We start from the raw sequence: 57671 nt of genomic DNA on the forward strand, positions 1-57671 counted from the left end.
AAGAAACCTGAATCGAAAGATTCAGGTTTTTTTTCGCCTGTATAAAAGTAAGATGATGCTGAATAGACACTGCGGAGTGGTAGTTCAGTTGGTCAGGCTCTTTATTGGGAAGCTTAGCGGCCAGTCATGTCGGGGGCGCGCTGATTTTCGGAATGGCAAGTCCCGTCCACTTCACATTATTGAAGAAACCTGAATCGAAAGATTCAGGTTTTTTTTCGCCTGTATAAAAGTAAGATGATGCTGAATAGACACTGCGGAGTGGTAGTTCAGTTGGTCAGGCTCTTTATTGGGAAGCTTAGCGGCCAGTCACGTCGGGGGCGCGCTGATTTTCGGAATGGCAAGTCCCGTCCACTTCACATTATTGAAGAAGCCTGAATCTAACGATTCAGGTTTTTTTTCATTTGTATAAAAGCAAGATGATGCTGAATAGACACTGCGGAGTGGTAGTTCAGTTGGTTAGGCTCTTTATTGGGAAGCTTAGCGGCCAGTCACGTTGGGGGTGCGCTGATTTTCGGAATGGCAAGTCCCGTCCACTTCACATTACTGAAGAAACCTGAATCGAAAGATTCAGGTTTCTTTTCGTCTGTAGAAAACTACTTCAATTCATAGAGGCCAGTGTGAAAGATTTCATGTTGCTGTTGGTCACTAATATCTCGGCGACGTGCACGATAACGTGAAACAAAATAAGTAATAACGACAGAGAAAAGGGTATAAGCGATAAGGAATGTTAGCGGTGAATGGATTATTTTGGCAGAAAAGACCCAAATAACACCTGTAACTGTAATAGCGAGTTTCGTCAATGCGGCAACAACTAAAAAACTCATCGCATATTGTGGTCGACGAATAGCTTGGTAAGCAATTAAATAGCTACAACTGACAGCAACAATCGCCAGTGTAAACCCAACTGAGAATGAATGAAAATGTTCGCTAAATAACATGGCGAGCGCGATCATAGTGACAGCAATGATGGCCTTTTTCATAACAACTCCTTACCTTACGCAGAAAGTTTTATTTGTTGAGATAAGCATGGACCTTAATTAGCTAATTGTATGTGACGTGATGCGTTTTTTGATTAATTGATAATATCAATAGTGTGGTTTGTGACCAATGATTGGTTATTGTTAATTGGAGGCTTTCAACGTTGTAACAAAGAAAAGGGTAGTCAAAAGACTACCCTGTGGCAAAGATCATAACAACTGATCTGCACAATGTAACAGCTATAAGGCGTGTTACTAGGACTTAGCAATGAAAATAACTAACTGTTATACCGAAAGAAATTGTTTAAATTGCAGTAAAACTGCTTCTGCTTGAGTTTGATCTTCCATTTCTACAAATAAACGCAGTAAAGGCTCTGTGCCAGAGAAACGCGCTATCGCCCAGCCACCATTTTTAAAGTAAACCTTGGCACCATCGGCGTAACTGACTTTTTCGATGTCATAATCAAATTCAGGCAGTGATTTTTCAATATAAATTTTATTATAAAGACGTTCACGCTCTGCGGCTTTAAAGGTACAGTCACCTTCGGCGGTATAGGCATAACCAAAACGGCCATAGATTTCATCTAATAGCTCAGATAATTTTTTACCGGTTGAGCTGATCATTTCAACTAATAGGCTCGATGCGAAAATGCCATCTTTACCCTTGATATGGCCACGAATAGTGAGGCCACCAGAGCTTTCACCGCCAAGTAATGAGTCATCAGCTTCCATTTGAGAACTGATATGCTTAAAGCCAACCGGTACTTCAAAGGATTTTTCGCCATAAGCTGCAGCGACTTTATCAAGAAGGTGAGTGGTTGCGATATTACGTACTACAGAGCCTTTCCAGCCTTTGTATTCAAGTAGGTAGTAATACAGCAGTAATAGCACTTCATTAGGATGAATAAAGTTACCTTTTTCATCAATGATACCTAAACGGTCGGCATCGCCATCAGTACCGATACCAATATCATAACCTTCTTGAGCCACTAAATGTTTAAGGCGGTAAAGCGTTGCCGCACTTGGTGATGGCATTAGGCCGCCAAAGCCTGGATTTTCACCATCGTTGATAACATCAACATCACAACGACCAGTGATCAATACGGTTTGTAAGGCATTTTTTGCCACACCAAACATAGGGTCAATAAGAACGCGTAGGTTAGCTTTTTTAATTGCGTCTAAATCAAGTAAAGAAATGACCGAGTCAACGAACTCGTTCATTGGATTGATGATTTCAATTAATTGATCACGTTGAGCTTGTTCGAAATCGACATGTTTAATATCGGCTACGGTTAATACTGAAATTTGTTGTTCAATTTTTTGAGTAATAATTTCATCAGCATCTCGACCGCCTTCGATAAAGACTTTAATGCCGTTATAGTCCGCAGGGTTATGCGAGGCAGTAATACAAGCAGAGTAAGTTGCACCTGTTTGTTTGGCTTTAAACATCACGATCGGTGTTGGTACAAAGCGGTTGATAAAGCTACATTTGATATTGTTTCCTGCTAATACTTCAGCAAACCATGTCGCAGCTTTATCTGATAAAAAGCGACGGTCATAGCCGATAATAAAACCATTTTCTGTTACTGATTCTGTGATCATGATGTTAGCAATAGCTTGTGCTACTAAACGTACATTAGCTTGAGTGAACTCTTCGCCAATAAAGGCACGCCAACCACCGGTTCCAAATTGAATCATGGAGGAACTCCTATTTCTCTCGCAAAATAAAATAGGGGAGTAAATCCACTCCCCGAAAAGTGATTAGCCCATTACGACTATAACAGTATTCACAGAACCTTCAGCTTGGGGCGCTATTGCACCTTCGACTGACTGACCGTTAAGCGTGATAGATTTAATCCCCTTGCTGACATGATCTGGGTTAGTAACATTAATCGTGTATGTTGCCCCTCGCCACTCACGCGTTACTTCAAATCCTGGCCATTCAGTTGGAATACATGGATTAATAGTTAAACCATCAAAGCCTGTTTGAATACCTAGAATAAAGTTAGTCACGGCAAAGTAAGCCCAACCAGACGTACCTGTTAACCATGGATGGTTGGCACGACCATGATCTTGGTGATCGCGGCCCATGATAAATTGCACGTAAGAATAAGGTTCAGCTAGGCGTGTTTCAATCATGTCGTTTTGGTTGTATGGGTTAAGTGCATCATAGAACTTCATTGCACGGTCGCCACGGCCTAGTTTTGCTTCTGCTACCCATGCCCAAGGGTTTGGATGTGAGAAGATAGCGCCATTTTCTTTAACGCCTTGGTATACACGGGTTACAAAACCAATGTCGTCGTTAGGGGTTGAGAATGAGGGTGCATTGAGGTGTAAGCCAAACTCTGAATAAAGATTTTCATCAACCGCATCCATTGCTTGTTCACCACGATCTTGTGATGCCATACCTGATAGAACAGCAAGAGTATTTGACTCAAGATGAATACGACCTTCAGTTTGTTGCGCGGTACCTATCTTGTCGCCATTTTTGGTTAAACCACGAATGTACCAGCCACCTTCGTCATCCCATAAATGGGTTTCACAGGCTTCACGAACATTGGCAGCCATTTCAGTGTATTTTTCAATATCGGCTGTTTTACCTTGGTATTTAGCCAGTTGAATAAATTCTTGTAGTGCCCAGAAGTGAAGGAACGAGACCATTGCTGATTCACCGCCACCTAAGTTTAGGCAGTCATTCCAATCGGCGCGTAGACCTTTACAGATACCGGTTTGGCCAACATATTCAGCAGAGAAATTAAGCGCCGCTTTCATGTGATCATAAACAGTTGCATTACCACCATCAGCGTATGGGATCACTTCATCAAGGAAGCTTTCTTCGCCAGTTTCTGTCACGTACTTACAGATAGTAGGGACTAACCATAGGTGGTCATCTGAACACGTATCATCAATACCGTGGATCTTATCGGCATCACTTGGGGTTGGAACAACTGTTGGCGATTTTGATGGCTTAACATCGGCCATTTCTGGATCGAACCAATCAGGATCAAACAGGTGTAAACCGTAACCCGCTTTAACTTGACCACGAAGCAGATCAACTAAGCGCTTACGTGTCATTGCTGGGTTTGAATGTGGTACTGAGATTGCATCTTGAGCTGTATCACGGTAACCAAGACCTGTACGCCCGCCCACTTCGATAAACGAAGCAAAACGTGACCATACAACACACGTTTCTGCTTGGTATAGCGTCCAAGTGTTGATCATGGTGTCTAAGCCTTCGTTTGGCGACGTGACTTTAAATTTATTACAACGGCTTTCCCAATGGTGTTTGATTTCTGCAAATGCAGCATCAACGGCAGCGCTATCTTGGTATTTTTGACGTAGACGTTGGCCTTCGTTTTTACCAATACCTAGAATGTAGTTAAAGCGCACTTCTTCACCCGGTTGAAGGGTGAATTGTTTGTGCAGAGAACCACAATGGTTGTAACAGGTTTGCACGTGATTAGAACAACGGCCTTTTTCAACCGCAATTGGGTTTGATTCATCACGGTATGCACCGATAAAAGTATCACGCTGACCATCATAGCTATCAGGGGCAAAGCTTGATGCTAGGTAGTAGTAACCTTCTTTTTCTTTGGTGTTGTAATATAAGTCGTACTCAATCACGCCATCTTCATAAGATGTACCTGCAGAGTAAAGACTCATCTGGTGGTTTTGGTTGTCAGATTGAATGTGGCTAAATGAAAATTCAACAAAAGAGAATGCGCTAATTGTACGCACTTCATCCGTGGTGTTTTTTAGTACTACATCCCAAATTTCAGCATCTTCACCAATCGGCACAAATAATGTCTTTTGTGCAGCAATACCGTTGTACTCACATGCAAATTTTGAGTATGACAAGCCGTGACGCACTTCATATTTCGCTTCATCAAGACTTTTTGCTACTGGCTGCCATGAAATAGACCAGTAATCACCCGTTGCATCATCACGTAGGTAAACATAGTGTCCTGGGCGATCAAATGTCGCGTTAGGACGGAACTTGGTCACACGATTGTATTCTGGTGACTTATAGAAAGAGTAACCACCCGCATTTTGTGAAATCACTGTGCAGAACTTTTCAGTACCAAGATAGTTGGTCCATGGTGCTGGGACATCAGGTCGAGTGATAACGTACTCTCTGTTGTCGTTGTCAAAATAACCGTATTTCATTATTTCTAATCCTTAAAATATTCACTTTACTGTGTGCGTGGTTATTCACAGTGGCGGTAATTAATGCCCGCCTTGTCTAGATAGTTAAGTTGACCTTTTAAGCGAGCTTTAAAGTCATCCCAGTTACGATGTTGTGGTGTGCTCCAGCAGATCTCCGATACCGCTAGTAAGCGCGGATAAATCATATATTCAAATCGGCTTTGGTTATTTATTAATTCTGACCAAAGTGCCGTTTGAATGCCTAAAATGTGCTGTCGCTCAGAATTTTCCGAAGCGATCATGCTAAGTGGGTGATAATTGTAAACTTTATCTAAGGTTAACTTGCCAGCCCAATCGACACCTGCTTCATCTGCAGAGTAACCTTGAGCAAGGTCGAGGTAGGTAGATTGCGCAGGTTGCATTACTACATCAAACCCATTTTTGACGCATTCAAGCCCCGCTTCTTCGCTAAGCCAAGAAAAAATCACGGTGTTTTTACTGACTTTATTGCCATGGGTGGCTTCTTCCCAACCCATCATTCGTTTGCCCTTATCACGTAATACTTGCTCAGCAAAACGTAATATATGGCCTTGAAGTTCCATTGGATCGTGGTAGTTGTTGTCTGCCATTAATTGTTGGCAAGCCACACTGTCAGACCACACACCTTTTGGTACTTCATCTGCGCCAATATGTACAAATGGAGCAGGGAATAGAGCACAAATTTCATCCAATACTGTTTGAATAAAGGTGTAAGTTCCGGCTAATGCTGGTGATAAAACATTGTCAGGGTAGTTTTGAATGCTGCGATATACCGAATGATCATCGGGATCTTTTAATAGTTCAGGCAAGGATAAAATGGCGGCGCGGCAGTGACCTGGCATATCAATTTCAGGAATAATAGTGATACCGCGATCGCTGGCGTAAGCAATAACATCACGAATGTCTTGCTTGGTATAGAAACCACCATAACGTTGATCAATATGACTAAATTGTGGCACGATAACTTCATTTGGACCACGCCAGGCACCTATTTCAGTTAATTGAGGGTAGGCATCAATTTCAATGCGCCAACCTTCATCATCGGTTAGATGCCAATGGAAAGTATTAAATTTATAGCGTGCTAGATGATCTAATAGATGTTTAATACGATCGACGGGGTGAAAATGACGTCCACAGTCAAGCATCATGCCGCGGTAGCCATAATGTGGTTGATCGGTAATTTCTACCATTGGTACGCAATAAGTCGCATTAGCCACATGACTTGGACTATTAGGTAATAATTGTAATAACGTTGAGGTCGCATGCACAAACCCTGTTGCAGAGCTGGCTTGAATCCAAATATTATCGCTTTCAATCAATAACTGATAACCGTGTTCGATAATGTCATTGCTAACGTGATAATGAATATTCCCCTGAGGGTGAATTGGCATTGTTTCATTAAAATGTTTTTTACATTCAGCACTTAACCAATTGATAGCCCCTTGCGCTAAAGCTGGTGGCGTTTCAATTGCAGTTGTTTGATTAAAAACAAATTCACCGTGAAGACGAGTTAACTGGTTCGGTTGTGGAATTAATGCAATATCACAACCGACGTTAGGTAATGGGGTACAGTAACGCTCGATCGACTCTTGATCTAAATTAATTGCGGTGGTGTAAACTTTTAATGGCGCAATCTGATGTTGGTCATTACCCAAAGCAATAAAGGCTTCACGAATACCATCATCATGAAGATTAAATGGCATGGTTCTCATGGTAAATTCAGTGTAAAAGTGCCCATTAGCCTCTAACGGCGGTAATTGTGATAGGCAACTGTAGCTACCCATTTGGCTAATCGTTCCCACCGAGACTGAAGCGGGATCAATGCAGCGGCTTATAAAAAAATACAGTGACCATCCGTGCAATGCCTGATCGGTTAAGTTATGTAAACTTAACGCATAGCGGCAATAGCCTTTCGCTTTTTCTATTACTGTAAAATCAAGACGATAAGTCATTTATGTTTCCTTAACGTACAAATAGGTTGTGATTGCCGCGCGCCATTGCAATAGCACCATCCATGGCATCACCCTGAGGTGTTGCTAGACGATGTTGCATTGGTGGTGTTAGCCATGTTTGAATACGTTCACCAATCCCCCCCATTAGGCAAATGTTGTGTGCACCACGTAATATCAATGCTTGCATCCACATTTCAATATCAGCGGCTGTCTGTTGCAGTAATGAGATAGCAAGTGGATCGTTGCGTTCGGCAAATGTAAAAATAGCCGGTGAGAATTGACCATAATCACAAGGCCGAGCGGTTTTTGACCAACTAACAATGGCATCAATATCATGATCGAAATGGGTTAATACATGATGAGCCAGTTCTGTTTTCGGCACGATACCATCGACACTGAGTAGCACTTGCTGAATTAAGTGCAGCCCCATCACTGCGCCACTGCCTTGGTCTGAAATAGGAAATTCACGTCCGCCGACAACATGTTGCTTACCGTTAAGTAGTAAAATGCCGCAAGAGCCTGTTCCTGAAATTAAAATCGCACCATCTTTACCGCCCCAAGCACCTAAACAAGCACCATAAGCATCAGTATTTAATGTGATTGCACCATAAGGGTGAGGTTGTTGCATAAAAGCATGCCATGCTTGTTGTTGTTCTGCGCCAGCAAGTGCTAATCCAACCGTCATTGCAGAATAGTCAGCTGAGGTTAATTGTGCTTGTTGGGCCGCAAGAGTAATGGCTTGTTGAATTGATGCCATGGCAATGTCACTACCAAGCAAAATATTAGCGCTACCCGTTTGGGCTTCACCTAAAATAGTGCCATCTAAATCACAAATACGAGCGCGACAAGACGTGCCACCACCATCAATACCCACGAGATAACGATAAGGGAAATTAGCCATGGTGACGTTCCTTAAATTGCAGCGCAGTGGCTAATAAATACCAACCACCATGAGGGATCCATTGCTCTCCCCAACGCCAGTTTTGCAACATGTCATCTTTTTGTGCTGCTGGATTAAAGGCAATATCTTGTTCATTTTCAAAGCCGGATGTGATGCCATTACACACTCCGCCTTTAGCATTGCTAAAACCAAGTTGTGGAAGGTAATCAGGGTTATTGTGACCATGGCCGTCTAACATGCACATATCAAAAGGATTTAAGCCTAAAATCCAATTCATTAACTGTTGGCCATAGTCCATTAGATGCTGTTTTAATTTAGGATCGGTGAGGTGATCTTGTGCCATATAAGCCATGCTCGCGAGTGAGGCAATGCGGGCATTTTCACCTTGCCACCAATAACCTGATTCATTGTTATGAGCGACAAAGAATGCTGTTTGCTTATCACCATTAACAGCTTTGGTATATTGGCGTGGATAACCAAATGGATTATTAACTTCAGTCGTTAACGTTAATTCAAAATTAAGCGTATTCACCAGAACTGGATGTAACTGTTGCTGCTGTTTTGTTTCTGGCTCTGCGGCTAAATATTGCATTAAGGCAATCGCGGGTAAGCCTGCTTCTGCTGCATGGAAATAAGGGCGGCTACCATCTGCGGTTGCTGACCAATAATCGTTAATATTGGCATCAGACATTTGACGATTGCTTAAACGCTGCGCCCACTCACGCATTTCAGTTAAGTAACGCTGCTGATGGGTAGCGCGATAAAGCTCTACTGCGGCTAATAAAGCGCAGTATTCATCAATGATATTTTCAGTACCATCGTTGAGGTAGTTAATATTGTGTTGTTTTAAGTGCCAATAGCCACGTTCTGCTGCTTGCAGATATGACTCACTCTGCACGTTGTCGCTATGAGGAATACGACTGCAAGATGGTAAGGTTGTTATACGAGCAGCGGCAGCTAAAGCGGCAATAGCAATACCACCACCTTGACGAAAACCTGCTTGATAGTCATCAGTTTTGATGCCATCTTGGGTTGCATAGGCGCAGATATCACGTTGTGCTGGCGACTTGCTCCATTTATCAAACACCGTCATGTAAAAGAAGCCGTCATCGCTTTGCATACGTATTAAAAAGTCTGCGCCAAATAACGCTTCTTCTAATAAACGTACCCGAGTGAAATCAGCAATATCAGCTTGATCTTCTGCAATTTCATAAGCTTTGAGCATGTTCCAAACAATCATCGGTGTCTGCTGAGGATTGAGATAATTAGCGTAAGAAAGGTGACTTAAATATTTACTGACATCACCTGACGCATCATACCAACCGCCACGAACATCAACGAGAGTCTCGCTATTGAGTAATTGCGCTTGGCTGTCGGCATGATCATAAATGCCGCTACAACGTTGTGATTTGAAATAGTGTAGAACATCACTGAAAGTACGTTGCATTAATAGGCCTTCAGCAATGCTGAAAACAGGTGTTTCAATATTGGCGTAACGAATACGGTAATCGCCTGCTTTTTGGCAAGCAGAAAAATCAATTTGGTAAATATTGCCCGTATGCCATTGTGCGGTGGTGCCACATGCAGTTAATGGCAGCTGCATAATAGTTTGGTTAGTATGATTGCACACTAATTCGGCTTGGCCTGACAGTGTTTGTGATGTTGTTTGTAGTAATGCTTGCTTTGTATTAAAGCACTCATAACCAAGGTGATTAATTAACAGCTGCATAGGGCCTCCAATGTCGCGAATAAGTGATGGCTCCTTATGGGAACCATCACTGAACGGCTGGTGCGACAAATAACATGGATATAAAAATAAAAGTGTTATTAGTGCTTAGTTTTTGTAACGTTGTTTAGTTTTCGTATAGATAACAACGAACAAAGTGGTTATCAGATAATTGAGTAACTTCTGGTAATTTCTCACGACATTTATCTGTCGCTTGCATACAACGACCCGCAAATGGACAACCAAAGCTTTCAGGTGTCCATAGTGGAATTTCACCTTTGTTACCTTTCAACTTGGTATGAATCGATTTACTTGGATCGGGTACTGCTGAAACTAATAATTGGGTATATGGGTGTTGTGGATTATGGATAATTTGTTCAGTATCGCCCCACTCAACCATGTGACCAACGTACATAACCGCAAGATCTTCAGCGATATAACGTGCTGTTGCGATATCGTGCGTGATGTAAAGTAGTGCCATTTCACGCTCAAATTTCATCTCTTCCATCAGGTTAAGAACACCGGCACGAATTGAAACATCAAGCATTGAAGTTGGTTCATCGGCTAGTACCACCTCAGCGCCAACGGCAATGTTGCGGGCTAAGTTGACACGTTGACGTTGGCCGCCTGAAAGCTGGTGCGGGAATTTTGCCGCGGTGGCTTTTGGTGGAATAAGACCCACTTGCTCAAGAAGGTTGTATACCGTTTCTTCAAGTTCTTTTTTATTACCCGATGGCACTTTGTTATGGATCAGTAATGGACGTGCTATATGGTGAAAAATAGTATGAGTAGGGTTTAATGATCCAAACGGATCTTGCCATACCATTTGTACCCCTTGACGGTATTTCATTACATCATCACGGCTGGTGATGGTTTGAATATCACGCCCGTAATATTCAATGTGGCCGCCACTTGGGGCATACATTTTAGCGATCATTTTAGCGGTAGTTGATTTACCTGAGCCTGATTCGCCAACCACGGCTAAGCCACGGCTTTTGTACATTTTGAAAGATACGTCGTTGATTGCACGCATCTTTGATTTTTTAAGTGAGTTACTGTTTACCGAAAAATCTTTAATTAGATTTTTACCTTCGACAATCGGTGTTCCAACAGGCTTGCTCATAGTGTCTCCTAAATACTGCCTATAAATGCGATGTGTTGCTGCTAGTTACCTGTATTGGTAAATAGGTGGCAGTTTGATAAACGTCCTGGTTCAATCTGGCTTAACTGAGTTGGCGTACTGAAACACGCTGGGTGGGTTTTTCCACAGCGAGCTTGAAAGCGACAACCTTGTGGTATTTCAAGTAAATTCAATGGATTACCTGGAATGCCTGTTAAACGTGTTTTAGGGCCTGTTAATGGCGGGAATGAACTTCCCAAGCCTTCGGTGTATGGGTGGTACGGTGTTTCAAGAATTTGTTTTGATGGTGCAACTTCAATTAATTCCCCTGAGTACATGATGCCGATACGATCAGAGAACTCGACCATCAGTGATAAATCATGAGTAATAAATAAAATTGAGAAGCCAAATTCTTCTTTTAATGCATAAATTTTTTGTAGAATTTCACGTTGAACCACTACATCAAGTGCGGTTGTTGGCTCATCCATGATGATCATCTTTGGATTTAGCGCCAGTGCAATTGCGATAACTAAACGTTGACGCATACCGCCTGAAAACTGGTGTGGATAATCACGTAAACGACTTGGGTGAATATCAACAATCTCTAATAATCCTTCAGCACGGCGAATCGCTTGCTTACGGTTCATGGTGGTGTGACGCATGATCACATCACAAAATTGCTCTTCCATGGTTAATACAGGGTTCAAGGCATTCATTGCACTTTGGAATACCATTGACATTTCGCTCCAACGGAAAGCTGACATTGCCATATCCGTTTTCTTCAAAATATCACCATGACCGTCAAAGATTACCTCACCACCGGTAATGAATGCTGGTGGCTTATGTAGACGCATCAGTGAAAATGCAACGGTTGATTTACCACAGCCTGATTCACCGGCTAGACCAAAAACTTCACCCTTACCAATATCAAAGCTAACATTATTAACTGCACGGACATCGCCAGCATCAGTAATATAATCAACACATAAATTACGAATTGAGATTTGTGGATCGGTCATTATTTAGTCCCGCCTTCTAGTGCTGGTTGAGGGATAGCTTCAACCGGTTGTGCTTGTTTTGCTGTTTCTTTTGCCAGGTTTTTCCAACGACGCATGCCTTTATGTGAACGTAACTGTGGGTTCGCAATTTCATCGACTGCGAAGTTCAACATAGCAAGGCCAATCGCGATAAATATCAGTGCGATACAAGGTGCTAATACTTCCCACCAAGCGCCGACTAACATTGAAGATGATGTTTGAACGTTGTATAACATTACGCCCCAACTAATGCCGTTTGGATCGCCTAGGCCTAAGAATGAGAGAGTTGCTTCTACGTTAATCGCATACATCACCGAACCGATAAAGCTCGCACCAACGATAGAGATAAGGTTAGGAAGAATCTCAACGAAAATGATACGAGGAGACGATTCACCTAATACTTCAGCGGCTTTTACAAATTCTTTTTCTCTAATTGATAGGGTTTGTGCGCGTACGACACGTGCGCCCCATGCCCAAGAGGTGACCGCAATTACAATGGCAATGGTTAATGGTCCTGCTTGGCCAACAAACGCGGCGATAACAAATAGAATCGGCAGTTGTGGCATTACCAACATGATATTCATACATGCGGTGAGGAATTCATCGACTCGCCCACCAAAGTAACCTGCTGAAATACCGATAATTGTTGCTAGGAAGCACACTAATAGACCAGCACCAAAGCCAACAGCTAATGATGTACGTGCGCCATAAACAAGTTGAGACCAGATGTCACGACCCATACGAGAAGTACCGAGTACGTGATCAGCATCTTTTGACATTAATAACGTACGTTTGTTGGTTGCCAAGTTTTTAGCGATCCAACCTTCTGGATTATCTTGTGCAGCTTTTACAACAAAAGCAGGGTATTCATGGGGGTTACCGGTTCTTTTGTCTGGTGAATATTGGGTAATAAAAGGTGCAAATAGCGCTGTTAGAATGAAAATGATAATAATGCCAAGACCAAACATTGCTTTCGGGTTGCTAGAGAGTAATTTAAATAAGCCTTTCATGATTACTTGCCTCCTTTACGTAGACGAGGGTCTAGCGCAACGATTAGGATGTCGGCCATAAAGTTAAAGAACAACATAAACATAGTCATAATCAATAACTGACCTTGCAGTACTTGGTAATCACGCGCATGAATAGCGTTTAGCATCACCGTACCCAAACCAGGATAGTTGAAAATCATTTCGATAATTAACTGACCACCGATAGCCATACCTAACGCCATTGATAGCGCAGTAACACTTGGTAGCATTGCATTTCGTGCTGCGTAGTTGAATACCACACGGTTTTCACTCAGGCCTTTTCCTTTTGCCATGGTGATGTAGTCTTCATTTAGCAAGTTAATCATGTTGTTACGCATGCCAATTAGAAAACCGCCAATTTGAATAATAGTGGCACAGAAAAGAGGTAGGGCGGCATGGTAGAGCACATCTTTATAGAATGCGAAGCTGCTCCAATCCGGGGTTAAACCTGCGGTATATGCGTTACCTGTAGGGAACCACTGCAAGCCGATTGCAAAGGTAAACATCACCAGCATCGCGATGACAACGGGTGGAACGGCTTGCACAACTAACATGCCAGGAGAGATGAAAGTATCGTAGCTACTGCCACGTTTCCATGCTGCAAAAATACCAAATACAGAACCAACACAGAATGAAATAATTACTGCAGAACCGGCTAGAAATAGTGACCAACCAATTGCACCACCGAGTAAGTCATTTACTGATAATGGGTAAAATTTAATTGAAGTGCCAAGGTTCCAAGTAAATACGTTCGCTAAATACGAAAAGTATTGTTCATAAAGAGGACCATCAACAAAGCCTAGTAGCTTCTTCATGGCTTCAATTCGCTCAGGGGTTACCTGTGCAGTTGCGTTTGCGAACATCATGGTAACTGGGTCACCTGGCATCGCACGCGGAAGAATAAAGTTTAGCGTTGCCGCGAAAATTAACGCGATAAAATAAAACGATAAACGACGTAAAAAGAATCCCATAACTCACACCTTACACATCCAGCTTGCCTTCCTGAGCTGAATTCAGGACGTAAAACCCCCTGACGAAAACGCCATACCTTTGATTGCAAAAAGGATTAGAGGGAAGAGGCGGTGCACAAGGCGTGCACCGCAAATTTAAGCAGATATTACGCTTTTGGTTTTAGGTCTAGAACTTGAAGTAGACGCTCTTGAACACCAGCCCATACCATTGGACGACCTTTAGGGTTCTTCTCATTCCACCAACCAGTAAAGCGAGCTTCATTGTATTGGAAGTTGTTAGCACCAGAGATTACTGGGATTGTTACTTGGTTCTCAGCAATGATTTTCTGAATGCTATGAGCAATCTTGATTTGCTCACCCTTATCAGCCGTTTTGTAGAAGCTGTCTAGTAGCGAATCTAACTGTGCATTCTTGAAGTAATGCATAGCGAAACGTGGCATACCGTCACCTTTCTGTAGACGTGAGTTGTACGCACTGTCCCAGTATAGGTGTGGATCTGCACCGTGGAAGTAGTTAGTAAATGCTACATCGTAAGTGCCTTTCAGCATTGATTCATTGTATACAGCAAAGTCAGGAGTACGTGCTTTTGCATTGATACCCGCTTCTTGAAGCTGCTCAACACCTAGTTGTACAGTGTTGTTGAAGTCAGTCCAGCCGTTTGGTGATTGAACTTCAAGCTCAATTTTCTCACCTTTTGGTGACTCAACAAATCCATCACCATCAAGGTCTTTAAAGCCAGCTTTAGCTAGAAGATCTTTAGCGCCTTTGATGTTGTATGTGTTGAAAGCTTTGTACTCATTATGTACAGCTTCGTCAGACCATGATTTAAAGCTATCACCTAGACCTGAAGCGTAATCGTTTGGTGTACCAGCACCATAGAACGCGATGTCGATGATAGTTTGACGGTCAATTGCCATAGAGAACGCACGACGGAAGTCAACATTGTTGATTGCTTCGTTGTTACCTGCTTTTGGCGATTTGTAGTTCAACATGAATGACATTGTGCCAGCAGCAGGGTACCAGTATTTGTGGTTTGGATTTGCTGCAGCATAAGTGCTGTCGATATCAGGAATGAATGATGACGTCCAATCTAGCTCAGAGTTGATGATCTTAGTTAGTAGTTGGTCGTTGTTTGCAATTTGAGGAACACGTAAACAATCAACTTCTAGGTTCGCGTTATCCCAGTAGTTAGGGTTACGACATTGAACATAAAGCTGAGGAGTAAATGTGTCGATCTCAGTAAATGGGCCAGTACCTACAGGGTTTTCGTTAGTGAACGTTGTAGGGTTCTTAACTTTGCTCCAGATGTGCTTAGGAACAACAGGTACTTTTGAAATTTCAAATGGAACGTTTGAGTTTGCAGCAGTTAGTTCAAAGATAACTTTGTTACCGTCTTGCTTAACTGATTTAACCCACTTGTTGATACCGATTTGATCTAGCTCTGGCTTGTTTTTTACTAAGTCAAAAGAGTAAACAACATCACCAGCAGTGAATGCTTTACCATCAGACCATTTTACGCCATCACGAATTTCAAATGTTACCTTCATTAGGTCGTCAGACATGTAGTAGTCTTTCGCCAAACGCATAACAGGCTCGTTACCTTGCATTTGGTTAAAGATTACCAATGGCTCATAAACGAACTCAGTTGTTGTGCGAAGGTTTGTTGCTAAAAACGGGTTAAAGTTACGCACCATTGTAGGGTAGAAATCAGGTACGATTGTTAGCTGGCTTTTTTCTGATGCAGTAGCAACGGGTGCTGTAAAAGCGGTTGCTGCAGCAACAACTGCAAGTGCTAACTTAGTTTTGTTTATATTGGCAAGCATAGCTGTTCCTTACTCTTAGCTCTGTTTCACTAATGGAAATAAAAATTAGCTCCGTCATTGGAGCGCTGTAAACCTACTTCATTGGAACCTGAGTAACGCTGAACCATTGAATGGCCTTGTAGGCTCTCAGTGGCTTCAATATTGGCTGTATTGGTTAAATCGTCAATGTGGTCGCCCGTCAAAAACGTCAAAAAAAACAATTGTTGCCGTCAAAAGTGTTAATTTCATTGTTTTACGTGATTGAGCAGTTAGTAAATAGCGTGCTTAGTATCACATATGAAAGTCGTTGTTACATTTGCAGTGTTAGTGCTCACTACTTTATTTGCCCTTTTAAAGTAAGGGTGATGATTTTTATTTTACGTGATGTGATGTAACGCATATGGTTTTTTTTGCTTATTTTTATACGGAAATTTTTGGCTGTTAGTTTGTTGTGATTCGGTTCTCATAAACTAAAAGAATTTATTTTTAGCGCCGAAGAATGGCGTTTTTTGATGAATATGATTTAATTTTGACCACTAATGATAGTGTGACCTTGATCATTTATAGGCATTCAAACGGGATTATTTCAAAGATTAAAAAAGTGATAGTGGCACACCAAAGACATGAATAGTGGTGGCAACAAAGGGAGGAGTTTGAATCATATCATCGTGCTATTGAGCCGTCTGAGAATGGTCGTTGATATAATATAGATAATAAAAAAGGCTCTGAGAGAGCCTTTTTGGACGCTATTATGACGGTAATTAGGGTTAGTTATGACTAATGATATGATGTAACTTATCCCGCATAATGACGAGTTCTTGGCGATAGGTATTAGATTGTGGACAACGTTCTAATACAAAATCAATGGTATTAATGACAGTTCGCCAACGGGGTGTTTTGGGTAACGTTTCAAGTTGAAGATATTTATCTAAGGTACGCGTTTGAAGTGTACTACGGTCTAAATAAACACGCCATAAACCACTTTCTTCAGCTAATTCAAATTTACTTTTACGTGATTCTTGTTCCCAAAACACCAAGGTTGCTTTCATGGCATCGACTAATAATTGACGAATTATTTCAGCTTTATTATGATCACCATCCCCTAATTTGTCGGCTAAACGGGTAAATTCTCCTCCTAACTCTCGCAGTTGTTGAAGGTTATTTTTATCGCCATTAAAGGCAAATTCAGACAACACATCAATAGCATTTTCAAGTAGGTTGATACGATGATCAGCCGATGGTCCTTGGCTATCAAAGACAAACATTTGTTTAAGCCCTGACTCAATCGGTAAATTGATAACATCGGTCATTAATTGTTGTTTGTGATCACCAATGTAATAGCTAAGTTGACCATTAAAATGATGATTATCCGCGACAGCTGCTGGCAATGGGGTCGCTAGAATATCGTCAATGGTATAGCGCTCTAATAGCTCTGGCGTGCGTTTAAATAGTTTGCCCGCAGCACTGTTGGCATAACGGATTCGACCTTCGTGCTGAACACAAATGATCGCCTCATTGGTTGAGTCTAGTAGCCCAAGTAAGCGACTTTGGGTTTCTATCAGTCCAATTTCGACTTGTTCACGACGATGAATTTCCTGTTCTAGTGCTTGGTTTTTCTGGCGCTCAATTTCGGTTTTTCCTGCTTGTAAATAAGCCCTAATTCTCGCTATAAGTTCTTCTTTATTAAATGGTTTGGTTAAATAATCATTGGCTCCACATTCAAAGCCTTTGAGGCGATCTTGTACTTGCCCCAGGGCTGACAACATAATGATGGGCAGCGCTAACATGGAATGTGTTTTACGTAATTTATTACACACTTCATAGCCACTCATTTCAGGCATCATAATATCAAGTAGCACTAAATCGGGCTGTTGTTCAGTGATCAATGCTAACGCTTGAGGGCCACTTTCCGCCGTTTGAACTCGATAACCAGCAAGACGTAAGAAATTGGTTAGTATTTGTAAATTAACCGGTTCATCATCGACAACTAGCAACAATTCGCCATCTGGATTTTCTGGTAAATCAGACGCATCATAATTTGCCATATTGAGTAATGGCGCTTTGAAATGATTTTTATTGGGATTCGCCGCCATTGCTGCAATTTGATTGGCATTGGCTAAATTGAGAGTGAAACTGAACGTTGTTCCTACCATTGGTTGGCTACTGACATACAAGCGCCCACCCATTAGTTCGATCAATTGGCGACTAATTGACAGCCCTAGCCCCGCACCTTGACGATAGTTAGCGGATCCAGTGTTGGCTTGAATGAGCGGTTCAAAAATATGCTCGAGTTGTTCGCTGGGAATACCTTGTCCAGTATCAACTACTTGAATCCGTAATTGATGTTCTAATATTGTGGCCGATAAAATAATTTTACCTTCAGAGGTGTATTTAATCGCATTGCCCACTAAGTTATATAGCACTTGTTCTAAACGTTGTTCGTCCGCATCAACCAGAGGTAGATCCGTTGGAATTTGATTAATAATTCGAATCGGTTTATTGCCTAATAAATGGCTCGATAATTCCAGTACTAATCGAATAGCTACAGACATATCAACCGCTTGGTGGTTAATATCAAGATCGCCATAACGCATCTTATGGTAATCAAGCAGATCATCAACCAGTGTGGTTAAACGTTGACCGCTGTTAATGATCATTTCTAATTGACGGCGTTGTGATTGATGTAATGCGCCATTGGCTCCCGCTAATAACGATTCAGCAATACCCACCATGCCATGCAGTGGTGTGCGTAATTCATGCGAGGTGGTTGCAAGGAATTCGTCTTTCATTTTATCCGCAGTTTGGAGTTCATTATTCTGTTGACGAATAATGGTTAGGTTATGTTCTAACTCTTTATTTTGCTGGCGAATAAGCCCAATTTTCTCGCGAATAGAGCGTTGCATACGGGCAAAGCTGATCGCTAATCGTCCAATTTCATCATGACGTTCAGTACCATCAATTTTTTGCTCTAAATCACCACCAGAGGCTTTTTCTGCCGCCCACGTTAAGCGTAATAATGGTGCGGTAATCGAGTTTGACAGCCAATGTGAGGAAATGATGACTAAAATAATGGCGGTAACCATGGCTGCGACAAAGATTTTTTCTAATTCAAAGATTCGCGCAAAGGCTTCTTTTTCAGGAAGCTCAACCACTAGTGCCCAATGGTGATCTAATATATTTAGCGGCGAAAATGCGCCTAATACAGGAATATTATCGTAATTAATAAAGCTACCAATACCTGATTTACCAGCAAGTGCTTGATCGATGCTTTGGCTTTGTAATTGTATTGGTAATTTCGGCTGAGTTTCAAAGCGTAATTTATGATCAGTGCCGACTAATAGGGTTTGAATATGCTTAGTATTGTCTTTAATCAGTTCAGTTATCTTTTGGTTACTTAGCTCCATAAAGACATAACTATGTAGGTAGCCTTGTTGGATAATTGGTGCTGCAAACCAAGCCGTTGTTTCATTACTGTGGCTATTAGCACTAAAGTCGGTAAAGACTACCGGGACTTGCTCTGGGTTATTAGGGCTTTGCTGGGTTTTTTCTTTAATGGCTTTAAAGGTTTGCTGTAAGGCGCTATGAGAGGTTTTTTTTGCTAATAGATTAACCCCAAAAAGGTTGTGGTTTTTAACTGAATAAACGACATCACCAGAGATATCAACCAGCATAATATCTTTAAAATCTGAACGTTTAAGATACTCATTATAAACGGCATTATAGCGTTTAAACATTAAACGATAGCGTTCATGTCCAAGGTAGCCACTATTGGCGGTTTGATCACTTTTAGTGGTAAGGGTTGAATTGAAATAATGAGCGCGACCTTGTGCATCAAGTTGTGAATCAATATTGCCAAGTTGATGGAATGCACCCACTAAACCGTAAAATCTTCCACCACTATTATTTGATAATTCAGAGCGAGCAAAGCTTTTTACTTCAGACTCTTTAGCGGCAAAGAAACTCTGTAATTGTTTTTGTTTATTATCACGCAACGAAGCCAGATGGCTGATGCTTTGCTCGGCTAAATCTTTAGTGTGAGAATTTAGAAAGTAAAGAGCTGACAATATCAAAGGGGTGATACTGAGCACTAAAAATGCCAGCATGAGTGTGTGCTGAAGACGTTTGAAACGTTTAGTATTCTGCATTCCGGTGCCTGAATAAGATGGTGGAATTTACGGTTTTAACGACAAAAATAGTCACGTTAAAATGAACATTAAGATTTTAACGATTATCCTTTATCGTTTTAACTCAACGTGATGAATTACCGTGTTTATACTATGTTTTTATTATGGATCAAGTAACTAGAAATAGAATCGTGTCAAAAAGCACAAAATTAACGAAATTAACGTCATAAAAAAGGGCAGTATTGACTGCCCTTTATAAAATTCAAAAATGAAGTGTAAAGTTGTGATATGTTATTTTTTTGCCGTATAGACATTGAATTTATTAGTGTGAGAACTGATCTCACACTGGCCAAGAGTGGCTTCAATCAAGGGTGGATATTGCAGAAAACAGTTCGCCACAATCACTAATTCACCACCATTATTTAAGTAACTCGGCGCTTGATTAATAAATGTTTCCGTTGCGGTATAAAATGTTTTTAAACCAGCATGGAAAGGGGGATTACTGATTAAATATTGGTAAGGACCAGTAATGTTTTTATAAACGTCAGTGGCGATAAAGTTGGCAGCAAGCTGGTTAACCTTGAAAGTTTCTTTCGCTGACTCAATGGCTAAGGCACTAATATCACACAGATCTAAGTCAATCTGAGGGTACTTGGCTTTCATTACTGCGCCAATAACGCCGGCACCACAACCAAAATCAAGTACTTTACCGTTAAGCGCGGGTAAGTTATTGAGTAGAAGTTCTGAACCTTTATCAAATTCACCATGGCTAAAGACGCCAGGTAAAGAGCGCACGGTAAGGCTAACACCAGCAATATTAATTGGGTAACTACGGAACCATTTATTGATGTCAAAAGCTGGGGCTGGGTTATCACAGCGTCCCCAGTAGAAGCTACAACGGCGGGCTGAATCATATTTAGTTAATGGGCCATATTGTGCAAACATTTTTTCTGCACTTCTGACACCACAACGGTTTTCACCGACGATACAAATTTCAATGCCTGCTGCAAACTTACTCAGTAGCATTGATAATAAATAATCCGCTTCTGCTTTTGCTTTGGGCCAATAAAGCAGAATCATATCAATATCGAGTTCAGCGTTAAGTTCTGCACCAAAATGACAATTAATCGCTTGATGGTGTTCAATGTCACCTAGGTAACCATAATTGGTGGTAAAGACTGTTACCGATTGAGCTGTTGTAAGCAATTCTGAGGCAAAAGTATCATTTAATTCACCAGCAATAAGGACTTTGCGGTTTTCAAAAAATTCAGATTGACGAGCAACCACTTGGCTCGCGGCGGAATAAGACATTTAACTGGCCTCAAAATAGACATCATGGTTCAGGAGCGCGGATTGTTCCATAAATAGTGGCAGATGGAAAGTCACTGCTAGAGAGAATAAGTATAATCATAGACTGCCGTTATTATTGTTAATAATACCGACAGCCTATGAGGGATTATTGATGGTTAATTATCATCTTGTTGTTGAAGGAATGACTGGAATTCAACTTCATACATTTTAAACAACACTAAAGTTACGCCAAAAATAATTGGACCGTAGATCATACCAATTAAGCCAAATAATTGAATACCGCCAATGATTGAAAAGAAAATCAATAAGGTGTTCATACTTGAGCTGCCTTGCATTAATAACGGACGCACGATGTTATCGATAGAGCCGACAACAATGACGCCCCAAGCTGCAAGGAACAATGACCATTCCCAATCACCGATTAACAGTAAATACAGTGATGCTGGAATCCAGATTAAAGCGGTACCAACCACGGGAATTAATGAGGCAAAGGCCATCATAGAACCCCAGAATAAGCCTTGGAAGCCACATAGCCACATTGCAAAACCACCGGCAACACCTTGTGCTAACGCGGTTAAAAATGATCCGAGTACGGCAGATTTGGCCACTTGTTCAACTTCTTCCATGATTGTGTCTTCTTGGCTGCGAGACAGTGGAATCACGTGACGGATTGCGGCAATCATCTTGTCGTTATCACGTAGAAGGAAGAAAAGTACAAACAGCATCATCATAAAATTCACTAAGATACTGGTCGCATCGCCGAGAATACGCGCACTGATATTCAGCGCTTGAGAACCGACTTGAGATGCAGTAGTCGCGATTTTCTGAATGATGACTTGGGGGTCAAAATCATGGAATGGTGAGTATTTATCAATTAAAGCCAGTGTTTTTTGGGCCATAGGATGAGCAAAGAGTTCTTTTGGCCCTCCGGTTGTTAGCCAAGTGTAGCTTTCTTTTGACACAGTGGTGCCTTGATGCACGATCGATGAAAACACCACTAATAGAGGAATAACGATAATGACCGTCATAATAAAACATGACAGCATTGCCGCTGTATTTTCACGCGTCGGCATTTTGGCAAGTAAGCGCTTATGCATAGGTGTGAATAATAAAGAGATGATAAACGCTAATACAATCGGACCAAGGTAGGGCTCGATTAATTTATAACTTGCGTAAGAAGCGACAAAGAGTGCCACTATTAGCATCCAGTGACGAGGTTCTACCTTTAATGGGTGAGGCACGATATGTATCCTTTTAAAATCGACCGATAAAAGCTATTTTCACTGTAATTGATAAAGATTATCATTATAATCATCACCATTATTTGATGATTATAGCTCTTATCAAGGAGATAGCTTATGGGATGTTGTAATTGTGGTTGTGATGACAAAAAAAAGCGTAAGCCACCATTAGTGCTAATTATTTTAGTACTTGTTGCTGGGCTTGCCGTTTATTTTTGGCAATAGATAGTTACTGATATTCATCATAAAAAAAGGCCACCATTCGTGACCTTTCTTTTCATAATAGCACTAATAAAATAATGTTTTTAATAACATTAGCTCATTTATTTTAAAACAATGCTATTTTGCTTCAGCAGCCAGAGTGGCAAACGCAAAATCTGCCGCTTCTAATGTTGCATCAATTTCTTTGGTATTGTGTGCGAGTGAGGTAAAACATGCTTCATAGGCTGAAGGTGCAAGGTACACGCCTTTATCAAGCATTAAATTAAAGAAGCGCTTGAAGCGTTCAATATCACACTTGGTCACATCGTCATAGCAAGTCACAGTATCTTGATCGATAAAGAAGAAACCAAACATTGCACCCACTTGGTTTACCGCCAGTGGAATACCGTGTTTATCAGCTAAAGCTTTAAAGCCTGTTGCTAAACGCTGAGTGGTTTTCGCTAAGCGTTTTTCATTACCATCTTCTGTTAGTACCGTTAAACAAGCATGACCTGCCGCCATGGCTACAGGGTTACCTGATAATGTTCCTGCTTGATATACAGGGCCAGTTGGCGCGACAAATTCCATTACATCACGACGCCCACCAAAGGCACCCACAGGCATACCACCACCGATAATTTTACCCAGTGTTGTGATATCAGGTTTGATGTTGTAATACCCTTGCGCACCACCTTGTGAAACACGGAAACCCGTCATGACTTCATCAAGGATCAGTAGCGCGCCAAATTCATCACAAATTTCACGAAGGCCTTCAAGGAAGCCTGGTACGGGCGGAATGCAATTCATGTTGCCAGCAACGGGCTCAACAATAATACAAGCGATCTGATCTGGTTGAGCCATGAATGCTTCACGAACTGAATTCAAATCGTTGTAAGTTGCAGTTAACGTATGTTTAGCAAAGTCAGCGGGAACACCTGGAGAGCTTGGTTGCCCAAGAGTTAATGCACCTGAGCCTGCTTTTACTAATAGGCAATCAGCATGACCGTGATAACAGCCTTCAAATTTCAGAATTTTGTCACGACCAGTAAAACCACGAGCAAGACGAATTGCACTCATGGTCGCCTCAGTGCCTGAACTTACCATACGTACCATTTCCATTGACGGTACGAGTTCTGACACTAACTCAGCCATGGTGATTTCCATTGCTGTTGGTGCGCCAAAGCTTAAGCCTTGTTGTGCTGCGTTAATTACAGCATCACGAATAGCGGCATGGTTATGTCCTAAAATCATTGGACCCCATGAACCAACATAATCGATATAAGCATTACCATCGGCATCAAAAATATACGCGCCATCGGCACGCTCAATAAATAGTGGTGTGCCACCAACACCAGCAAAAGCACGGACTGGTGAGTTGACACCCCCAGGGATTTTTTGTTGTGCTTTAGCAAATAAATCAGCTGACTTGTTCGTTTTGCTCATGTGAAATCCTATAAAAAAGTAAGGCGGTGATTCAATCCACAGAATTATCTGTCCTAATCAACCATAGGCAAGAGAAGTGTGGGGAGTGAAACTGCCTTATTGTACCTAAAGTGTTGCTGAATATAGAGTCATTTTACTGTTTTAAATGAAGCCAAATTTAAAATAAAACCCGTTGATTCTGAGAAACAAGTCACAGTTGCAAAGCTATTTTTCAACATTAGCAGTGTAAATCATAACCACATTCGATTAGGCTATAGTATTAATTCTATCTTCATCCTCTCGCTGTAATGGCGTTATCTTTATATAATACGGCTCTCTAATGACTGAAAAATCGCGCGGTCTTCATATGCCCTTCCACCTGCAACCGAGTGGTTTGGTTAGGCGTTTTTTGACCCAAGATAAAACACCTATTTCTGTTCTATTCCTTTCGGCTTTAGTCGGAACGCTTGCTGGCTTAGCCGGTACACTATTTGAAATTGGTGTGCGATGGGTGAGTGAACAACGAACAGTTTGGCTGCGTGATGAAATTACCAGTGTGCTGCCATTGTGGTTAGCGGCATTTCTTGTCAGCGGTATTTTAGCCTTTATTGGTTATTTCCTTGTATGTCGTTTTGCCCCTGAAGCTGGCGGTTCTGGTATTCCAGAAATTGAAGGCGCGATGGATGAAATGCGTCCTGTACGCTGGTGGCGAGTTATTCCGGTTAAGTTCTTTGGTGGTTTAGGTGCATTAGGCTCAGGTATGGTGCTAGGACGTGAAGGTCCGACTGTACAAATGGGCGGTAATATCGGTCGTATGATTTCAGATATTTTCCGTTTAAAAGATAAAGAAGGCCGTCACTCATTACTTGCTGCTGGTGCTGCTGGTGGTTTAGCTGCGGCATTTAATGCGCCTATGGCGGGCATTATGTTTGTTATTGAGGAGATGCGACCTCAATTTCGTTACAGTTTAATTTCAGTTAAATGTGTAATGATTTCAGCGATGATGTCGACGATCGTATTTCGCTTTATTTCAGGCCAAAGTGCGGTTATTACTATGCCGCAATATGATGCACCCGCGCTGACTTCATTATGGTTATTCTTAGTTCTAGGGCTACTCTTTGGTGGCTTTGGTGTCGTTTTTAACCGTTTAATTATTTTTACATTAGATTGGTTTGTCACTATTCACCATAATAATCGTACCCGTTATTTAATTACGGGAGGCTTATTAGGTGGTTGTTTCGGCTTATTGCTACTTTACTTCCCTGAGCTAACTGGCGGCGGTGTTTTCCTTATTCCTCCTGCGACTAATGGCGACTATAGTTTAAATATGCTATTGCTGTTGTTCTTTGCTCGTGTTGTAACAACACTGTTATGTTTTGGATCCGGTGCTCCCGGTGGTATTTTTGCACCGATGCTAGCATTAGGTACTTTATTTGGTACGTTTTTTGGCACCGTAGCTCTCGACCTTTATCCTCATTTAGGGATTGCACCGGGTTTATTTGCTATCGCAGGTATGGGGGCGTTATTTGCAGCAACTGTGCGCGCGCCTATTACTGGTATTTTATTGGTGATTGAAATGACCAATAACTACCACCTTATTTTACCCTTAGTTGTAACTACACTGGGTGCAACTATGATGGCTCAAATGTTAGGTGGTCAGCCGATTTACTCCCAATTGTTGCATCGTACGATTAAAAAAGAAAAATTAGGCCACGATTCACCACATGATGCTCCAGTTGAGACGGCTAATACTTGAACACAATAGTCAGGTATTAGATAATCACCTTTAATTAATGGAAGTGTTTGAGAGGTTTTGTAATGAGCGATGTTAATTTGCCGCTGACTTTTTCTGATGTGGCTGCTAATAAAGTAAAAACGCTTATCGCTGAAGAAGAAAATCCAGAATTAAAACTACGTGTATATATTACAGGTGGTGGTTGTAGTGGGTTTCAATATGGCTTTACATTTGATGAAAAAGTCAATGATGGTGATATGACTATTGAAAACAATGGTGTAACATTAGTTGTTGATCCAATGAGCTTACAGTATTTAGTGGGTGGTGTTGTTGATTACACTGAAGGCTTAGAAGGTTCGCGCTTCTTTGTGAATAACCCTAATGCCACCACAACATGTGGCTGTGGTGCGTCATTTAGCGTGTAATACTGTGATCTGTTTGTATTATAAAGAAAGCCGTCTATCTGACGGCTTTTTTTTTGAATATGGATAGCTATTACAGCCATTAATTAGCTTTGTGGTAATAAAATACCGTTGTTTGCTAATAAGTGACTGTAGCTTTTTACCTGTTCTAGTTTGTCACCTGCTTGCTGCTTAAACACGGTTTGTGTTGAGCCTGAAAGTGAATGCGCTTGGGGCAAATCAACAGTGCGTGGATTTTGATGCTGACCGTTAACTAAGAATTCATAATGCAAATGCGGGCCCGTCACTCGTCCTGTTCCGCCTAAGGTACCAATAGTTTGTCCTTGTTTAATGCGCTGGCCATTTTTCACCATGCGTTTCGTCATGTGCAAATATTTGGTGACATAGTTGCCATTATGACGAATAAAGACATAGTTACCATTAAATTGGTTATAACTTGATTCGATAACAACACCATCACCCGCTGCCCAAATAGGGGTGCCAATCGGAGCTACATAGTCGGTGCCACGGTGGGCTTTTACTTGTTTGGTTACCGGATGTAGCCGACGCGGATTAAAGTTAGAGCTGACGTAACGGAAGTTGATTGGTGAGCGAAGAAAAGCCTTTCGCATCGCCTGACCATCTTTATCATAATATTTACCGTTATCATGGCGGACTGCCGTAAATGTTTGTCCCATATTGGTAAACGTGGCAGCTAAAATATTACCGTGATCTATCGGGTTGCCATCAAGGTAATGTTGTTCAAATAACACTTCAAATTTATCCCCCGCACGAATATCAAGTGCAAAGTCGATATCCCAACCGAACAGCGCTGCTATTTCCATGATTTGATTGGCTGTTAATCCTGCTTTATCTGCGGCACTCCAGAAACTAGAGTCAATGGTTGCTTGCGCATAATTGGTTTGAGTTTCTATCTGTTGTTTCGTTATTGTGGCAGTAAAGTCATTGTTATCACGATTACGTTTGATGATTAAGGTTTCAAGGTTGGTTAATGGTTGGTGTAATTCCATTAATTTACCCGCATCATCAAAACCAAAATTCAATTTATCCCCAGGGCGCAGTGACGTCAGTTTTTTGGTTTTACTGTTGGTTGTAACAATTTGATGTAATAGAGCACTGTCTAAACCAACACTATCAAATGCGATAGCTAAACTTTCACCATTTTCGACGATATGGTTTTTCCATACTAACGCTGAGTGTGGTAGGTGTTTAGCCGTAGTCGCTGATGATGGTGATAAAGCGAGCGGATAGTGCTGACCTAATTGATATTTAAATTCAGTTTTAGCAGGTGGCTCTGCATAAATTTCAGGAGCCACAATAAGCGCAATAACCGCACTACTGATTATCCCTATCAGTATTTTATTTATTCTTGGCATACGAGGTAATGAGCTTCCATTCATGATGGTACTAGATAAAAAATAAATAATATTAAGTGTAACGGCTTTCAATATCAGGTGCTATTGAAGACCAAATATTCAATATTGTTTTTATAAAATTTGTCGAAGTAACCCAAAATGGTTACTTTTACAACAAGCTACAATGAACCTTTATCTTGCTGCAAAACATATTCTTATCTACTGAGAGTTGATTTTTCTAAATTAGTTCATTTTTGTAAGCTTAATTTTTAGCTTTGATCGTTAGAGTCTCTGTTAAATTCGGTCTATCATCACAAATTCAAATTCTTTTTTCTGACATAGACTGGCCATGGAATCGATTCAACATATTATTACTGAACTCACGCCATTGCTGCAGCAATATGGCTATTATATTTTAGCGCTGGCAATTGCGGTTGAAGGGATGGGGATTCCCGCACCAGGACAGTCATTATTGGTTGTGGCAAGTTTATTAGCGGCATCAGGAAAAATGTCATTACCCGCGGTATTGATGGTTGGCTGGAGCGCCAGCTTTATTGGTAATAGCATTGGTTATTTTATTGGGCGTCAATTTGGACACGTTGTCACTCGAAAACAATGGATTAAGCCTAAAACATTAACCAAATTACATGGTTTTATCGATCGCTATGGTATGTTAGGGCTGATCATTAGCCGTTTTGTGGAAGGTATTAAGCAATTTATGTGTATTGGCTGTGGTATTGCAGCAATGCCCGCTAAATTGTTCTTTACGGGTAACTTTCTTGCTGTGACCGTGTGGTTACTTGTGTTTGGTGTTGCGCCTGCTTATTTACGTGACGAAGTCGCACCTATTTTGGCGTTTTATCATAAATATCAAACTCAATGTTGGATTGTTGCTGCGGTTATCGTTATTGCTATTGTCTGGCTGGTTTACCGCCGTTTTCAACGTAGTCGAGTTGTTATTGAAGAATAGTTGTTATCTCAATATCATGACTATTAAGCAATAACGCTATGTTTAATAAATGATAAACAAAAGATATAAAAAAACCGCCATGTTACATAGTGGCGGTTTTTTATTATCAGTGGTGTCATTACGTTAGGTTAATTACGCAGAGCAAAAGTGGGTAAAGAAAGATTCCAACGAATAGCGGCTAAGCGAATCGAAAGGGTGGTAATAATACCCATAATGGCAGCCATCGACGGTAGGACTCCCAGTGATAAACTAAGGGTATGAATGGTACCGCCAATAATACAAGCAGTAGCATAAACTTCCGTTCTGAAAATCATCGGCACTTCACGACCTAAAACATCTCGAATAACGCCACCGCCACATCCAGTGATCACACCCATAATAACCGCGACTAGTGGTGATGCACCATAACGTAATGATTTTTCAACACCAATAGCAACGAATACCGCAAGGCCGATAGCATCGGCAACAGGTAGAAAATACCATGGCATTCGACGTGGGCGTTGAGATGCGATCATGGTGATGATACAGGTGATAAAAATTACCCATAAATAGTTGGTGTCATGAATCCAAAAAACAGGGGTTGCCCCTAATGCCATATCTCGAATAGTACCACCACCAATGGCTGTTACACTTGCAAGTACCACGACGCCAAAAGGATCCATACGTAGTCGTCCTGCCATAAGTACACCTGATGCAGCAAAAATGGCAGTGCCAAACATATCGAGAAAATAAATGAGCATCTCTGTACCTACAAGAATAATGAAGTTGAGTTAAGCGGCAGAGATTGTACGAATAAATTCGTCAGTAACAACCATAATGAAATGCTTTGTGAGATTATTCACAGGGTTTATCGCAATAGTGTGATTAGTGATCGCCTCGTACTTGATCGAATAAGGTACAGACTTGTTTTATGGCAAGTAACGTTCGTGGTGTGGGTCTATTTAGCCAGTTAGTGTTTAGTTGATAAATGTGTTGTTGCTTAAATGCAACCAGTTGATGTTGCCATTGTGCCCATAATTGTTGAGTGTCAGCGATTGGTTGAGCACTAAATATCACTTGAGGCTGACGAACAATCACTTGCTCTTGGTTAACTTGCGGGTAGGCCACACTGCTATTTGCAAAAATATTGTCGCCACCACAAAATTGAAAAATTTGACTTGGCCAGCCACTATCGGCAACGGTCATTAATGGCGTTGAACCTAATTGATAAAAATAGCGTACTTTAGGTTTATTGTGATTGGTTAGTTGCAGTTGTTGTAATTGATGTCTAAATTCAGCGGCAGCTTGCTGTGCAATCTGTGGTGAATCGGCATATTGCCCCAGTCGTTCTAATGTCTTGGGAATATCGACCAATGTTTTTGGGTTTGAATAGAGTATTTTAATCCCAAGTTGTTCTAAACGTGCTAATTCTCGGCTTGGATTTCCTCCTTGCCAAGCTAAAATCAAATCAGGTTTTAGCGCTAAAATACGCTCCATTTTAAGACCGCGATAATTTGCTACACGCTCTAATTTTTCAGCTGCGGGAGGGTAGTCACTGTAAGCACTGACTGCTATAAGCTTGTTTCCTAATCCAGCCGCATAAGCCATTTCAGTGGTATGCGGTGATAAGCTAATAATCCGTTGGGTTTGTTGCGCTAACGTGGCTGCAATACTTGGCGTAATGGTGCTGATAATCAACATAAATAGACATAAGATGCGCACTATAAAATTCCACTAAAAAAGTATAATAATAAGCTTTCAAGTACGACCCATACATAAAGTCGCTGAGTGATGAGTTGTTGTATTTGTGCAATGTGTAGCGCGGCGGGTGTAATTCTACCACCAAGGCGAGGTCGTTCCATTTTGACATTATTGTAAATTGCTGGACCACCGAGAGATAAGGCGAGCTTATAACCGATAACCACTAATAACCAACCGGGACCGGGTAAGTGCCAGTTTTCACCTTGCTGCCGTAATCCTTTTATTGCCACACGGCTATTACGCCCCATACTTAATAATAAAGCAAATAAGCGCAGCGGTAGAATATCAAGTATTGCTGCAATACGTATTGCTGGATATCCAAATACCGCATACTGAGTACGTGTCGGTGACCATGCTCGTGCAAGGCCAATGGCTAATCGATATAAAATAGCAGCAATGCCACCACCGATCGCATACCAAAACAAAACTCCAACCACATGCCTGCCATAGCTTAAAATGATGGTTTCAGCGCCAGCTTTGCCTAAACCAAGCAGGGATAATACAGTGGTATTTCGATTAAGATAAGGGGCGAGCAATTGACGACATTGAGCTTTATCGTTGTGACCATAAGCATAATTAAATTGATGGCTAAGTTGGCTGGTATGCTGCCAATCAAGGGCAAGCCATAATAATGTTAATTGAAATAAAGTGGGATACCACACTAATTGGCTGGTCGCGAATAATAACACCACTACAGTAAGCCACATTAATGCCCAAGCTAAATAACCCGCTAATAATCGCTGAGCGTAATTATCATGAGGATGGTTGACCCGTGCTGCTATTAATAGGGCTAAACGGTGCCAGATACGCAATGGGTGCATAGGATAGGGGATGGGTAATAACCAATGTAATACTAATGCTCCCCACAAAGCTAGCAGGGAGCTATTGGTTGTCAATGAGGCGATAAATGCCGAAGTTGTCATCAGTAGTTATCATCTCATTGATGTTATTAGTTTAACAATTCAACCATTTTAGCGACCATTACGGAAGAACTCTGTGCTGCAAGTGGCAGGAACTCATCAAAGCTCATTGGTGATTCTTTGTCGGCAACATCAGAAATTGCGCGTACAACCACAAATGGCACCTTAAATTGGTGACAAGCTTGCGCAATGGCAGCGGCTTCCATTTCAACTGCAACTACAGTTGGGAAATGAGTACGAATAAAGTTTTGCTTGTCAGCTGAACATACAAAAGCATCGCCAGTACAAATTAAACCACGAACCGCGTGTGGTGGTTGTGGCAATGCTGCTAGTGCTTGTTCTGCAACAGACATTAATTTTTCATCAGACAGGAAAGCGGCAGGTTGTTGTGCCATTTGACCAATTTCGTAACCAAATGCAGTTACATCAGCATCGTGGTAACGTACTTCTGTTGAAATAACTACATCACCCACGTTCAAGCTTGATTCGAAACCGCCAGCAGAACCAGTATTAATCACTACATCAGGCTTAAAGGTGTCAAGTAAAACAGCCGTACCTATTGCTGCAGATACTTTACCAATACCTGATTGCAGTAATGCCACATCTGCACCGTTAAGTTTGCCAGTGTAGATAGTACAACCTGCTGTATTATGGATTTCACAGTCAGTAAGTTGATCTTTAAGGATGGCAACTTCTTGTTCCATCGCGCCAATAATGCCGATTTTCATGAATGGTATCTCTTTTTGATGGGGTGCACTTGCCGTGCTGATATGGCTAAGATTGTAGCATGAGCCATAATCATTATTCCAAAACTCTCGCCAAAACTCGGCTAATCACAAAAAGACCCCACCGTTGTAAATACAACTGTGGGGTTAATTACGCGTATTTATGGGGCGGTTGGTTATAGATTTAAATAATCGAGAATACCATCAGCGGCTTTTCGGCCTTCATCAATGGCGGTGACTACCAAATCAGAACCACGTACCGCGTCACCGCCAGCAAAGATTTTAGGGTTGGTAGTTTGGAAAGCAAACTCAGTGTTAGCGGCTTTAATTCGGCCCCATTGATCGAGCTCGACATCATAAGGCGAGAGCCAAGGCATGGCGTGTGGTTGAAAACCAAATGCCATAATCACCGCATCAGCCGCTAAGACATGTTCACTGTCGGCAACGGGTTCAGGGCGTCGACGACCCGCAGCATCAGCGTCACCTAAGGCGGTTTTTACGACTTTAACGCCAACCACGTTACCTGAACTATCGACCTCAATGCCTAATGGTTGCAGGTTAAACATAAACTTAACCCCTTCCTCTCGTGCATTTTTCACTTCACGTTTGGAGCCTGGCATATTGGCTTCGTCACGGCGGTAAGCGCAGATAACGTTATTAGCGCCTTGGCGAATTGAGGTACGGACACAATCCATTGCGGTATCACCACCACCAAGGACGACAACTCGCTTGCCTTGCATATCAATAAAAGGCTGTGATTGGTTAAGTTCCATTACTCTATAAGTATTAGAGACTAAGAATGGCAGTGCGTCGTAAACACCATTAGCATCTTCATTTTCAAGTCCAGCACGCATATTTTTATAGGTGCCGACCCCTAAGAAAACCGCATCATAATCAGCGAGTAGGGTGTCAATGCTGATATCTTTACCGACTTCAGTATTAAGTTGGAAATCAACCCCCATTTCAGTAAAGACACGACGGCGATTGACCATAATATCTTTTTCTAATTTGAACGAAGGAATACCAAACGTCAGTAAGCCGCCAATTTCAGGGTAGCGATCAAATACCACTGGTTTTACGCCGTTACGTACTAGAACATCAGCACATGATAATCCTGCAGGACCTGCACCAATGATGGCGACTTTTTTATCTGTTAGTTCAACGCCTGACATATCGGGTTTCCACCCCATTTCAAACGCTTTATCAGTAATGTATTTTTCAACATTACCAATTGTGACTGCACCAAAATCGTCATTAAGGGTACATGCCCCTTCACATAAGCGATCTTGAGGACAAACGCGACCGCAGACTTCTGGCAGGGTATTGGTTTGATGTGATAACTCTACCGCTTCAATAATTCGGCCTTCATTAGCAAGCTTTAACCATTGTGGAATGTAGTTATGTACGGGACATTTCCACTCACAATAAGGGTTACCACAATCGAGGCAACGGTCTGCTTGTGCTCCCGCTTGCTGCTCGGTAAAGGGCTCATAAATTTCGACAAACTCGATTTTTCGAATTTGAATCGCTTTTTTAGGTGGGTCGATACGCTCGACATCAATAAATTGGTAAACATTCTGGCTCATTTGGTTTCCCTCCCTTATTGTGCCTGAAGACGTAGTTCAGATTCTGAACGACTTTGATGACCTAACAGCGTATTGATATCCGCTGACTTTGGCTTTGCAAGGTAGAATTTTGGAATCCATTGGTCAAAGTTAGCCAAAATTTCATGCGCACGAGTTGAGCCTGTTTCTTGCAGGTGACGATCAATTAATCCGCGTAAATGTTCTTGATGGATTTTGAGTTGATCAAGTGCGACTGCTTCAATTAACTCAGGGTTTACGCGTCCTGCAAAATCACCATCTTCATCTAAGATATACGCAAAGCCACCCGTCATTCCGGCGCCGAAATTGACGCCAGTCTTACCTAAAATAGCGATAATTCCGCCAGTCATATATTCACAAGCGTTATCACCAGCCCCTTCTACTACCGCTATCGTCCCTGAGTTACGGACCGCAAAACGTTCTCCTGCTTTACCTGCTGCAAATAATTTGCCACCTGTAGCGCCATATAGGCAAGTGTTGCCAATAATGGTGGCATCATTGGATTTAAATGACGAGCCAAGTGGCGGACGAATAGCTATTTTGCCTCCGGCCATACCTTTACCAACGTAGTCGTTAGCGTCACCGGTTAAATTAAGGTTTACACCGCCAGCATTCCAAACGCCAAAAGATTGCCCTGCAGTACCGACAAAATTGAGTGTAATCGGTGCTGATGCCATGCCTTGATTACCATAGCGATGAGCGATTTCACCGGATAAGCGCGCGCCAATTGATCGATCTGTATTACAAATTGGGAAGTGATAATTACCGCCGCTGCGCGTTTCTATTGCACTTAGCGTATGATCCAATAATTGTTGGCTTAACTGCGCATCATCAAATGGGGTATTGGCTTCACTACAATATAAGGTTTTACCTGCTTGTGGTGTCGGTGCGACCAATAGTGGACTTAAATCCAGTTTTGATTGTTTAGCGGTAAAACCATCCAGTTGTTGCAATAAATCAGTGCGACCGATTAAATCGGTTAATTGTTTGATTCCAAGTTGGGCTAATAATTGTCGAACTTCTTCGCCAACACCAATAAAGTAATTCATTACCTGTTCTGGTAAGCCTTTAAAGAAATCACGACGCAGTTTTTCATCTTGTGTCGCCACACCTGTTGCGCAGTTGTTTAGATGACAAATACGCAGGTATTTACACCCAAGTGCCACCATTGGCGCGGTACCAAAACCAAAGCTTTCTGCGCCTAAAATCGTTGCTTTAACCACATCGAGCCCTGTTTTTAAGCCGCCATCCACTTGCAGACGGATCTTATGTCGTAAACCGTTAGTGACCAATGCTTGTTGGGTTTCAGCTAGACCCAGCTCCCACGGGCTACCTGCATATTTGACTGACGTCAGTGGACTTGCGCCCGTACCACCGTCATAACCTGAGATCGTGATTAAATCGGCATAAGCTTTGGCAACACCTGTCGCGATAGTGCCAACGCCGGGTTCTGATACCAGTTTGACAGACACCAACGCTTTGGGATTGACCTGCTTGAGATCGAAAATTAGTTGCGCCAGATCTTCAATCGAATAAATATCGTGATGTGGAGGTGGGGAAATTAAGGTCACGCCAGGTACGGCAAAGCGTAACTTGGCAATTTCAGTGGTAACTTTATGCCCCGGAAGTTGACCGCCTTCACCGGGTTTTGCCCCTTGCGCGATTTTAATTTGGATCACATCGGCATTGACTAAATAATGCGGAGTGACGCCAAAGCGACCAGACGCCACTTGCTTAATACGTGAGTTACGCTCAGTACCAAAACGACGTGGATCTTCACCACCTTCACCTGAGTTAGAACAACCGCCTAACCTGTTCATTGCAATTGCTAATGCTTCGTGTGCCTCTGGGCTTAGGGCGCCAATCGACATCGCTGCTGAGTCAAAGCGCTTATACAATTCCGTTGCGGCTTCTACGTTCTCAATCGCAATTGGATTATGGTTATCCGTTAAGGCCAATAAGTCACGAATAGCGGCTACAGGGCGATGATTTACTTGCTCTGCAAAAGCGAGATAATCTTGATAATCGCCAGATTTAACCGCTTTTTGTAAAGTTGAAACGACATCCGGGTTATAAGCGTGGAACTCGCCACCGTGAACATATTTAAGTAAGCCGCCGTGATCAATCGGTTTGCGTTTTAGCCATGCTGTACGCGCAAGGTTGTGCAGATCTTGTTGAATATCACTAAAATCAGCGCCAGCAATACGGCTTGAAACCCCTTTGAAACACAACTCAATAATGTCATCACCTAAGCCAATAGCTTCAAATAACATTGAACAACGGTAAGAGGAAATGGTTGAGATACCCATTTTGGACATGATCTTAAACAGGCCTTTATCGATACCATTACGGTAGTTGATCATCACCTCGCGATAAGGCTTGTTAATGACATTACTATCGACCATTTTTGCCAATGATTCATAGGCAAGGTAGGGGTAAACCGCCGTAGCACCAAAACCAAACAACACCGCAAATTGATGCGGATCGCGTGCGGTAGCGGTTTCAACCACAATATTGGTATCACAACGTAAATTGTTATCGACTAATCGGCGTTGAACGGCACCTACCGCCATTGCGGCTGGAATCGGCAGAGTCTCTTTGCTGATGCTGCGATCGGATAACACAATCAGTACCGCCCCTTGTTCAACTAACTGCTGCGCTTTATCACATAAGCTAATAATCGCTTGCTCAAGATCGGTTTGTTGTGGATCAAAATTAATATCGAGCTGATTGCTGGCGTAGTATTGCTGATCGAGATCCAATAATTGTTTTAAATCAGAATACAGCAACACTGGTGACTTAAATGCCACTCGTTGAGCATGACTGTCGGTTTCACAGAACACATTAATTTCACGACCAATACAGCTCGCAAGCGACATTACATGCTTTTCACGTAAAGGATCGATCGGTGGGTTAGTGACTTGCGCAAACATTTGACGGAAATAGTCGGTGATAGGACGCTGCTGTGACGACAATACTGCCATTGGTGCATCATCACCCATTGAGCCTGTGGCTTCTTGACCATTTTCACCAATAACTCGCAGCACTTGATCGAGCTCTTCTCGGCTGACATTAAATTGTTTGTGGTGAGTATTAAGCTGATTATCATCCAAACTACGTTGGCTTATATGGCTATCATCTAACTGCTCAATGGGCACTAAATGTTGAACATGAGTATCCATCCATTGCTTATACGGATGGCGGCTCATCAGTTCGTTATCAATATCTTGTGAATGCCAAATTTTGGCAAATTTAGTATCGATAACCAATAGTTCACCGGGGCCAACGCGGCCTTTTTCTGCCACTTCATCTGGGGTGTAATCCCAAATGCCGACTTCAGAAGCGATGGTGATCAGTTTATCTTTGGTGATCACATAACGCGCAGGGCGAAGGCCATTACGATCAAGATTACACGCCGCGTAACGACCATCTGACATTACAATACCTGCAGGACCATCCCATGGTTCCATATGCTTGGAGTTAAAATCATAAAAAGCACGTAATGCGGGATCCATATCTGGGTGGTTTTGCCATGCTGGTGGCACGAGCATTCGCATCGCACGGAAGAGATCCATCCCGCCGGCTAAAAATAGCTCCAGCATATTATCAAGGCTTGATGAATCAGATCCGGTTTCATTAACAAATGGCGCCGCTGTTTTTAAATCGGGCAGCAGTGGCGAGCTAAATTTATAAGCGCGTGCACGTGCCCATTGGCGGTTACCGGTAATGGTATTAATTTCACCATTATGGGCTAAGTAACGGAATGGTTGTGCTAATGGCCATCGCGGTTGAGTATTGGTTGAGAAACGCTGGTGGAATAAGCAGATCGAGGACTCTAATCGAATATCGCCTAAATCTTGATAAAATTTAGGCAGATCAGCGGGCATAAATAACCCTTTGTAGACCGTGACTTGGGTTGAGAGGCTACAAATATAGAACTCTTTATCATCGGTAATACGTTTTTCAATTCGACGCCGAGCAATATAAAGCCGACGTTCAATGTCCCGTGGTTTCCATCCCGCAGGGGCATTGATAAACACTTGTTCAATGGTTGGCAATGATTGTTGTGCTATTGGCCCGAGGACAGTTGAGTTAATCGGTACTTCACGCCAACCCGCAATGGATAAGGTTTCGGTGATCAACTCTTCGTTGATAATTTCACGTGCATGTTGAGCAAGGATAGGATCTTGACTGAGGAATATCATTCCTACCGCAAATTCACGCGATAGATTCCACTGCTTTTCTGCGGCAATAATACGATAAAAATTATCAGGCTTTTTAATTAATAAGCCACAGCCATCGCCAGTTTTTCCATCCGCGGCAATTCCTCCTCGGTGAGTCATACGATCGAGGGCAGATATTGCGGTACGAACAAGTTTATGGCTAGTTTCGCCTTCAATGTGGGCGATAAGACCGAAGCCACAGTTATCTTTTTCTAGTGATGGGTTATACAGTGACATTGCAATTCTCCCTTGCTCCTGTTTGCTGTAAACAGTTTTACTGCAAAATGAAAATCAATCTTGATTACTCATTTTGCCTCCTACGATATTTCAAACTAACGATAATTTACAAAAAGGTCAAATATTGCTAACAAATGACACTTATAACCATTAACTGGTTTTTATTAATCTTAACTATCTGAAATAAAGTTATATTCATTACAGCTGTAAGTTTTTTTGAGTAATAATTAAGGGTTAATAATTGTATTTTTAGATTAAAAAAGCACTAATCGTGGTGGGTGGTGTGATGATATGTTATAAAATTGTATAAGGATATAATCTTCTGAGCTGTAACCAATAAAAAGCCAGCGTTAATGCGCTGGCTTTAAATTTTTTAGTTGAATCAAACAATAATAAGTTTACGAAAGCATCAATGAATTCGCTTTCGCTTCAAGATGGGAGTTACCCATTAAGTAGCTATCAATCACACGAGCTGATTCTCGACCTTCATTGATGCATCGCACTACTAATGATTGTCCGGTTCGCATATCACCTGCGGCAAATACGCCAGTTTGACTGGTAGCGAAATTCTGAGTGGCAACATTACCGTAATCATCAAGTTTAATATCCAACTGTGCTAATACGCCTGTTGGCTCTGGGTGTAAAAACCCCATCGCTAAAAATGCCATATCACAGGCTATGATGCGTTCGGTTCCGGCTATCTCTTCAAAGTTCGGTCTTTCACCAGGTTTGGCGTCTTGCCATGCAATATCAGCGATCCGTAGCCCTTTGACATTACCGTTACCATCATCAATAAATTCTTTGGTCAGAATATTCCAATAGCGATCACAGCCTTCTTCATGTGAGGTCGAGGTTTTCATGATCATTGGGTATGACGGCCACGGTTGATTGGCTGGGCGTTGCTCTGGTGGTAATGGCATGATTTCGACTTGAGTGATACTTGCCGCGCCATGGCGGTTGGAAGTACCGACACAATCTGAACCAGTATCGCCACCACCAATGACAACGACATGCTTGTTTTGTGCATGTACTTCAGCTGTCTTGAGATCCATATCGTTTGCACGGCGGTTATTTTGGGCTAAAAAGTCCATCGCAAAATGGACGCCATTAAGCTCACGCCCCGGAATAGGTAAATTACGCGGGACAGTTGAACCACCAGTTAGCAAAATAACATCAAATTCTTGGCGTAACTGTTGGGCGTTAATATCGACCCCAATATGAGCATTGACTTCAAATTTCACACCAGCTTGCGCCATCAGGTCAATTTTACGATCAATAATATCCATCCCAAGTTTAAAGTCAGGAATCCCAAATCGCAGTAAGCCTCCCACTTTTTCATCGCGCTCAAACACGGTCACAGTATGACCTGCACTGTTAAGTTGTTCTGCGGCGGATAACCCCGCAGGACCCGAACCGATAATAGCAATGGTTTTTCCTGTACGTGAACGTGGCGTTTTAGGTTTGGCATAACCGTTACGATAAGCAGTTTCAACAATGGTTTTTTCAATATTACAGATGGTGATTGGATCTTGATTTATGCCAAGCACACAACCACTTTCACAAGGGGCTGGGCAGACGCGTCCTGTAAATTCAGGGAAGTTGTTGGTTGAACTTAAAATGTTCCATGCTTCTTCCCAGCTATCGCGATAAACCGCATCATTAAATTCAGGAATAATATTACCAATCGGGCATGCGTTATGGCAAAAAGGTACGCCACAATCCATACAACGTGATGATTGTTCTTGAATTTTGTCACCAAATTCATCGTTAAGGACAAATTCTTTATTATTCTGAATACGAACACTTGGATCTAACTTATTTGGCAGTTCACGGCCAAATTCTAAAAATCCCGTAGGCTTACCCATTGATGGCCTCCAACGTTTCCTTGTTGTGAGCGGCAGCTTGACGCTGTTGTAATACGGCTTTGTAATCCCTTGGCATGACTTTTATCATCTGCTTGAGGTTAGCCTCAAGATTAGATAAGAACAGTTCTGCAACCGTACTACCGGTGAATTCAATATGTTTAGCTAACATCTCAAGTAAAACAGCTTTATCGTCAGCTTCGATTGGATCAATATCAACCAGTTCAGCGTTGAGTTTGGTTTCAAAATCACCAAATTGATCCCATACATAAGCGACACCGCCACTCATGCCCGCAGCAAAGTTACGGCCTGTTTGACCTAAAATAACGGCAACACCACCGGTCATGTATTCACAGCCATGATCGCCAATGCCTTCGACGACCACTTTCGCGCCTGAGTTTCGAACACAGAAACGTTCACCTGCAAGGCCACGAATGTAAGATTCGCCAGAGGTTGCACCGTAGAAACACACGTTACCAACCACAATATTATCTTCAGCAATAATATCGGATTGACGATCAGGGTAGAGAACGAGTGTACCGCCAGAAAGGCCTTTCCCCCAATAATCATTGGCATCGCCTTCGACGGTAAAGTGGACCCCTTTAGCAAGGAAAGCCCCAAAACTTTGCCCCGCAGAGCCGTTAAATTTGACCGTCATCGGCAGTGGTAAACCGTGGTCTTTATAGACTTTTGATATTTCATTAGACAGCATAGTGCCAACACTACGATCGGTATTGATGATCGGCAGTTGTGCGGTAACCGCTTCACCTGTAGTCAGTGCCGGTTGTGCTAATCGAATCAAGGTTCTATCAAGTACGTTTTCTAAACCATGATCTTGCTGACGTTGGTTATAAATACCATCTTCAGCTCGTGGCGGTTGAATGTACAGTACTGGACTAAGATCGAGGTTTTTGTATTTCCAGTGGCCGATATCATCACGCAATTTAAGCTTCTGCGCTTGGCCAACCATTTCATCAATGGTGCGGAAACCGAGTTCAGCCATTACTTCACGTAAGCCTTGAGCCATGTATTGGAAGAAGGTTACTACATCTTCGACGCGGCCATCAAAACGCTCACGTAAGGTTTTATTTTGAGTCGCAATCCCCACTGGGCAGGTGTTTTTATGACACTTACGCATCATGATACAACCTTCAACCACGAGTGCTGCGGTTGCTACGCCCCATTCTTCAGCGCCGAGTAAGGTCGCAATGGCAAGGTCACGCGGCGTTTTCATTTGCCCATCAGACTGCACCACTATTCGGTTACGTAAACCATTTTTAAGCAGTGTTTGATGGGTTTCAGCTAAGCCAAGTTCCCATGGTAAACCCGTGTGACGAATCGATGAAATAGGGGATGCACCGGTACCACCGTCAAAGCCTGCAATTAACACTACATCAGCTTTGGCTTTGGCTACGCCTGAAGCAATGGTTCCAACACCAGCTTCTGAAACCAACTTGACGTTAACACGACCGTCACGGTTAGCATTTTTCAAATCATAGATTAGCTGAGCTAAATCTTCGATTGAGTAAATATCGTGGTGAGGTGGTGGTGAAATAAGGCCGACCCCAGGGGTTGAGTGACGGGTTGCACCAATCCAATCATCGACTTTATCGCCCGGCAGTTGTCCGCCTTCACCCGGTTTTGCACCCTGTGCCATTTTAATTTGCAGTTCAGCGGCATTGGTGAGGTAGTATGAGGTCACTCCAAAACGACCAGACGCTACTTGCTTAATCGCTGAACGCTCCCAATCACCATTGTCTTTTTTATCAAATCGAATCGGATCTTCACCGCCTTCGCCTGAGTTAGATTTCGCGCCAATGCGGTTCATTGCGACCGCTAAGGTTGAGTGCGCTTCATAAGATATCGAACCAAAGCTCATGGCTCCCGTTGCAAAGCGTTTAAGAATATTATCAAGTGACTCAACCTCATCCAGTGCAATTGAAGCGGCTGGATTGTTGACAAAATCTAGCTGGCTACGCAATGTCGCAGCATTGTCACCTTGTTCATCAACAGCTTTGGCATACAACTTAAATTGGTCATAATCTTTGTTGCGGGTTGATTGTTGCAATAATGAAATCGTTTCAGGATTAAACAGGTGTTTTTCACCGCGTTGTTTCCACTGATAGACACCGCCTACATCAAGGATTTGTACTGGAATTTCACGGGTTGGATAACCAACACGGTGACGTACTAAGACCTCTTGGGCAATATCATCAATTGTTAATCCTTGAATACGGGTAACAGTACCGGTGAAGTATTTATCAACCACTGATTTGCTAATACCCAGGGCTTCAAAAATTTGCGCGCCATGGTAAGACTGCAGCGTTGAAATTCCCATTTTAGAGAAGATTTTTAGCAGTCCACCGTTAACCCCTTTACGGTAGTTATCAAATAACGTATCAGTTGGCAGTTCTGGGTCAAGTTTTCGTTTATGTTGTAAATCGACCAGTGTTTCCGTGACCAAATAAGGGTTAATGGCATTAGCACCATAACCAATAAGGGTCGCAAAATGGTGGGTTTCACGGGCATCACCCGTTTCAACTACAATGTCACATTTAGCACGTAAGCCTTTGCGGATTAGGTGATGGTGAACCGCACCCACAGCTAACATCGCGGGGATGGCTGCATGGTTAGAGTTAACTGCGCGGTCGGTTAAAATAATAATTGAGTAACCATCAACCACCGCATCTTCAGAGTATTGACAGATACGTTTTAATGCACGATCAAGTTTGCCTTGTTCGCCGCTGGCTCTGAACACGATATCCAAGGTTTTAGATTGCAGGTGTTCATTATCGATGGCGCGAATTTTTTCTAACTCAGCATTAGATAATACCGGTGATTCGAGCTCAACTTTATGACAATGCTCAGAGGTTTCCGTCAGTAAATTCTGATCTTTACCAAGATAGGTATTGAGTGACATCACCATTCGTTCACGAATAGGATCAATCGGTGGATTGGTTACTTGCGCAAATAACTGCTTAAAGTAATTAGATAAATGTTGTGATTGGTGGGATAGCACCGCTAATGGCCAATCAGCACCCATCGCGCCTAATGGTTCATAACCAGCATTAGCGAGTGGCACAATAATATCGTTGACTTCTTCAGAGCTAACACCAAAGGCTTGTTGATGATGCAGTAACCGCTCAGGGGTTGGCTGGTGGTACATGTTGTCAGCATCAGGTAGTGTTTTTAGTGTTAGTAAATTATCTTTGATCCATTGCTCATATGGCTGTGAGGTCGCGATGCTATCTTTAACTTCTTCATCTGAAATAATACGACCTTGTTCAAGATCGGCAACGAAGATACGCCCAGGTTGTAAGCGGCCACGGAACTGCACATTTTCGGGGGCAATTTTTACTACCCCTGATTCTGATGCCATGATCAGAAAATCATCTTTAGTGACGGTATAGCGTGATGGTCGTAACCCGTTGCGATCTAATGTAGCACCGACTTGTACACCGTCAGTAAAACAGACAGATGCAGGGCCATCCCACGGCTCCATAATATTGGCGTGATACTGATAAAAAGCGCGCCGCTTAGGATCCATGCTGGTGTTTTCTTGCCATGCTTCAGGGATTAACATCATCAGAGCATGCGGTAAACTTCGCCCTGAAAGCACTAATAACTCAAGCGCCATATCAAAATTGGATGAATCTGAACTACCTTCCTGACAAATTGGCAGTAGCATACTAATTTCTTGGTGGCTGAATAAATCAGATTCAAGAATGGCTTCACGGGCCTTCATCCAGTTAAGATTGCCGCGCACGGTATTGATTTCACCGTTGTGGGCAATATAACGGAAAGGTTGCGCTAATCGCCAGCGAGGAAAAGTGTTAGTTGAAAAACGGGAATGCACTAACGCTAAGGCGGTGACCATTGCTGGATTGTGTAAATCAAGGAAGTATTGCGGTACTTGGGCTGTCGTTAACTGGCCTTTATAGACTAAGGTTTTATATGACAGTGAGTTGATGTAGAAGTCATCACCAATATTGGATACGCTTTCTAAACATACACGTACAGTGTAATTACGTAATACGTAAAGCTTACGTTCTAATACGGCGGGATCTAAATTAGCACCACCGGTAATAAAAACATGTTCAAATTGAGGTTCCGTGCTGAGTGGATCCTCACCGATCATTGAATTATCGACCGGAAGTACTCGATAACCAATAATTTCCAGATCGAGACGTTTAGCATTGCGCTCAAGAATATCACGACATTGTTGACGTTTATGTTCGTCTTTGGGAAATAACACTACGCCTACACCATATTGTGCAAAAGCAGGTAATTTAATTCCCAGCTTAACCGTTTCTTCTAATAAAAATTCATGGGGTTTTTGCAATAAGATGCCAGCACCATCGCCACTGCTAGGATCACAGCCTTGACCACCACGGTGCTCCATACGCGCGAGCATATCGAGAGCTTGAGTGACGATCTGGTGAGATTTACGGTTTTTAAGGTGGGCAACAAAGCCGATACCACAGGCATCGTGCTCTAATTCAGGCACATAAAGTCCCTGACTGTTAAGCTCTTGAGCTGTCATAGATACATCCTTTCAGTTACATCAAGCCATATTCCTAAGGCTTGGTTATCCCTAATTTATTTACACAATCAATTTGCATTGAGATGGACTCCTGTCCTGCATCCTTGATGTGTGTTTGTAGTGATGACACCGCATCATTCACAAACTTAATTCTGTTGTATTACGATTATGAATAACAAAACGCGTTATTCTTGCCAAAATAGCCATATAAACCACACTAAAACAGCATGATTTTAGTGTTTTTTTTGTTTATAAATTGCACACAAGTGTAACCATCCTACAATTTTGATACATTAATTACCAATAAAAATTAACATAATTAACGCATAAATTAAGCATTTAAACTGCCTATTATGTGGCGTAAATAAGTCGGTCAAAAGTAACAAAGAACCGACATAGAGCGGTGCTTTTTTGTTTTAGCACAATTTACATCATGGTGATTGATGATATGTTGCGGCTCTTTTGTTTCTTGGTCTGCGTTGACGTAGATTATTCATTGTTTTAAACGCTAGGTAATACCATGCAATTGCATCAACTCGTCAATACTTTCGGGCAAGACCTTCAACATCGTTATGGTGAAAAAGTTCATAAACTGACGTTACACGGTGGTTTTAGTTGCCCTAACCGTGACGGTACTATTGGCCGCGGTGGCTGCACATTTTGTAATGTTGCGTCATTTGCTGACGAAAAAAATCAGTTCGTACCTATTCAACAACAACTTACGGCACGTGCTGGTGAGGTGCATCGCGCGAAGCGTTATTTTGCGTACTTTCAGGCTTATACCAGTACCTATGCTGAAGTTCAAAGTTTGAAAAAGATGTATGAACAGGCATTAATATCGGCTGATATTGTAGGTCTATGTGTGGGTACTCGTCCTGATTGTGTGCCTGATACGGTGTTAGAGTTACTGGCTGGCTATGTAGAACAAGGCTATGAGATTTGGCTTGAGTTGGGTTTACAAACCGCAAATGATAAAACCCTTAAGCGTATTAACCGTGGTCATGATTTTGCTTGTTATGCAGCGATTACTCAACGTGCTCGTGCGCTTGGTATTAAAGTGTGCACCCATTTAATTGTTGGGCTACCCGGAGATACTAAGGCCGATAATTTGATGACCCTAAACAAAGTCGTGGCGGTTGGTGTTGATGGGATTAAATTACATCCGTTGCATATCGTGGAAGGCAGTAAGATGGGACAAGCTTTTAAAGCGGGTCGATTGCAGCCGATTAGTCTTGAACATTATACTGATATTGCTAGCGAGATGATTCGTCTAACGCCTGCAAAAGTGGTTTATCATCGCGTTGCTGCAAGTGCTCGTCGACCAACATTACTGGCACCGATGTGGTGTGAGAATCGCTGGCTAGCCATGACTGATATTGGACGTATTCTTGATAAACAAGGTGCTCAAGGGAGCGCTATCGATGATCCTTTTGTTTATCAATTACCAGCATTACATAATAATGTTTAAATGGAGCCTACGTTAAGTAGGCTTTTTTGTGCGCCACAATAAAACTTTACAGCTTTCGTTTAGGTGCTAGTGGCGAGAGCGATTATTATAAATAGTAGTATTCGCCATGGTGGCGAGGTTGTTTTTCTATTGGTATTCATTGATGAAACAAGTCAAAATTTTAGCCCAGTTTTATGTTGATCTTCTCGTTAAGCTTGGCATTTTCCGTTTTAGTTTATTATTAGCTGCAGCGTTAGTGGCATTAGCATTAGTGGTACAAATTAGTGTGACGCTATTGCTGCAAGGCACTATGCGTGAAGTCGAAATTATACGTTCCGTTACCTTTGGTTTATTTATTACCCCTTGGGCGGTGTATTTTTTATCGGTGGTGGTTGATCAATTAGAAGATTCTCGTCAACGATTATCGCAATTAGTCACCAAGTTAGAGCAAATGCGCGCACGTGACATGGAGTTAAATCAACAATTACAGGCGAATATCTCACAGTTAAACTCTGAAATTGAAGAGCGTGAAAAAGCAGAAGAAGCGCGTGAAGAGGCAATGCAAGACTTAGAAAATGAAGTCTATCAACGTGAAAATGCCCAATTAGCAGTGGCTGAAAAAAGTGCATTATTGAAATCGTTTTTAGATGCATCGCCCGATTTAATTTACTACCGCAATGAGCAAAATCAGTTCTCAGGCTGTAATCGTGCTATGGCTGAATTGGTCGGCAAAAGTGAAAAAGAATTAGTGGGATTAACACCATGGGATGTTTACCCTGCTGAAGTTGCTAAACGTATTCTTAAAACTGACCAAGAATTGTTTGATGATAATACTGCCATGACTGACGAGCAGTGGTTGGATTATCCGAATGGTAGAAAAGCGTTATTTGAATTACGCAAAGTGCCTCTTTATGATCGTAATGGAAAACGTTTAGGCTTGATGGGGTTTGGGCGTGATATTACTGAACGTAAAAAATATGAGAATGCTCAAGAAAAAGCCAGCAGTGATAAAACCGCATTTATTTCGACTATCAGCCATGAATTACGCACCCCACTTAATGGCATTGTCGGATTAAGCCGAATGTTATTAGAAACTAAACTTACAGATGAACAACGTGGTTATTTAAGAACGGTACATGTTAGTGCGATCACTCTGGGTAATATTTTTAATGACATTATTGATTTAGATAAATCAGATCGTCGACGTTTAGAGCTATTACCACAACCATTAGACTTTTATGAGTTTATTGATGAGATAGGTAACATCTCACAATTAATGGCAGAACAAAAAGGACTGCGATTTGATTTAGAGTGCCTTACTCAATTACCTAAAAATATAAAAGTAGACAGTACACGCTTGCGGCAAGTGCTGTGGAATTTAATTGGTAACGCCACTAAATTTACTAAACAAGGTGGAGTGGTGTTGTCTGTAAGTAGTGAAATTCATGAGCACGACGCCAATATTATTTTTGAAATTGAAGACAGTGGCATTGGTATTCAAAAAGCCGAAATAGATAATATTTTTGCGATGTATTATCAAGTTCAACAAGGGGATGATAATTTACATGCGGTCGGAACAGGAATTGGGTTAGCGGTGTCACGGCAATTAATTCAATTAATGGGCGGGGATATTTACGTTGATTCTGAACTGGGTGCGGGCAGTACTTTTACCGTTAAGATTAAAGTGCCATTAATTGAAACCGTAGTAGAAGAGCATGTGGTTAATGAAGTACGCCCTGAAATGACAGGGTTAAGTATTTTCATGGTAGAAGATATTGAGCTGAATATTGTGGTGGCGAAATCATTACTTGAACGGCTAGGGCATGAGGTGACGGTAGCAATGCGTGGTGATCAAGCATTAGCAATGTTTAAGCCTGAAGATTATGATTTAGTGCTATTGGATATTCAACTACCTGATATGACAGGATTTGATATTGCACAAAAGTTACGTCAACAATATCAAGATTTGCCTGCGTTAGTCGCATTAACGGCTAACGTTGTTAATGATAAAACTGAGTATCTAGCAAAAGGTATGGATGAGGTACTTAATAAACCGTTAAGTGTTAAAGCGATTACTCATGTTATTGAAAATCTTGTTTTAAGTTGTAGCCATGAAATAGATGAGAATGACGATAGCCTTGATAGTAGTAATACTGCTCAAACTAATATGATAGATACGTTATTAGATTTAGAGATGCTAACCTCATACGTTGAAATCGTCGGTACCGAGCCGGTATATACCAGTATTGCGATGTTTGAAAAAATGATGCCTGACTATTTGGCTATCTTAGATTCAAATATGACCGCAAAAGATCAAGATGGTATTAAATTTGAAGCACACAAGATCAAAGGTGCTGCGGGCTCTATAGGTCTTAAACATATTCAGCAAGTGGCGCAGATGGCGCAATCACCTGAGTTACCTGCGTGGTGGGAAAATATTAATGACTGGGTGGATGAAATTAAATACAGCTATCAAGATGATATAAATGTATTGAAAACATGGCTAAAGCAGCAGTAATTAATAATAAAAAAGGCACCTAGAAGGTGCCTTTTTATTTCATTACTGGTTTGGAAAAGAGATTACTCTTCGCCTAGATCACCACAAAAACGGTAACCTTCACCGTGAATAGTTGCGATGATCTCTGGTGTATCTGCAACTGATTCAAAGTGCTTACGAATGCGACGAATCGTTACATCAACAGTACGATCATGTGGCTTAAGTTCGCGACCAGTCATTTTCTTTAATAAATCAGCACGTGTTTGAATCTTACCTGGGTTCTCACAGAAGTGCAGTAGAGCACGGAACTCTGAACGTGGTAATTTAAATTGCTCGCCACTTGGGCTTACTAAAGAACGGCTGTTAATTTCCAATGACCAACCATTAAACTCGTAACGCTCAACCAATTTTTTATCTTCAGTTGGAAGACCTTGGTTCATCGCACGAGTTAATAGGTTACGAGCACGAATAGTTAATTCACGTGGGTTGAAAGGTTTTGTGATGTAATCATCAGCACCAATTTCAAGACCTAAAATTTTATCAACTTCGTTATCACGACCGGTTAAGAACATCAGTGCCATATCACCTTGTTCGCGAAGTTCACGAGCAAGTAGAAGGCCGTTCTTTCCTGGAAGATTAATATCCATGATAACTAGATGCACAGGGTTTTCAGAAAGCATCTGGTGCATTTCTGCGCCGTCATTTGCTTCGAATACAGTATAACCCTCTGCTTCAAAAATACTTTTCAGGGTGTTACGTGTTACGTGCTCGTCTTCTACAATCAGAATGTGAGGGGTTTGCATTTTGGCGGTACCTAATATCAGAAACTAAATCTGGTTAATCACAGAATAGTTAAATTCTATAAAAAAAATTCACATATAGGCAAAATGTTTAAATAAACACTTTATTGTTACAACCTATGTGGTACACCATCCTTTCATTCAACATGCATTAGATGTTGAAATCCCCCATAAAGCTTGGGGTGCTGGCTACAATCTCCCTGATAATGCGACAATTGTATTCACTTAACAGCTCGCTAACAATGTGGAGAGCTTATTTGATGTCGATTATTTATATGTTTGTTGATTTATATCAATCAGCGAGAAGAACATTTGTTATATTTCGAGTTTAGTTAACTTTTATATCGGGGTAGATAAAAAGTGTCATGATAGTAATCATAATATACAAAACCCAATACCATTGACTAATATTTAATCTTAATGATAATAAAAAATACAACATATAGTTCATCTTTCTCTAAATATTGTAACAGTATCAGTTAGGGTTGGCACTCATTAAGGTTGATGGATTTTAGTAAAAAAGATCTCATAAATTAATATTGTGGTCATTGTTACGAAATACGGTCAATTTTGCCTGTTTTGTTTATTTAATAGTGATAGGAAAAGGCTAATGAAGGATTTATTACCAGATTTATGTGATTGCTATGCGCAAGATATTCGTTTTTTGCCGTTAATGTTACGTGATTATGGCTGTCATACCCCGTTTTGGGGGCAAATAGTGACCCTACGCTGTTTTGAGGATAACAGTTTAGTGCGTAATTTATTATCAACCGATGGCCGAGGTAAGGTGCTATTTATTGATGGCCATGGTAGTTGTCGACGTGCATTGCTGGGAGATCAGCTGGCGTTATTAGCGATAGAAAATAATTGGCAAGGGGTTATTGTTCATGGTGCGATTCGAGATGTTGCAACCTTGGCACAATTGTCATTAGGTGTGAAAGCGTTAGCGGCATGCCCTATTAAAACGGATAAACGGCAGATGGGAGAACATAATGTCGTGCTCAGTATTGCGGATACGTTAATTTATCCTAATGATTATATTTATGCAGATTTAAATGGCATTATTTTGAGTAGTACTGCGTTAGATGTGAGTGCATTAAAAACTGAATCCTAAGCCGAGCTCAATTATTTTTTCAAGCTCAGCATAATCAACCGTAGCCCGTACATTTACTTTTTGTGAGACGTCGTATTGGCTACTCAGCTCTAATCCTAATGAGGTTTGATTATTAATGGTGTCTGATGTTATGGCACTATTAATACTTATTCGTGGTGATACAGAATATTTAACACCAGAGGTTAATCCACTTGTTGCGGGTTGACGATCGGTACTGGTGGTTAGATGGGTGCTAACATAAAGCTGAGTGTTATCCGTCACTGAATAAGCGTAGCCACTGTCTATCTGCCATATATCAAAACGTTGCTGACGTGATTGTGACGATAAAAACCATCCTGATGTGAGTTTTTTACCCCCATTATAAGTTAGGTTGGTGTCTATCGATGTTGCCGCTTGTGCTGTGACGGGCATGGCTAAAAAAATAAGTACTCCCACAATACTTATATAATATTTGATCATGCTCACTCCTATCACACCGACATTATTTTAAATAGTAGGCCATATTACGAAGAGAGTAAGTGTTATAAGTGATAAATACTCATCAAGTGGCGTATTCATGATCATAGCCACAACTTAGTCGTAATCTCTCCGTTATTACACTCACTAACGACGGTTATTTTTTGGATATTTGAATATGTAGCCGATGACGGGCATGATAAGGAAAAACATCAGGATATAGTTCTTGATTAATATTGTTCTGCAAGTGCTGCCAATAACTGGCTTCAAACAGATCTTGATGTAATTCATTAAACAAATTTTTTACTTTAGGATTGATCAGTAAAAAGGTTCGAAACTCTTCTGGAAAAACATCATTAATCCCAACGCTATACCAAGGTTCGGCGGCCATTTCATCTTCGGGGTAACGCGCTGCCGGAATCTTTCTAAAATTCATTTCACTCATATAAGTAATTTCATCATAGTCATAAAACACCACTCGCTTATGACGCGTTACGCCAAAATTTTTAAATAACATATCTCCAGGGAAAATATTAGCGGCGGCGAGTTGTTTAATCGCATTTCCATATTCATTAACGGCGTGGCGTAAGTCAGCATCATTTGCTGTTTCAATATAAATATTAAATGGAATCATTCGCCGTTCCATATACAGGTGTTCAATTATGATCTCATCATCGGTGAGGGTCACGATAGAAGGGGCGATAGTGAGTAGCTCTTGAATGAGTTCATCGCTGAATCGGTGACGTGGAAAGCTAAAATGACGATATTCTTGTGTATCGGCCATTCTACCGACACGATCATGTTCTTTGACTAATTGATATTTTTGTTTAACAACGTGAGGGCTAATGTCTTTTTGTGGAGCGAATTTATCTTTAATTATTTTAAAAACAAAATCATAAGACGGTAATGTAAACACAGACATTACCATGCCTTTTATTCCAGGAGCGATAATAAATTGGTCGTCAGAGTGTGCTAAATGATCTAAGAATTGGCGATAAAATTCTGTTTTCCCATGCTTTTGGCACCCAATGGCAGTATAAAGCTCAGCCAAATTTTTATTGGGTAACAGTTGAGCTAAAAAGCGCACTAAGGCTGCGGGGGCTGGGCTATAAACCATGAAATAAGAACGAGCAAAACCAAAGATAACGCTAACATCATTGACGTTACAGATACCCGCATCTAATAACAATTGACCATTATGATTGAGTATTGGCAGTACTAAAGGCCGTGATTCACCATTTGAAAAAGTCAGTTTACCGACCAGATAAGCGGCTTTATTACGGTAAAAAGGCTCACGAATTTGTTCTAAGGTTAGGTGTTGATCAAGCCGCTCACCTAACTCAGCTTCTAAGTGGGTCACCAGCAATTGAATATCACGTTGTTTATCATTCCAATCAAGCGTAAAAGGCTGATCATCAAGCATTCTTTCGATCATTACCGCAACGGTTGTTTGAACTCGATAATGACGGGTTAATGAGCTGGGATAGGTAGGTATACGGTGTTGTTGTGAGCTATGAACAAAGATATTATCGCGGTTGATATTACGATGCTTGAAAATACGGCAATACACCGAATTAAAAAAACTTTCGGCAATATCATAACGTGGATAATCAACCAATAAATTCTGATAAGCCTGTTTCACGGCAGTCAGACATATTTGATTTGCGTATTGTCCTCCAAGCATGATCTGAATCTGATTGGTAACTAATTCCACATGATGATCATAAAAACTAATACGGGTTTTTAATGCTTGGTGCACTAGCGTCCATTGCTGGTGTTCAAATCGTTGTTGCGCCTCGGCAGTGACGTCAAGAAAGCGGCCAAACATGGCATCTGAGCCTTGTAAAATAGTATGTGCGATCAGTGACTCCATGGCTGCACTCATCAGTTTATCCTTAATGATGACAATTTTATTCTTTGCTATTTACTATGCAATGCTCTGTAGCTGACTGCAAATATTATTGTTGTTTTTTTGAGCGGTGAAGTGCGTCGTATTGCAGATGTGTACGACGTATGTATTCTGTAATAATTGTAAAAACTTTATTGACTCTATATTACATTTCATGTAATCGTAAGGTAACAGCGTGTAAATAGAAATGACAATTATGACAAATGTACCCCGTATCGTTATCACCACCACCATGATTATTACCATTAACACTACTGGTGTTGATGCGGGCTGATATGCGCAAAATTACAATAAGCCCGCAACTCATTAAGAGCTGCGGGCTTTTTTTTTAAATTTAAATTCATCAGTGTTGAGTAATATTTATCGAGAGATAAATAGTTCAGGATAGTCACTCGGGAGTAGGGAATGCGAGTATTTAAATTTGGCGGATCGTCACTAGCAGATGCAGAACGATTTTTAAGAGCGGCAGATATTATTGCCAGCAATGCCAAGCAAGGCGAAGTTGCGGTGGTGTTATCAGCGCCAGGTAAGGTTACCAACAATTTAGTTGCGGTGATTGAGAGTGCGGTAACAACCGGTGCTGCAGCTCAGCAAATAGCAACATTAGAAACGGTATTTAATGATCTTTTTCATGGTTTAAAAGCACGTGAACCAAAGTTAGATCATCAGACATTAGAGAGCAAATTAGCCACCACGATTGAACAACTACAACAGTATGTTCACGGTATTCGGTTATTAGGATTATGCCCAGATAATGTGTATGCCAAAGTGATCAGTAAAGGTGAGCGGCTATCAATTGTAACCATGAAGTTGCTATTGGAAGCCAAAGGTCAGGCGGCAAGTTTGATTGATCCCGTGCAGTATCTCCATGCCGAAGGTGACTATCTTGAAGCTCATGTTGATATCGAGGTATCAACACAGCACTTCCAAAATAATCCATTACCCGCAGACCACGTTTGTATCATGCCAGGTTTTACTGCCGGTAACGCTCAAGGTGAATTAGTCACTTTAGGCCGTAATGGTTCTGATTATTCAGCCGCCGTTTTAGCTGCTTGTTTGCGCGCGGATTGTTGTGAAATTTGGACAGATGTTGATGGGGTTTATAGTTGTGATCCACGTTTAGTACCAGATGCTCGCCTACTTAAATCATTAAGTTATCAAGAAGCGATGGAGTTATCTTATTTTGGGGCATCAGTATTGCATCCCAAAACCATTGCTCCGATTGCGCAATTTCAAATCCCATGTTTAATTAAAAACAGTTTTAATCCACAAGGGGCTGGCACGCTTATTGGTCAAGATACGGGTGAAGATAAGCTTGATATTAAAGGTATTACAACCTTAAAAGATTTGACCATGGTTAACGTTTCCGGTCCGGGAATGAAAGGCATGGTTGGTATGGCTGCGCGTGTCTTTGGTGCGATGTCAACCGCCGGCGTCTCGGTGGTGTTGATCACGCAATCTTCATCTGAATACAGCATTAGTTTTTGTATTGAAACTCAGGATAAGACGGTAGCTAGAAAAGCATTAATTGCTAGCTTTGAGCTTGAATTAAAAGAAGGTTTATTAGAGCCAGTTGAGTTTAGTGATGATTTATCAATTGTGACGTTGGTTGGTGACGGTATGCGAACCTCACATGGTGTTGCATCGCGTTTCTTTACGGCGTTAGCGGAAGTCGATGTCAACATTGTAGCGATTGCACAAGGGTCATCTGAACGTGCTATCTCTGCGGTTATTCCTCAAAATAAAGTATCAGAAGCGGTTAAAGCGTGTCATGAGAATTTATTTAATAGCCAACATACGTTAGATGTGTTTGTTGTTGGTGTTGGTGGCGTTGGTGGTGAATTAATTGATCAAATTCACCGTCAGCAACAAAAATTAGCGCAAAAAGGGATTGTGATCCGTGTCTGTGGCATGGCGAACAGTAAAGGGTTACTGCTTAACAGTAATGGCTTTATGCTAGATAGCTGGCGTGATCTGATGGGGGCGGTTAATGAACCATTGCAATTACAACGTATGGTTGAGTTAGTCCGTCATAACCATATTATCAACCCCGTGATTGTTGATTGTACGTCAGATCAAACTATTGCCGAGCAATATACCGATTATCTTGCGGCAGGTTTCCACGTTATTACCCCTAATAAGAAAGCCAATACTGCTAGCATGGCGTATTACCAACAATTGCGCCAAGCTGCGCGAGTTGGTCATCGTAAATTCATGTATGACACCACTGTTGGTGCTGGCTTACCTGTGATTGAAAATTTACAAAACTTGCTGGCTGCAGGTGATGAATTAGTACGTTTCTCGGGTATCTTATCTGGCTCTTTATCTTACATCTTCGGTAAGTTAGATGATGGCATGAGTTTCAGTGAAGCGACCACAGTTGCACGTAATAATGGCTTTACTGAGCCTGATGCTCGTGATGATCTCTCTGGTATGGATGTTGCGCGTAAGTTACTGATTTTGGCTCGTGAAGCTGGGTTAGAATTAGAACTTGAAGATGTGGTGGTAGAACAAGCATTACCGCCAGGTTTTGATGCTTCGGGTTCTGTTGATGACTTTATGGCTCGTTTGCCTCAAGCCGATGTCTATTTCTCTGAGCTGGCTGCGACCGCAGCAAAAGAAGACAAAGTATTACGTTATGTGGGTGAGATTGATCATGGTAAGTGTAACGTTAAGATTGTTGCCGTAAACCCTGATGATCCGATGTTTAAAATCAAAGACGGTGAAAATGCATTGGCGTTTTATAGCCGTTACTACCAACCGATTCCTCTCGTCTTACGTGGTTATGGTGCCGGTACGGAAGTGACTGCGGCAGGTGTCTTTGCCGATCTAATGCGTACCTTAGGTTGGAAGCGAGGTATATAACATGAGTGTCGTTGTTTATGCGCCAGCCTCGATTGGCAATGTCAGTGTCGGTTTTGATGTGTTAGGTGCTGCGGTTTCTCCTATTGATGGTTCTTTATTAGGAGATCGAGTTGAAGTCGCGGCAGGAACATCGGCATTTAGCCTGCAATGTGTCGGCGCTTTTGTGGATAAGTTACCGCCGCAAGCACAAGACAATATTGTGTATCGTTGTTGGCAAGTGTTTGCACGTGAATTGGATCATAAAGGTATTCCATTATTGCCAGTGGCTGTCACATTAGAAAAGAATATGCCAATTGGTTCTGGTTTAGGTTCAAGTGCGTGTTCTATTGTGGCCGCGCTTGAGGCGCTAAACCAATTCCATCAGCAACCATTAACCAGTAATGAATTATTGACGTTAATGGGGGAAATGGAAGGGGAGGTTTCAGGGAGTACCCATTACGATAATGTTGCGCCTTGCTTCTTAGGTGGATTGCAATTTATGGTCCAAGAAATGGGGATTATTAGTCAAGCGGTGCCTTGTTTTGATGATTGGTATTGGGTTATGGCATATCCTGGTATTAAAGTGCCAACAGCTGAAGCGCGTGCCATTTTACCCGCTCAATATCGACGTCAGGATGTGATTGCTCATGGACGTTATTTGGGCGGGTTTATTCATGCTTGCCACTCACGACAACCTTTGTTAGCCGCTAAAATGATCCATGATGTTGTGGCTGAGCCTTATCGTGAAAAATTATTACCACGTTTTCATCAAGCTCGACAATATGCGTTAGAAGCGGGGGCGATTGCGAGTGGTATTTCAGGTTCTGGACCAACGATGTTTAGTATCTGTACCAAGCTTGAGGTTGCACAGCGGTTAGCTAATTGGCTAGCCGATAATTATGTTCAAAATGATCAAGGATTTGTGCATGTTTGTCAGCTGGATAAACAAGGTGCAAAAGTTACAGGGAGTGAGTTATAACCATGAAGTTGTATAATCTTAAAGATCACCAACAACAAGTGTCATTTGGTCAGGCAGTGCGCCAAGGTTTAGGTCGTCAACAAGGCTTATTTTTTCCAGCACAATTACCACAACTGGGTGATATTGATGCTTTGCTCGCAATGGACTTTGTGAGTCGTAGTAGTAAGATTTTATCAGCATTTATTGGCGATGAGCTGAGTCGTGAGATTGTGACTCAAATGGTTGATAGTGCTTTTCAGTTTCCAGCACCTATCAATAAAGTAAAAGACGGCGTGTATGCATTAGAGCTGTTTCATGGTCCGACATTAGCATTTAAAGACTTTGGTGGCCGTTTTATGGCGCAATCTTTAGCTGCGGTAACTGATAGTGACGGTAACATTACCATTTTAACGGCAACATCAGGAGATACAGGTGCCGCGGTTGCTCATGCTTTTTATGGTATGGATAATATTCAAGTGGTGATTTTGTACCCCAAAGGCAAAATTAGCCCACTACAAGAAAAATTGTTTTGTACCTTAGGTGAAAACATTACTACTGTTGCGGTTAATGGCACCTTTGATGATTGTCAGGCATTAGTTAAACAAGCTTTTGATGACGCAGAGTTACGGGCTGATATTGGTCTAAACTCAGCAAACTCGATTAATATCAGTCGCCTAATGGCGCAAATTTGTTATTACTTTGAGGCTGTATCACAATTATCAAAAGCAGAGCGTGAACACCTCGTTATTTCCGTACCGAGTGGTAATTTTGGTAATTTAACCGCAGGTCTATTAGCGAAATCATTAGGTTTACCGGTTAAACGCTTTATTGCTGCCACGAATGTAAATGATACGGTTCCGCGTTATTTACACACAGGGGAGTGGATGCCAAAAACAACCGTTGCCACGATTTCAAATGCGATGGATGTCAGTCAGCCAAATAACTGGCCACGTATTGAAGAGTTATGTCAGCTCAAAGGCTGGGGATTAAATGAGCTTGGGTATGGCGTCGTTGATGACCAACAAACCGCGGTGACATTAAAACAAATGTATGCCGATGGCTATTTATGTGAGCCACACGGTGCAATTGCTTATCATGTTTTAGATCAACAATTAGCCGAGGGTGAAACAGGCATATTCTTGTGTACTGCGCATCCAGCTAAATTTAAAGATGTGGTTGATAACATTCTTAGTACTGATTTACCATTACCTGCACCGCTCGCAAAACATAATGCATTGCCGTTATTATCATTAGAAACCGCTAATGATTTTGCTACAATTAAGACAATTTTATACTCGGTTCAACCCGTTTT

36 protein-coding genes and 1 other annotated feature (1 of these 37 running past the window's edge) are annotated in these 57671 nt (G+C 41.7%); of the genes, 9 read left to right on the plus strand and 27 right to left on the minus strand.

Annotation, left to right across the window (positions count from 1 at the left end; translation table 11 throughout):
- Positions 1–593 precede the first annotated feature (593 nt).
- From C9I86_RS15720 to hemL, 15 genes are all read right to left on the minus strand, one after another.
- Entirely contained in the window at positions 594–980 is a 387-nt protein-coding gene (locus C9I86_RS15720; protein WP_107276890.1) for a hypothetical protein, read from the minus strand.
- 282 nt (positions 981–1262) lie between these two features.
- Positions 1263–2675, minus strand: coding sequence for a phosphoglucomutase/phosphomannomutase family protein (locus C9I86_RS15725; protein ID WP_080158524.1), 1413 nt, complete (start codon positions 2673–2675; stop codon positions 1263–1265).
- A gap of 63 nt (positions 2676–2738) precedes the next feature.
- On the minus strand, positions 2739–5144 hold the full coding sequence (locus C9I86_RS15730; protein ID WP_107276891.1) for a GH36-type glycosyl hydrolase domain-containing protein: 2406 nt from the start codon (positions 5142–5144) through the stop codon (positions 2739–2741).
- Positions 5145–5185: 41 nt separating this feature from the next.
- Complete coding sequence (locus C9I86_RS15735) at positions 5186–7114, minus strand: beta-N-acetylhexosaminidase (RefSeq protein ID WP_107276892.1); 1929 nt, start codon at positions 7112–7114, stop codon at positions 5186–5188.
- Positions 7115–7124: 10 nt separating this feature from the next.
- Positions 7125–8015, minus strand: a complete 891-nt coding sequence (locus C9I86_RS15740; protein ID WP_107276893.1) for an N-acetylglucosamine kinase — start codon at positions 8013–8015, stop codon at positions 7125–7127.
- Positions 8008–9744 (minus strand): glycoside hydrolase family 9 protein, encoded by a 1737-nt coding sequence (locus tag C9I86_RS15745; RefSeq protein ID WP_080158520.1) that lies wholly within the window; start codon positions 9742–9744, stop codon positions 8008–8010. The genes C9I86_RS15740 and C9I86_RS15745 overlap by 8 nt, the downstream gene beginning before the upstream one ends.
- 124 nt (positions 9745–9868) lie before the next feature.
- Positions 9869–10864, minus strand: coding sequence for an ABC transporter ATP-binding protein (locus C9I86_RS15750; protein WP_080158519.1), 996 nt, complete (start codon positions 10862–10864; stop codon positions 9869–9871).
- Positions 10865–10905: 41 nt separating this feature from the next.
- A complete protein-coding gene (locus C9I86_RS15755) occupies positions 10906–11880 on the minus strand; it encodes an ABC transporter ATP-binding protein (protein ID WP_080158518.1) in 975 nt (324 codons plus the stop codon).
- On the minus strand, positions 11880–12908 hold the full coding sequence (locus tag C9I86_RS15760; RefSeq protein ID WP_080158517.1) for an ABC transporter permease: 1029 nt from the start codon (positions 12906–12908) through the stop codon (positions 11880–11882). The genes C9I86_RS15755 and C9I86_RS15760 overlap by 1 nt, the downstream gene beginning before the upstream one ends.
- Before the next feature lie 2 nt (positions 12909–12910).
- Positions 12911–13897, minus strand: coding sequence for an ABC transporter permease (locus tag C9I86_RS15765; RefSeq protein WP_107276894.1), 987 nt, complete (start codon positions 13895–13897; stop codon positions 12911–12913).
- A 146-nt stretch (positions 13898–14043) separates the two neighbouring features.
- Positions 14044–15720: an ABC transporter substrate-binding protein gene (locus C9I86_RS15770; protein WP_080158515.1), complete on the minus strand. Its 1677-nt coding sequence runs from the start codon at positions 15718–15720 to the stop codon at positions 14044–14046.
- A gap of 746 nt (positions 15721–16466) precedes the next feature.
- Positions 16467–19844, minus strand: a complete 3378-nt coding sequence (locus C9I86_RS15775) for a response regulator (RefSeq protein ID WP_199190810.1) — start codon at positions 19842–19844, stop codon at positions 16467–16469.
- A gap of 270 nt (positions 19845–20114) precedes the next feature.
- Positions 20115–21134, minus strand: coding sequence for a 16S rRNA (guanine(1207)-N(2))-methyltransferase RsmC (gene rsmC / locus C9I86_RS15780; protein WP_080158513.1), 1020 nt, complete (start codon positions 21132–21134; stop codon positions 20115–20117).
- Between the two features lie 155 nt (positions 21135–21289).
- The gene (locus tag C9I86_RS15785; RefSeq protein ID WP_080158512.1) at positions 21290–22375 is read right to left on the minus strand and encodes an AI-2E family transporter; all 1086 of its coding nucleotides are present in this window, start codon (positions 22373–22375) and stop codon (positions 21290–21292) included.
- A 339-nt stretch (positions 22376–22714) separates the two neighbouring features.
- A complete protein-coding gene (gene hemL, locus C9I86_RS15790) occupies positions 22715–24019 on the minus strand; it encodes a glutamate-1-semialdehyde 2,1-aminomutase (protein ID WP_080158511.1) in 1305 nt (434 codons plus the stop codon).
- 346 nt (positions 24020–24365) lie between these two features.
- Between hemL and clcA the strand changes: the two genes are divergently transcribed.
- Both clcA and erpA read left to right on the plus strand, forming a co-directional pair.
- On the plus strand, positions 24366–25754 hold the full coding sequence (gene clcA, locus C9I86_RS15795) for a H(+)/Cl(-) exchange transporter ClcA (RefSeq protein WP_369926012.1): 1389 nt from the start codon (positions 24366–24368) through the stop codon (positions 25752–25754).
- A gap of 62 nt (positions 25755–25816) precedes the next feature.
- A complete protein-coding gene (erpA, locus tag C9I86_RS15800) occupies positions 25817–26158 on the plus strand; it encodes an iron-sulfur cluster insertion protein ErpA (RefSeq protein WP_045036017.1) in 342 nt (113 codons plus the stop codon).
- An 83-nt stretch (positions 26159–26241) separates the two neighbouring features.
- Here erpA and C9I86_RS15805 read toward each other — a convergent pair whose 3' ends face one another.
- Entirely contained in the window at positions 26242–27555 is a 1314-nt protein-coding gene (locus C9I86_RS15805) for a peptidoglycan DD-metalloendopeptidase family protein (protein WP_107276912.1), read from the minus strand.
- A gap of 304 nt (positions 27556–27859) precedes the next feature.
- On the opposite strand from C9I86_RS15805, the gene C9I86_RS15810 reads away from it, so the two are divergent.
- A complete protein-coding gene (locus C9I86_RS15810; RefSeq protein ID WP_080158509.1) occupies positions 27860–28480 on the plus strand; it encodes a DedA family protein in 621 nt (206 codons plus the stop codon).
- Between the two features lie 128 nt (positions 28481–28608).
- Here the strand turns inward: C9I86_RS15810 and C9I86_RS15815 are convergent, their stop codons facing one another.
- The 8 genes from C9I86_RS15815 to gltB (C9I86_RS15850) form a co-directional block, all read right to left on the minus strand.
- The gene (locus C9I86_RS15815) at positions 28609–29220 is read right to left on the minus strand and encodes a trimeric intracellular cation channel family protein (protein WP_080158508.1); all 612 of its coding nucleotides are present in this window, start codon (positions 29218–29220) and stop codon (positions 28609–28611) included.
- A 124-nt stretch (positions 29221–29344) separates the two neighbouring features.
- The gene (btuF, locus tag C9I86_RS15820; protein WP_107276895.1) at positions 29345–30181 is read right to left on the minus strand and encodes a vitamin B12 ABC transporter substrate-binding protein BtuF; all 837 of its coding nucleotides are present in this window, start codon (positions 30179–30181) and stop codon (positions 29345–29347) included.
- Entirely contained in the window at positions 30181–31143 is a 963-nt protein-coding gene (locus C9I86_RS15825) for a cobalamin biosynthesis family protein (RefSeq protein WP_107276896.1), read from the minus strand. Before C9I86_RS15825 ends, btuF begins: the two co-directional genes overlap by 1 nt.
- Positions 31144–31169: 26 nt before the next feature.
- Positions 31170–31868, minus strand: a complete 699-nt coding sequence (gene mtnN / locus C9I86_RS15830; RefSeq protein WP_080158505.1) for a 5'-methylthioadenosine/S-adenosylhomocysteine nucleosidase — start codon at positions 31866–31868, stop codon at positions 31170–31172.
- Between the two features lie 173 nt (positions 31869–32041).
- Positions 32042–33451, minus strand: a complete 1410-nt coding sequence (locus tag C9I86_RS15835) for an FAD-dependent oxidoreductase (protein ID WP_080158504.1) — start codon at positions 33449–33451, stop codon at positions 32042–32044.
- A gap of 14 nt (positions 33452–33465) precedes the next feature.
- On the minus strand, positions 33466–37929 hold the full coding sequence (gene gltB / locus C9I86_RS15840) for a glutamate synthase large subunit (protein WP_107276897.1): 4464 nt from the start codon (positions 37927–37929) through the stop codon (positions 33466–33468).
- 398 nt (positions 37930–38327) lie between these two features.
- Entirely contained in the window at positions 38328–39794 is a 1467-nt protein-coding gene (locus C9I86_RS15845) for a glutamate synthase subunit beta (protein WP_107276898.1), read from the minus strand.
- A complete protein-coding gene (gene gltB / locus C9I86_RS15850; RefSeq protein WP_107276899.1) occupies positions 39787–44334 on the minus strand; it encodes a glutamate synthase large subunit in 4548 nt (1515 codons plus the stop codon). The genes C9I86_RS15845 and gltB (C9I86_RS15850) overlap by 8 nt, the downstream gene beginning before the upstream one ends.
- 520 nt (positions 44335–44854) lie before the next feature.
- On the opposite strand from gltB (C9I86_RS15850), the gene C9I86_RS15855 reads away from it, so the two are divergent.
- On the plus strand, positions 44855–45802 hold the full coding sequence (locus C9I86_RS15855) for a TIGR01212 family radical SAM protein (RefSeq protein ID WP_107276900.1): 948 nt from the start codon (positions 44855–44857) through the stop codon (positions 45800–45802).
- Positions 45803–45944: 142 nt separating this feature from the next.
- A complete protein-coding gene (gene arcB / locus C9I86_RS15860; protein ID WP_107276901.1) occupies positions 45945–48299 on the plus strand; it encodes an aerobic respiration two-component sensor histidine kinase ArcB in 2355 nt (784 codons plus the stop codon).
- A gap of 62 nt (positions 48300–48361) precedes the next feature.
- Here arcB and arcA read toward each other — a convergent pair whose 3' ends face one another.
- Positions 48362–49081 (minus strand): two-component system response regulator ArcA, encoded by a 720-nt coding sequence (arcA, locus tag C9I86_RS15865; RefSeq protein WP_036796042.1) that lies wholly within the window; start codon positions 49079–49081, stop codon positions 48362–48364.
- 607 nt (positions 49082–49688) lie between these two features.
- On the opposite strand from arcA, the gene C9I86_RS15870 reads away from it, so the two are divergent.
- Positions 49689–50192, plus strand: a complete 504-nt coding sequence (locus C9I86_RS15870; protein WP_107276902.1) for a putative 4-hydroxy-4-methyl-2-oxoglutarate aldolase — start codon at positions 49689–49691, stop codon at positions 50190–50192.
- On the opposite strand, the gene C9I86_RS15875 is transcribed toward C9I86_RS15870, so the two are convergent.
- Positions 50175–50651, minus strand: a complete 477-nt coding sequence (locus tag C9I86_RS15875) for a hypothetical protein (protein WP_080158497.1) — start codon at positions 50649–50651, stop codon at positions 50175–50177. The two genes, C9I86_RS15870 and C9I86_RS15875, sit on opposite strands and share 18 nt — an antisense overlap.
- Before the next feature lie 154 nt (positions 50652–50805).
- Positions 50806–52533, minus strand: coding sequence for a bifunctional isocitrate dehydrogenase kinase/phosphatase (gene aceK / locus C9I86_RS15880; RefSeq protein ID WP_080158496.1), 1728 nt, complete (start codon positions 52531–52533; stop codon positions 50806–50808).
- Positions 52534–52769: 236 nt separating this feature from the next.
- Positions 52770–52887 (plus strand) — a sequence feature (Thr leader region).
- A 75-nt stretch (positions 52888–52962) separates the two neighbouring features.
- Between aceK and thrA the strand changes: the two genes are divergently transcribed.
- The 3 genes in view from thrA to thrC are tightly spaced (at most 2 nt apart) and all read left to right on the plus strand, a layout consistent with a single transcriptional unit that may run on beyond the window.
- Complete coding sequence (thrA, locus tag C9I86_RS15885; protein ID WP_107276903.1) at positions 52963–55422, plus strand: bifunctional aspartate kinase/homoserine dehydrogenase I; 2460 nt, start codon at positions 52963–52965, stop codon at positions 55420–55422.
- A gap of 1 nt (position 55423) precedes the next feature.
- The gene (gene thrB / locus C9I86_RS15890; RefSeq protein ID WP_080158494.1) at positions 55424–56380 is read left to right on the plus strand and encodes a homoserine kinase; all 957 of its coding nucleotides are present in this window, start codon (positions 55424–55426) and stop codon (positions 56378–56380) included.
- Between the two features lie 2 nt (positions 56381–56382).
- Positions 56383–57671 carry the 5' portion of a threonine synthase gene (gene thrC / locus C9I86_RS15895; RefSeq protein WP_107276904.1) on the plus strand. It continues 4 nt past the right edge of the window, so only the first 1289 of its 1293 coding nucleotides appear in the window; the start codon lies at positions 56383–56385; its stop codon lies beyond the right edge, outside the window.

Origin of the sequence: Photobacterium sp. NCIMB 13483 (genome assembly GCF_003025475.1) — a bacterium.
GTDB lineage: Bacteria > Pseudomonadota > Gammaproteobacteria > Enterobacterales > Vibrionaceae > Photobacterium > Photobacterium piscicola.

Excerpts from the sequence above, each read along its gene's own strand:
- thrB (WP_080158494.1), top strand. The coding sequence starts at position 55,424 with ATGAGTGTCGTTGTTTATGCGCCAGCCTCGATTGGCAATGTCAGTGTC.
- arcB (WP_107276901.1), top strand. The coding sequence starts at position 45,945 with ATGAAACAAGTCAAAATTTTAGCCCAGTTTTATGTTGATCTTCTCGTT.
- C9I86_RS15725 (WP_080158524.1), bottom strand. The coding sequence starts at position 2,675 with ATGATTCAATTTGGAACCGGTGGTTGGCGTGCCTTTATTGGCGAAGAG.
- C9I86_RS15735 (WP_107276892.1), bottom strand. The coding sequence starts at position 7,114 with ATGACTTATCGTCTTGATTTTACAGTAATAGAAAAAGCGAAAGGCTAT.
- C9I86_RS15825 (WP_107276896.1), bottom strand. The coding sequence starts at position 31,143 with ATGACAACTTCGGCATTTATCGCCTCATTGACAACCAATAGCTCCCTG.
- gltB (WP_107276899.1), bottom strand. The coding sequence starts at position 44,334 with ATGACAGCTCAAGAGCTTAACAGTCAGGGACTTTATGTGCCTGAATTA.
- erpA (WP_045036017.1), top strand. The coding sequence starts at position 25,817 with ATGAGCGATGTTAATTTGCCGCTGACTTTTTCTGATGTGGCTGCTAAT.
- mtnN (WP_080158505.1), bottom strand. The coding sequence starts at position 31,868 with ATGAAAATCGGCATTATTGGCGCGATGGAACAAGAAGTTGCCATCCTT.
- arcA (WP_036796042.1), bottom strand. The coding sequence starts at position 49,081 with ATGCAAACCCCTCACATTCTGATTGTAGAAGACGAGCACGTAACACGT.
- C9I86_RS15755 (WP_080158518.1), bottom strand. The coding sequence starts at position 11,880 with ATGACCGATCCACAAATCTCAATTCGTAATTTATGTGTTGATTATATT.
- C9I86_RS15730 (WP_107276891.1), bottom strand. The coding sequence starts at position 5,144 with ATGAAATACGGTTATTTTGACAACGACAACAGAGAGTACGTTATCACT.
- C9I86_RS15765 (WP_107276894.1), bottom strand. The coding sequence starts at position 13,897 with ATGGGATTCTTTTTACGTCGTTTATCGTTTTATTTTATCGCGTTAATT.
- C9I86_RS15855 (WP_107276900.1), top strand. The coding sequence starts at position 44,855 with ATGCAATTGCATCAACTCGTCAATACTTTCGGGCAAGACCTTCAACAT.
- C9I86_RS15815 (WP_080158508.1), bottom strand. The coding sequence starts at position 29,220 with ATGCTCATTTATTTTCTCGATATGTTTGGCACTGCCATTTTTGCTGCA.
- C9I86_RS15775 (WP_199190810.1), bottom strand. The coding sequence starts at position 19,844 with ATGCAGAATACTAAACGTTTCAAACGTCTTCAGCACACACTCATGCTG.
- C9I86_RS15835 (WP_080158504.1), bottom strand. The coding sequence starts at position 33,451 with ATGAGCCAGAATGTTTACCAATTTATTGATGTCGAGCGTATCGACCCA.
- C9I86_RS15740 (WP_107276893.1), bottom strand. The coding sequence starts at position 8,015 with ATGGCTAATTTCCCTTATCGTTATCTCGTGGGTATTGATGGTGGTGGC.
- C9I86_RS15760 (WP_080158517.1), bottom strand. The coding sequence starts at position 12,908 with ATGAAAGGCTTATTTAAATTACTCTCTAGCAACCCGAAAGCAATGTTT.
- C9I86_RS15750 (WP_080158519.1), bottom strand. The coding sequence starts at position 10,864 with ATGAGCAAGCCTGTTGGAACACCGATTGTCGAAGGTAAAAATCTAATT.
- aceK (WP_080158496.1), bottom strand. The coding sequence starts at position 52,533 with ATGAGTGCAGCCATGGAGTCACTGATCGCACATACTATTTTACAAGGC.
- C9I86_RS15745 (WP_080158520.1), bottom strand. The coding sequence starts at position 9,744 with ATGCAGCTGTTAATTAATCACCTTGGTTATGAGTGCTTTAATACAAAG.
- clcA (WP_369926012.1), top strand. The coding sequence starts at position 24,366 with ATGCCCTTCCACCTGCAACCGAGTGGTTTGGTTAGGCGTTTTTTGACC.
- C9I86_RS15805 (WP_107276912.1), bottom strand. The coding sequence starts at position 27,555 with ATGAATGGAAGCTCATTACCTCGTATGCCAAGAATAAATAAAATACTG.
- gltB (WP_107276897.1), bottom strand. The coding sequence starts at position 37,929 with ATGTCACTGTATAACCCATCACTAGAAAAAGATAACTGTGGCTTCGGT.
- C9I86_RS15875 (WP_080158497.1), bottom strand. The coding sequence starts at position 50,651 with ATGATCAAATATTATATAAGTATTGTGGGAGTACTTATTTTTTTAGCC.
- C9I86_RS15720 (WP_107276890.1), bottom strand. The coding sequence starts at position 980 with ATGAAAAAGGCCATCATTGCTGTCACTATGATCGCGCTCGCCATGTTA.
- C9I86_RS15770 (WP_080158515.1), bottom strand. The coding sequence starts at position 15,720 with ATGCTTGCCAATATAAACAAAACTAAGTTAGCACTTGCAGTTGTTGCT.
- C9I86_RS15870 (WP_107276902.1), top strand. The coding sequence starts at position 49,689 with ATGAAGGATTTATTACCAGATTTATGTGATTGCTATGCGCAAGATATT.
- C9I86_RS15845 (WP_107276898.1), bottom strand. The coding sequence starts at position 39,794 with ATGGGTAAGCCTACGGGATTTTTAGAATTTGGCCGTGAACTGCCAAAT.
- hemL (WP_080158511.1), bottom strand. The coding sequence starts at position 24,019 with ATGAGCAAAACGAACAAGTCAGCTGATTTATTTGCTAAAGCACAACAA.
- C9I86_RS15810 (WP_080158509.1), top strand. The coding sequence starts at position 27,860 with ATGGAATCGATTCAACATATTATTACTGAACTCACGCCATTGCTGCAG.
- rsmC (WP_080158513.1), bottom strand. The coding sequence starts at position 21,134 with ATGTCTTATTCCGCCGCGAGCCAAGTGGTTGCTCGTCAATCTGAATTT.
- thrA (WP_107276903.1), top strand. The coding sequence starts at position 52,963 with ATGCGAGTATTTAAATTTGGCGGATCGTCACTAGCAGATGCAGAACGA.